This window comes from Streptomyces sp. NPDC051921, from assembly GCF_040680975.1.
Taxonomy (GTDB): Bacteria; Actinomycetota; Actinomycetes; order Streptomycetales; family Streptomycetaceae; genus Streptomyces.
Genome location: NZ_JBFAXU010000042.1, coordinates 1 through 46,499, shown reverse-complemented (window position 1 = coordinate 46,499; position 46,499 = coordinate 1). Strand labels below are relative to the sequence as shown.

Sequence of the window (46,499 nt, the reverse complement as noted above, 5' to 3'; positions counted from 1 at the left end):
AGCGTCGTCCCCGTCCCGTGCCCCTCCACCACGTCCACGTCCGTCACCGACAGACCGGCACTCGCCAGCGCCTGCCGGATCACCCGCTGCTGCGAAGGACCGTTCGGCGCCGTCAGACCGTTCGACGCACCGTCCTGGTTCACCGCGGAACCCCGCACCACGGCCAGCACCTCGTGCCCGTTCCGCCGCGCGTCCGACAGCCGCTCAAGCACCAGGACGCCGGCGCCCTCGGAGATCCCCACACCATCGGCGGCCGAGGCGTACGACTTGCACCGGCCGTCGGAGGCGAGGCCGTTCTGGTGCGTGAAGTACTCGAACATGTGCGGGGTCGACATGACCGTGACGCCGCCGGCCAGTGCCAGCGAGCACTCGCCGCTGCGCAGCGCCTGGGCGGCCAGGTGCAGGGTCACCAGCGAGGACGAGCAGGCCGTGTCCACCGTCATCGCCGGACCCTCGAAGCCGAACGAGTACGCCACCCGGCCCGACACCAGGCTGCCGTCGGTCGTGCCTCCCAGGCCGTAGTCGTGGTACATGAGGCCGGCGAAGACGCCGGTCCGGGTTCCCTTCAGGGAGGTCGGGTCGAGGCCGGCGCGTTCGAGCGCCTCCCACGAGCACTCCAGGAGCAGCCGCTGCTGGGGGTCCACGATCGCGGCCTCGTTGGGGCTGATCCCGAAGAACCCCGCGTCGAAGTCGGCGGCGTCGTAGAGGAAACCGCCCTCGCGCCCGTGGTCGCCGTCGGGTGTCCAGCCGCGGTCGGCGGGGGGCGAGGACACGGCGTCCCGCCCGTCGAGGACCAGGTCGAGAAGCTCCTCGGGGGTGGTCACGCCGCCCGGGAAGCGGCAGGCCATGCCGACGACGGCGATGGGTTCGGCCGCTTCCTCGGCGAGCCGGCGGCTCTCGGCGCGGAGCTGCTCGTTCTCCAGCATCGCCGTGCGCAGCGCCTCGACGATCTGTTCGGTGGAAGGATCCACGGGGACCTCTGCCTCTCGTTTGATCTCGCTCACTTGGAGTCGCCGGCCCCGAGCGCCCTGCGGACGAGTTCTTCGGCGGACATGGTCTTGATGGCTTCGCTCTGGTCGGCGGCCGCCGCGGTGGCGGCTTCCGGTGCCCCGGCGGGCGCGGCGGAGGCGTGCGGCCCGGTCGGCTGCGTCGGTGCGAGCTCGAGCAGGGCGTCGAGCAGGCCGGCCCGGCGCAGGGCGTCGACCGGGATGGAGGTGAGGGCCTGGCGGACCGCCTCCTCCTCGGACGCCGACCCGGGTGCCGAGCCGAGTGCGGCCCCGGCTGCCGCCCCCGGTGCCGCGGTCGCGACCGGGAGGTCGGCGACCAGTTCTTCGAGCACGTACCCGGCGAGGTCTCCGGGGGTCGGGTAGTCGAAGATCACCGTGGCGGTCAGGCGCAGACCCGTGGCGTCCTGGAGGCGGTTGCGCAGGTCGATGCCGGCGAGCGAGTCCAGGCCGAGGTCGGTGAACCCGTGGCTCATGTTGACGGCTTCGACCGACCCGTGGCGTACGGCTGCCACGTGGGTGCGCACGAGGTCGCGGACGAGGCGTTCGCGTTCGGCGTCGTCGAGCGGCGCCAGTCGGCTCTCGAGCGACTCCGCCTCGGAGGCGGGGGCACCGCCGGTGCCGGTGGCCGGGGTGGCCGCCGCCGTGGCGGTCCGTGTCGGTGTCGCCGGGGTCCGGGCGGCTGCGGCCATGTCCTTCAGGAGCGCGGGGATCCGGTCTCCGGAGGCGACGAGCGCGGAGCCGTCGACGCGCAGCGGGACGAGGACGGCCTGGCCGATGCCCATCGCCTCGTCGAAGAGGCCGAGGCCCTCGCCGGTGGTGAGCGCGGGCAGTCCGCGGCGGCTCATGCGCCGTAGGTCGTCCTCGGTGACGCCGCCGTCGAGGCCTGTCTTCGCCGACCACAGGCCGAAGGCCAGGGACACGGCCGGCAGGCCCTGCTCCCGGCGGTGCTCCGCGAGGGCGTCCAGGAAGCGGTTGGCCGCCGCGTAGTTCGCCTGGCCCGCGCCGACCACGAGGCCTGAGCAGGAGGAGAAGAGGACGAAGGCCGAGAGGTCGGCCTCCCGGGTCAGTTCGTGGAGGTTCCAGGCACCGTCCGCCTTCGGGCGGAGCACCGTGTCCAGCTGTTCCGGGGTCAGGTCTCCGACGAGGGCGTTGTGTGCCACGGCGGCGGCGTGCACCACCCCGGTGAGGGGGTGCTCGTCGGGCACGGTGGCGAGGAGGCCGGCGAGTTCCGCGCGGTCCGCCACGTCGCAGGCGGCGACGGTCACGTCGGCGCCGAGGGCGGTGAGTTCCGCGCGCAGCTCCGCCGCACCGTCCGCGGCGGGGCCCCGCCTGCTGGTGAGCAGGAGGTGGCGGACGCCGTGCTCCAGGACGAGGTGCCGGGCGATGAGGGCGCCCAGCCCGCTGGTGCCGCCGGTGACGAGGACGGTGCCGTCGGGCCGCCACGGGGTGGATTCGGCCGCGTCGTCCATCGGCACCCTGGTCAGCCGCGGGACCCTGATCTCCCCCTGGCGGAGGGCCACTTCGGGCTCGTCCGCTCCCAGGACGGCGGGCAGGACCCGTACGGAGGCTTCGGTGCCGTCGAAGTCGGCCAGCAGGAAGCGGCCGGGGTTCTCCTCCTGCGCGGACCTGACGAGGCCCCAGACGGGGGCGTGGGTGAGGTCCGGGACCTCTCCTTCCTCGGCCGAGGTGGCGACCGCGCCCCGGGTCATGATCATGAGGCGGGAGGCGCTGAACCGGGGCTCGGCCAGCCAGTCCCGGAGGGTGGCCAGCACCTCGTGGGCCACGGCGCGCACGCCGTCCGGGGTGGCGGCGGGTGCCGTGGGGCACGTGTACAGCACGAGTTCCGGCACGGCCGTGCCGGCGTCGAGCGCCGTGCGGAGGGACGCGAGGTCGGGGTGGACGGGCAGGTCCGGACCCCAGAGGGCGGCATCGGCCGCACCGGCTGCCCCCTCCAGCCTGGCGGCTGCGGCGGCCCCGGCGGCCCCGGCCACCTCCTGCGCCCCGGCTGTCCCCGATGTTCCGGCCACGAGGGCCCAGTTCCCGCGAACCGCTTCGGCGGCGAGGCCCAGCGGCAGCTGGTTCCAGTCGATGCGGAGCATCGACTCCCGCTGCTTGGTGCCGGTGGCCGCGATGGCCGCGGCGGCGACCCGTGCCGCGGTGACCGGGCGGACGAGGAGCGATTCGACCGTGGCGAGGGGCGAGCCGTTGGTGTCGGCGAGCTCCACCTTGAGGGTGTCGGTGCCGGCGGGGGTGAGCCGCACCCGGAAGGCGGCGGCCCCGCCCCGGTGGGAGCGGATGCCGCGCCAGGCGAAGGGCAGTTGGGAGGTGCCGGTGTCCTGCGGCTTGCGGCCGCCGAGGAAGTCGCCGGCGCTCAGGACGGAGTCGAGGAGGGCGGGGTGCAGGCGGTAACGGGCGGCGTTCTCGTGTGCGTCCTCGGGGAGCGCCACGTCGGCGTACACCTCGTCGCCGAGCCGCCAGACCCTGCGGAGGCCCTGGAACATGGGGCCGTAGTGCATGCCCTGCCCTGCGAAGTACTCGTACACGGTGCTGATGTCGACCGGGCGGGCGCCCTCGGGGGGCCAGGGGCCGCGGCCGACACCGGTCTCGGGGGCCGGCCCGTCGGCCGTGGCGAGGAAACCGGTGACGTGCCGGGTCCAGGGGGCGTCGGCGGGGGCGTTCTCGCTGCGTGAGTAGACCGTCAGCGGGCGCCTGCCCGTGCCGTCGCCGTCGCCGACGACGACCTGGATCGCGGTTCCTCCCGACCACTGGAGCGTCATCATCGTCTCGATGGTGATCTCTTCGACGAGGTCGCAGCCGACCTCCTCGCCGGCGCGCAGCGCGAGCTCGACGTAGCCGGTGCCGGGCAGCACCAGGGTGCCGAGGACGTCGTGGTCGGCGAGCCAGGGGTGGGTCTCCACGGACAGCCGGCCGGTCAGGACGACCTGGTCGGAGTGGGGCGAGGGCACCACCGCACTGAGCAGCGGGTGGCCGGCGGGCCGCTGCCCGCTGCCCGCCACGTCTCCGGCCGCCCCTTCGGGGGCGTCGAGCCAGAAGCGGCGCCGTTCGAAGACGTACGTGGGAAGGTCGACGCGCCGGGGCGTCGACGCGCCGAAGAACGCCGGCCAGTCGGGGCTCAGGCCGTGGGCGTGCAGGCGGGCGAGACCGGTGAGGAGCGTGTCGGTCTCGGGCCGCTGACGCCGCGAGAGGGGGACGGTGAGGTGTCCGGGCCCGTCGAGGCACGCCTCGGCGAGCGCGGTGAGCACGGCGTCGGGGCCGATCTCCACGAACCGGGTCGTGCCTTCGCTCCGCAGGTGGCGGACGCCGTCGGCGAACCGGACGGGTTCGCGGACGTGGCGCACCCAGTAGTCGGGCGAGCCGAGTTCCGCGGCGGTGGCGGCGGCGCCGGTGACGTTGGAGACGACGGGTACGTCCGGGGCGTGGAACGTCACGCCCTGCAGCACCTGCCGGAACTCTTCGAGCATGGGCTCCATGAGGGGCGAGTGGAAGGCGTGCGACACCTGGAGCCGGCTGGTCTTGCGGCCGGTCTCGCGGAACCGGTCGGCCACCTGGGCCACCTCGTCCTCGACGCCCGACAGGACGAGGGCGGACGGCCCGTTCAGGGCGGCGACGGCGACCCCGTCGGTGAGGAGGGGCAGCACCTCCTCCTCGGTCGCCTGGACCGCGACCATGGCGCCGCCGGGCGGCAGCGCCTGCATGAGGCGGCCGCGGGCGGCGACGACGGCGCAGGCGTCCGGCAGCGAGAGCACCCCGGCCACGTGGGCGGCCGCCAGTTCGCCGATGGAGTGCCCCATGAGGACGTCGGGGGTGATCCCCCACGACTCCACGAGCCGGTAGAGGGCGACCTCGAAGGCGAAGAGGGCGCTCTGTGTGAGGGCGGTGCGGTGCAGGGCGTCGGCGTCCGGGCCGTCGGCGGGCGCGAAGAGCACCTCGCGCAGGGAGCGGCCGAGGAGGGGGTCGAGCTCGGCGCAGACCGCGTCGAGCGTCCTGGCGAACACCGGGTGGGCGGCGTACAGTTCGCGGCCCATCCCGGCCCGCTGCGCGCCCTGACCGGAGAACAGGAAGGCGGTGAGGCCGCCGGGCGCGGTCCGCCCCGTGACGGTCCGTCCGGGGGACGCGAGGGACGCGCCGGACGCGTCGGACGCGTGGGACGCGTGGGACGCGCCGGACGCGCCGGACGCGTCCGACTCGCCGGACGCGTCGGACTCGCCGGGCACGGCGGCCCCGGCCCGTCCGGCCAGGTCCGCCAGGGCGTGCTCGGCGCCGGTGCGGTCCTCGGCGAGGACGACGGCGCGGTGTTCCAGTGCGGCGCGGGTGGTGGCGAGGGAGTAGGCCACGTCCGTGAGGCGCTGCCCGGGGTGGGCGCGCAGGTGTGCGAGGAGCGCGTCCGCCTGCTGGCGCAGCGCCCCCTCGCTCTTCGCGGACAGCACCAGCGGCAGGGGGACGGTCGCCGGCTCGGCCTGCTCCGACGCGGGCTGCCCCGCCTCGGGCCGGGCGTGCTCCGTCCGCGCCGACTCGGGCCGGGCGGACTCGGCCTGCCCGGGCTCGTGACGGACCGGCTCGGTACCGGTGGGCCGGGTCCCGGTGGGCTCGGTCCCCGTGGGCCGGGTCCCGGTGGGCTCGGTCCCCGTGGGCCGGGTCCCGGTGGGCTCGGTCCGGGCCGGCTGCCCGGGCGGTGCCTCCTCCACGATCAGGTGCGCATTGGTGCCGCTGAGGCCGAAGGAGGACACGGCTGCCCGGCGCGTACGGACGCCCGCCGGCCAGGGCACCGGCTCGGTCAGCAGCCGGACGCCGCCCTCCGACCAGTCGACCTGGGGCGAGGGCTCGTCCACGTGCAGGGTTCGGGGCAGCAGCCCGGCGTTGAGCGCCATCACCATCTTGATCACGCCGGCGACGCCGGACGCGGCCTGGGCGTGCCCGATGTTCGACTTGATCGAGCCGAGCCACAGGGCCTGCTCGTCGGTGCGTCCCTGTCCGTACGTGGCGATCAGCGCCTGTGCCTCGATCGGGTCGCCGAGCCGGGTGCCGGTGCCGTGGCCCTCGACGGCGTCCACGTCGGCCGGGGTGAGGCCGGCGGAGTGCAGCGCCTGCTGGATGACCCGCTGCTGGGACGGGCCGTTGGGGGCCGTGAGCCCGTTCGATGCGCCGTCCTGGTTGATGGCCGAGCCGCGGATGACGGCGAGGACGGGGTGGCCCTGTGCCTGGGCGTCGGAGAGGCGCTCGACGAGCAGCAGGCCGATGCCCTCGCCCCAGCCGGTGCCGTCGGCCGCACCGGCGAACGCCTTGCACCGCCCGTCCGGGGACAGGCCGCGCTGCTGGCTGAACCCGACGAAGACGTCAGGGGTCGGCAGGACGGTGACGCCGCCGGCGAGCGCCATGGTGACCTCGCCCTGCCGCAGGGCCTGGCAGGCCATGTGCAGGGAGACGAGGGAGGAGGAGCAGGCGGTGTCGACGGTGACCGCGGGGCCTTCGAGGCCGAGGCTGTAGGCGACCCGGCCGGAGGCGATGCTTGCCGCGCTGCCGTTGCCGAGGTAGTCCACGAGGTCCGCGGGCACCTCGCGCAGCCGGCTGCCGTACTCGTGGTACATCACGCCCACGTAGACGCCGGTGCGGCTGCCGCGCATCGAGGTGGGGTCGATGCCCGCCCGTTCGAAGGCCTCCCACGACGCCTGGAGCAGCAGACGCTGCTGGGGATCCATGGCCATGGCCTCGCGCGGCATGATGCCGAAGAACTCGGGGTCGAACTCGGTGGCGTCGTGCAGGAACCCGCCCTCGCGGGCGTAGGTGAAGCCCGGCTTGCCCGGCTCCGGGTCGTAGATCTCGTCGCCGGGCCAGCCCCGGTCGACGGGGAAGGGGGTGATGGCGTCGCGGCCCTCGGCCACCAGCTGCCACAGCTCCTCGGCGGAGGACACTCCGCCCGGGTAGCGGCAGCTGATGCCGACGATGGCGATGGGTTCGTCGGCCGGCGCCGACACCGCGGGGGCGGCGGGCGCGGCGGGCGCGACGGCGCCGGACAGCCGGGTCGTCAGGTGGTCCGTCACGGCGCGGGCGTTCGGGAAGTCGAAGACGAGGGTGGCGGGCAGCCGCAGGCCGGTGGCGGCGCCGAGCTGGTTGCGCAGCTCGACGGCGGCGAGCGAGTCGAAGCCCAGGTCCTTGAACGGGCGGTCCGGGCCGACGGCCTCGGCCCCGGAGTGGCCGAGGATGCCGGCGACGTGGGTGCGGACGAGTTCCAGCACCAGGCGGGAGCGTTCGGCGTCCGTCCGTCCTGCCAGTGTGCGGGCCAGTTCACCGGCCGCGTCGGCCTGCGCGGTCGACTCCACCGTCCGGCGCGCGAGGCCGCGCACCATGCCGCGCAGCAGTGCCGGTATCTCGTCGGTGCGGGTGCGCAGGGCGCCCGGGTCGACGCGGAGCGGGGCGAGGAGGGGGGTGTCGGCGGCGAGGCCCGCGTCGAAGAGGGCGAGCCCTTCCTCCAGCGTCAGGGCGGGCAGGCCGAGCCGGCGCATCGTGCGCAGGTCGCTCTCGGTCAGGTCGCCGTCGTCCCCGGTGCTGACGGCCCAGAGGCCGAAGGCCAGCGAGACGGCGGGGAGGCCATCGGCGGCGCGCCGGGTGGCCAGGGCGTCGAGGAAGGTGTTGGCGGCGGCGTAGTTGCCCTGCCCCTCGGCCAGTACGAGACCGCCGGCGGAGGAGAAGAGGACGAAGGCGTCCAGGTCGAGGTCGCGGGTGAGGGTGTGGAGGTTCCAGGCGCCGTCCACCTTGGGCCGCAGCGACGTCTCCAGGCTCTCGGGCGTCATGGTCCGCAGCAGGGATCCGCCCAGGACGCCGGCGGCGTGGACGACGGCGGTCAGCGGGTGCGCGGCGGGTACGGCGTCGAGGACCGCGCGCAGCGCCTCGCGGTCGGCGACGTCGCAGGCGGCGACGGTGACCTCGGCTCCCTGGCCCTCGAGTTCGGCGCACAGCTCCGCCGCCCCCGCCGCGGCCGGACCGCGCCGGCTGGTGAGCAGCAGGTGCCGGACCCCGTGCACCGCGACCAGATGCCGGGCCAGATGCGCGCCCAGCCCACCGGTGCCACCGGTGATCAGCACGGTGCCGTCACCGGACCACACCACCGGACCGGCCTCCGCCACCGCCCCGGTCCTGACCAGGCGCGGCACGCTGACGACGCCGTCGCGGACGGCCGTTTCGGGCTCACCGGAGGCGGCGACCGCGGAGACGGTGTCCCAGGAGGCGGGTGTGCCGTCGACGTCGACGAGCACGATCCGGCCGGGGTGCTCGGCCTGGGCGGCCCGCACCAGGCCCCAGACGGGCGACTGGGCGACGTCCACCACCTCGCCCGCGGCGCCGCGCGTCACGACGACCAGGCGGGAGGCGGCGAACCGCTCGTCCTCCAGCCACGTCTGGAGGGTCTCCATCACCTGCAGCGCGAGCGCGCGCGCCCGGTCCGGCACGTCGGCCGCGTCCGCGTCCGTCTCCGCGTCGACGTCCGCGTCGAGGGACGGGCAGGCGTAGACGATCGTGTCCGGTGCCTCGTCCGTCGGCGCGAGTTCCTCCAGCCGCGGCAGTGCGCGGGTCCCGGGGGCGTGGCCCACCGGGGTCCATTCGAGGCGGAACAGCGAGCCCTGTCGCTCGGCGACGGTCAGCTGGTCGGGCGACACGGGCCGGGAGACGAGGGACTCGACGGTGGCCACCGGGCGGCCCTCGCCGTCGGCGACCTCGATCGCCGACAGTTCGTCGCCGCGCACGCGGCGGATCCAGACACGGAGCGCCGAGGCGCCCGCCGCGTGCAGGGTGACTCCGCTCCACGAGAACGGCAGGAGGGTCTCCTCCCCACCGAGCATGTCGGCGTGCATCGCCGTGTCGAGGAGCGCCGGGTGCAGGCCGAACCGGCCGGCTTCGGTGTGGGCGTCCGCCGGCAGGGCGACCTCGGCGAACACCTCGTCGCCGCGCTTCCAGGCGGCTCGCAGTCCGCGGAAGACCGGCCCGTACGCGTAGCCGAGGCCGGCCAGTCGCTCGTAGGCACCTTCGACGGCGAGCGGCGTGGCGCCCTGGGGCGGCCAGGCGGTGAGGTCGACGGCCGGGGTCGCCGTGCCGGGTGAGACGGCGCCGGTGGCGTGCCTCGTCCACGGGAGGTCCGTGGCCGTGCGCCGGGAGTAGACGTCGACCGTGCGGGCGCCGGAGGTGTCGGGAGCGCCGACCACGACCTGGACGGCGACGCTCTCGCCTTCGGCGAGGACCAGCGGTGCCTCCAGGGTCAGTTCGTCGATCCGGCGGCAACCGACCTCGTCGCCCGCGCGGACGGCGAGCTCGACGAAGCCGGTGCCGGGCAGGAGCACGCTGTCGAGGACGCGGTGGTCGGCGATCCACGCCTGGGCGCCCGTCGAGAGCCGGCCGGTGAGCACGACTCCGCCGTCGGGCTCCGGGGAGACGACCGCCGCGCTCAGCAGAGGGTGGTCCACGGGTTCCAGGCCGACGCTGCTCGGGTCGCCCGCCGTGGCCTGCGCGTCGAGCCAGTAGCGCTGGTGCTGGAAGGCGTACGTGGGCAGGTCGACGTGCGCGGCTCCGTGGCCGGCGAAGAACCGGTCCCAGGGAATCGGCACTCCGCGGGCGTGGGCGTGGCCGAGCGCGGTGAGCAGCTCGGGCGCCTCGGGGCGGTCCCGGCGCTGGACGGCGACGAAAGCGGCGTCCGTGCCGTCCGGGAGGCAGTCGGCCCCCACGGCCGACAGCGGGGCGTCGGGTCCGAGTTCCAGGAAGGTGGTGACGCCCTGCGCCGTGAGGGTGGTGACGGCATCGGCGAAGCGGACCGCGTCACGGACCTGCCGCACCCAGTACGCGGGCGAGTCCAGCTCCTCAGCCGTCTCACCGGTGACGGTCGAGATGACCGGGATACGGGCGGAGCCGTAGGTGAGCCCGTCCAGGACCGTGCGGAACTCCTCCAGCATCGGCTCCATCAACACCGAGTGGAACGCGTGCGAGACCTTCAGCCGCGACGTACGAACACCCCGCTCGGCGAAATGCTCGGCGATCCGCAGAACTTCGCCCTCGACACCCGAAACGACCACCGACGACGGCCCGTTGACCGCCGCAATACCGACGCCGTCGAACAGGTGTGGGAGGACATCCGCTTCGGGTGCCGCGACGGCGACCATCGCGCCGCCCTCCGGCAGCGCCTGCATCAACCGCCCACGCGCCGCCACCAACACCGAGGCATCCGCCAGGGACAACACCCCCGACACGTGCGCGGCAGCGATCTCCCCCACCGAGTGACCGGCGAGAGCGTCCGGCCGGACACCCCACGACTCCACCAGCCGGAACAACGCCACCTCGACCGCGAACAACGCGGCCTGCGCGAACACCGTCTGATTCAGCAGACCGGCGTCCTCACCCCACATCACCTCCCGCAACGGACGCTCAAGATGCACATCAAGCTCCGCAACCACCGCGTCCAACGCCTCAGCGAACACCGGGAACGACGCATACAGCTCACGCCCCATCCCCAGACGCTGAGCACCCTGACCCGAGAACACGAACGCGAGCTTTCCGAACTGGGCGGTGGCGCACACGGTGCCCGCCGCCACCGCGTCCAGGCCGCGCGCGAGCTCGTCGCGGTCCGTGCCGACGGCCCAGGCACGGCATTCGAGTGCCGTGCGGGTGGTGGCCAGGGCCCGGCCCGCGGAGGCCAGTCCGTCGTCGGGGAGTTCGTCCAGGAAGGCGCGCAGCCGCGTGGCCTGTGCGCGCAGGGCGTCGGGCGTCTTGCCGGACACCACCCACAGGACGGGACCGTCGGCCCCGGCTCCGCTCGCGCTCTCGGGGGCGTCGGCCGGTTCGGTCGGTCGGGTCGGCTCGTCGGCCGCGGGCGGTTCCTCGAGGAGGAGGTGGGCGTTGGTGCCGCTGACGCCGAAGGAGGAGACGCCGGCCCGGCGGGGCCGGTCGCCGCGTTCCCAGGCGACCGGTTCCGTGAGCAGCCGAACCGCGCCGGACGTCCAGTCCACCTCGGTGGACGCCTCGTCGGCGTGCAGCGTCCTCGGCAGCAGGCCGTGTCGCAGGGCCTCGACGGTCTTGATGACGCCCGCGACGCCGGCGGCGGCCTGGGTGTGTCCCATGTTCGACTTGACCGAGCCGAGCAGCAGCGGACGGCCGTCCTCCGGGCGTTCCTGGCCGTAGGTCGCCATGAGGGCCTGGATCTCGATCGGGTCGCCGAGGGGGGTTCCGGTGCCGTGGCCCTCGACGACGTCCACGTCGGCGGCGGTGAGTCCGGCCCGGTCGAGGGCCTGTCGGATCACCCGTTCCTGCGAGGGTCCGTTGGGGGCGGTCAGGCCGTTGGAGGCGCCGTCCTGGTTGACGGCGGAGCCGCGCACCAGGGCGAGCACCTGGTGGCCGTTGCGGCGGGCGTCCGAGAGCCGCTCCAGGAGGACGAGGCCGGCGCCCTCGCCCCAGCCCATGCCGTCGGCGCCCGCGCCGAAGGACTTGCAACGCCCGTCGGCGGCGAGGCCGCGCTGGCGGCCCGCGTCGATGAAGGTGTCGGGGGTGGACATCACCGTCACGCCACCGGCCAGCGCCATCGAGCACTCGCCCCGCTGGAGGGCCTGGACGGCCCAGTGCATGGCGACGAGCGAGGAGGAGCAGGCGGTGTCGACGGTGACGGCGGGGCCTTCGAGGCCGAGGGCGTAGGCGACCCGGCCGGAGACGACGCTGCCGAGGCTGCCCGTGCCGTGGTGGGCGGCGACGTCCTCGGGCAGGGGGCCGATCCGCATGCCCCAGTCGTGGTACATGACGCCGGCGAAGACACCGACGTCACGGCCCGCGACGGAGCGGGGGTCGAGGCCGGCGCGTTCCAGGGTCTCCCAGGCCGTTTCGAGGAGCAGGCGCTGCTGGGGGTCCATGGCCTGGGCCTCGCGGGGGCTCACGCCGAAGAAGTCGGCGTCGAAGCCGGCGGCGTCGTAGAGGAAGCCGCCTTCGCGGGTGTAGCTCTTGCCGGGGGTGCCGGGCTCGGGGTCGTAGACGTCGGGCCAGCCGCGGTCGGTGGGGAACTCGCCGACGGCGTCGGTGCCGGAGGCGACCAGCTGCCAGAGCTCCGCCGGGGAGGTGACGCCGCCGGGGTAGCGGCAGCCCATGCCGACTATGGCGATGGGTTCGGTGTCGGTGGCGGGTCCGCGGCGGACGTGGGTGCCGTTCGCCGCGGCGGTGCTGAAGATCTTCTCGGCGAGGTGCGTGGCGAGCGCCTCGGGCGTCGGGTGGTCGAAGGTCATGGTGGCGGTGAGCCGGAGGCCCGTCGCCGCGTTGAGGCGGTTGCGCAGTTCGACGGCGGCCAGGGAGTCGAAGCCGACCTCGTTGAAGGCGCGCGCGGGGTGGACGGCGCCGGCGCCGTCGTGGCCGAGGATCGCGGCCGCCTGGGTGCGGACGAGGTCGAGGAGCGCGGCGTGGCGCTCGGCGGGCTCCAGGTTGTCGAGGTGCTGGGCCAGGGTGGTGGCGACGGCGTGGCCGGTCGCGGCGGAGCGGCGTGCCGGGCCGCGGATCAGGCCGCGGACGATCGCGGGGAGTTGGTCGATGCGGCGCTGGAGGACGCCCGGGTCGAGCCGTACGACGGCGACGGCGGGGTCGTCCCCGGCGAGGGCGCGGTCCATCTCGGCGAGGTACTCGTCCGGGGAGAGCGGGACGAAGCCGAGGTGGCGGACGCGTTGCAGGGCGGCCTCGTCGAGGCCCGCGCCCATGCCGGCGTCGCCGGTCCACAGGGCCCAGGCCACGGAGGTGGCGACCAGGCCGGAGGCGGTGCGGTGGCGGGCGAGGGCGTCGAGGAAGCCGTTCGCGGCGGCGTAGTTGCCCTGCCCGGCGGCGTCCAGGACGGCGGCGGTCGAGGAGAAGAGGACGAAGGCGTCCAGGTCGAGGTCGCGGGTGAGGGTGTGGAGGTTCCAGGCACCGTCCACCTTGGGCCGCAGGACGGTGTCCATGCGCGCGTCGGTGAGCTGTCCGATGAGGGCGTCGTCGAGGACGCCGGCGGTGTGGACGACGGCGGTCAGCGGGTGCGCGGCGGGTACGGCGTCGAGGACCGCGCGCAGCGCCTCGCGGTCGGCGACGTCGCAGGCGGCGACGGTGACCTCGGCTCCCTGGCCCTCGAGTTCGGCGCACAGCTCCGCCGCCCCCGCCGCGGCCGGACCGCGCCGGCTGGTGAGCAGCAGGTGCCGGACCCCGTGCACCGCGACCAGGTACCGGGCCAGGTACGCGCCCAGCCCACCGGTGCCGCCGGTGATCAGCACGGTGCCGTCGCCGGACCACACCACCGGACCGGCCTCCGCCACCGCCCCGGTCCTGACCAGGCGCGGCACGGTGACGACGCCGTCGCGGATCTTCGCCTGGCTCTCGCCGGAGGCGGCCACGGCGGCGACGGCGGCGTCGGAGGCGGTCGTGCCGTCGGTGTCGACGAGGACGATCCGGCCGGGGTGCTCGGCCTGGGCGGCCCGCACCAGGCCCCAGACGGGCGACTGGGCGAGGTCGACCTCGTCGCCCATGGCGCCGCGGGTCGCGACGACGAGGCGGGAGGCGGCGTACCGCTCGTCGTCCAGCCATTCCTGAAGGGTCCTCAGGACCTCCAGGACGACCTGGCGCATCCGGCCGGGGACGTCGGCCCCGGCGGTGCCGGCGGTGGTGTCGTCGGCTCCGGGGCAGATGAGCATGACGGTCTCCGGCGGGTCGCCGATGCCGTCGAGGGCGGTCAGGAGCGGGGGCACGGGGCCCGCGGGGTCCACCGCCACGGGGATCCAGTCCACCCGCAGCAGGGCGTCGGAGCCGCCGGCCGCGGACGTCAGCTGGTCGGCCGGGACGGGCCGTACGACCAGGGATCCCACGGTCGCCACGGGGCGGCCGGTGTCGTCGGCGAGGTCGATGCCGGTGACCTCCTCGCCGCGGACGCGGTGGATCCGGACGCGGAGCGCGCCGGCACCCGAGGCGTGCAGGGTGATCCCGCCCATCGAGAACGGCAGCATGGGGCCGGCGTCGTGGCCGGCCAGCATGTCGACGTGCATGGCCGCGTCGAGGAGCGCCGGGTGCAGGCCGAACCGGCCGGCTTCGGCGCGGGCCTCCTCCGGCAGCGCCACCTCGGCGAAGAGTTCGTCGCCGCGCCGCCAGGCGGCCCTCAGGGCCTGGAAGACGGGGCCGTAGCCGTAGCCCTGCTCGGTGAGGTCGGCGTAGAGGCCGGTGACGTCGACGGGCTGGGCGCCCTCCGGCGGCCACGAGGTCAGCGGCAGGCCCGTCGTGCCGTCGGCGGGGGCGAGGAGACCGTGGGCGTGCCGGGTCCACGGCTCGTCCTCGGGGGCGTCCTCGGGGCGGCTGTGGATCTCGACGGTGCGCCGACCGGTGGGGTCCGGCGCGCCGACGACGACCTGGAGGGCCGTGCCGCCCTCGGCGGGCAGGAGCAGGGGGGCCTCGAAGACGAGTTCGTCGAGCGTGCCGCAGTCGGCCTCGTCGCCGGCGCGTACGGCGAGTTCGACGAGCGCGGTGCCGGGCAGCAGGGCCGTACCGGAGATGACGTGGTCGGCGAGCCACGGGTGCGAGGCGAGGGAGACGCGGCCGGTGAGGACGACTCCGGCCGAGCCCGCCAGGTGCACGACGGCGCCCAGCAGGGGGTGGCGGGCCGCGATCTGTCCGATGCCGGGGAGGTCGGAGCGGCCGGAGGGGGCGGTGAGCCAGAAGCGCCGCCTCTGGAAGGCGTACGTGGGCAGCTCGACGCGCCGCGCGCCGGTGCCCGCGAAGAGGCCCTCGCCGTCGAGGCCGGCGCCGCGGGTGTGGGCGGCCGCGACCGCGGCGAGGAGCGTGGCGGCCTCGTCGTGGCCACGGCGCAGGACCGCGGTGAACAGCGGGGGTTCGGCGCTGTCGGCCAGGCAGTCCTGGCCCATGGCGGAGAGCACCGGGTCCGGTCCGAGCTCGACGAAGGTGGTGACGCCCTGCCCGGCCAGCCAGGAGACGCCGTCCTGGAAGCGGACGGCCTCGCGCACGTGCCGGACCCAGTAGTCGGGCGAGCACAGTTCGGCGGCGGCGGCCGCGCGCCCCGTGACGTGGGAGACGACGGGGATGCGGGGTGCCGTGTACGAGAGGATCCGGGCGACGCGCCCGAACTCCTCCAGCATCGGTTCCATCAGTGCCGAGTGGAAGGCGTGGGAGACCTTGAGGCGGGAGGTCCGGCGCCCGAGCTCCGCGAAGTGCGCGGCGATCCGCAGGACTTCGGTCTCCTGGCCGGAGACCACGACCGCCGTGGGGCCGTTGACGGCGGCGAGGTCCGCTCCGGCGCCGAGGTGTGGCGCCACCTCCTGCTCGCTCGCCTCGACGGCGACCATCGCGCCGCCCTCGGGCAGTGCCTGCATGAGGCGCCCGCGCGCGGCCACCAGGGCCGCCGCGTCCTCCAGCGGGAACACCCCGGCCACGTGCGCGGCGGCGATCTCGCCGACCGAGTGCCCGGCGAGGAAGTCCGGCCGGACGCCCCACGACTCGACGAGGCGGAAGAGCGCCACCTCCACGGCGAACAGGGCGGGCTGGGCGAACTCCGTCCGCTGGAGCAGCTCGGCTTCGGCGGAGCCCTCGGTGGCGAAGAGCACGTCCCACAGGGACCGTTCGAGCTGGAGGTCGAGGTAGCCGATGGCCTCGTCGAGGGCCTCGGCGAAGACGGGGTACGCCCGGTACAGCTCACGTCCCATGCCGAGGCGTTGGGACCCCTGGCCGGTGAACAGGAACGCCGTTCCGCGGCCCTCGGCGACGCCCTCGTGGAGGCCGGGGGCGGTATCCGCGGCGGCCAGGGCGCGCAGGGCGCGCAGCAGTTCGCCGTGGTCGGCCGCGACCACGGCGGCGCGGTGCGGCAGGGCGGCGCGGGAGGTGGCGAGGGAGTAGCCGAGGTCCGGCAGGTCCGGGGCCGGGCGCCGTTCCAGGAAGTCGAGCAGCCGGGCGGCCTGGGCGCGCAGGGCCGGTTCGCTCTTCGCCGAGACGACGACCGGCGTGAGGGCCTGAGTGCCGCGCTCGGCTGCAGGGGCGGTGCCCGAGCCGGCGGCGGCGTCCGTGTCGGGCTCGGTGCCGGTGCCGGCGCCGAGCTCGGTGCCGGTGTCGGGCTCGGTGCCTGTGTCGGGCTCGGTGCCGGTGTCGGGCTCGGTGCCGGTGTCGGGCTCGGTGTCCGGTGCGGAGGCGGCGTCGGCGGGCGGTTCCTCCAGGATGACGTGCGCGTTGGTGCCGCTGATGCCGAACGAGGAGACGCCGGCCCGGCGGGGTCTGCCGTTCCGCTCCCAGGCGACCGGCTCCGCGAGCAGCCGGACGTCGCCCCGGGTCCAGTCGACGGCGGTCGTCGGGGTGTCCCCGTGCGGGGTCCTGGGCAGGGTGGCGTGCCGCATCGCCTCGATCATCTTGATCACGCCGGCGGCGCCCGAAGCGGCCTGGGTGTGCCCGATGTTCGACTTGACCGAGCCCAGCCACAGCGGCTGTCCTTCGGGGCGGTCCTGGCCGTAGGCAGCGAGGAGGGCCTGCGCCTCGATGGGGTCGCCGAGCCTCGTGCCGGTGCCGTGCGCCTCGACCGCGTCCACCTGGTCGGGGGTGAGTCCGGCGTCCGCGAGGGCCTGTCGGATCACCTTCCGCTGGGCCGCGCCGCTCGGTGCGGTCAGGCCGTTGGAGGCGCCGTCCTGGTTGACGGCGGAGCCGCGGACCACGGCCAGTATCCGGTGGCCGTTGCGGACGGCGTCGGAGAGGCGCTCCACGACGAACAGGGCGGCACCCTCGGCGACGTTGGTGCCGTCGGCCCCGTCGGAGAACGCCTTGATCCGTCCGTCGGCCGCGAGCCCGCGCTGCCGGCTGAACTCGGTGAAGATGCCGGGGCCGCCGAGGACGGTGACGCCGCCGGCCAGGGCCAGCGAGCACTCGCCGCGGCGGACGGCGCCGGCGGCGAGGTGCAGGGCGACGAGGGAGCCGGAGCAGGCGGTGTCGATGGTGACGGCCGGGCCTTCGAGGCCGAGGGCGTAGGCGACCCGTCCGGAGACGACGCTGTGCGCCATGCCGGTGCCGATGTAGCCGTCGAGGCCTTCCGGGGCCTCGGTGGGGCGGACGCCGTACTCGCTCACGCCGGTGCTGACGAACACGCCGGTGCGGCTGCCGCGCAGCGCCGACGGATCGGTGCCGGTGCGTTCCAGGGCCTCCCAGGCGACCTCCAGGACGATCCGCTGCTGCGGGTCCATGGCCTGGGCCTCGCGGGGCCCGATGCCGAAGAAGTCGGCGTCGAACTCGGTCGCGGTGCCGAGGAATCCGCCGGTGGTGACGTAGCTGCTGGGGTGGTCCCCGTCGGTGTCGAAGAGGGCGCCGAGGTCCCAGCCGCGGTCGGTGGGGAACGCGTCGGTCACGACGCGGCCCTCGGTGACGAGCTCCCAGAGGTCTTCGGGGGACCCGACGTCCCCGGGGTAGCGGCAGCCCACGCCCACGATGGCGACCGGCTCGTCCTCGACGCGGGGCCGGGCGACGGGCTCGGGCGAGGCCTCGGTGAGGCCGAGGAGCTCGGCGCGCAGCGCCTCGGCCAGTTGCTCGACCGTGGGGTGCTCGAAGGCGACCGTGACGGGCAGTGCGAGACCGGTCGCGGCGCCCAGCCGGGCATGCAGCTCGATGAGCCCGAGGGAGTCCAGTCCCTGCTCCCGGAAGGGGGTCCGGTGGCTGAGCACCGGCTCGTCGTCCGGGTGGATCCTGCGCAGGATCGCTCCGGCCTCCCCGCCGACCAGCTCGTGGAGCAGCCGGCTCTGTTCGGGGACCGTCAGTTCCTCCAGCCGGCCCGCCAGCGCCAATCGCTCCTCCGGCAGGTCGGCACCGTCAGAAATAAAGCCCTCAGGCTCGCGCATTGGCGCACACTCCGCATCCTCGGCCCGTAGTCGGCGCCCGCGTGCGAAGAGGACACGCAGACCGCCACAAAACCGCACGGTACGAGGGGCGGGAGGGCCGCCCACACCCCTACCGGCCCCTAACCGGGGAGGTGCTGCGGGGTGTGGTCGCGGGCGTGGAGCCAGCGGTCGGTGGCGGTGACCAGGCGCTCGGTCCAGACCGCGAGGGTCCGCTCGCCCTCCTCGGCGTGGGCGCCCGTCGGGTCCCCCAGGACGCCGCTGGGGCTGACAGCCCCTACGCCGGAGTGCCGCAGCTCGTCGATGATGGCGGGGAGCGGGCGGAGGTCGCCTGGCGCGTAGCGGTCGGTGCGCACCGCGTCGGGGCGCAGGGCGAGCATGACCGAGGTCTCGGTGCGGCCGGCGTGGCTGTCGTCGGGCGGGCCGGCGGGGCCCCAGGCGAGCACCCGGCGGCCTTCGGCGCGCAGCCGGGCGACGGCGCGGCGCACCGGTACGGCGTTGCCGCCGTGGGCCGAGACGAGCACGACCCCGGCGAAGGCGTCGGCCGAGCGGACGAGTTCGACGAGCAGCAGCTCGGTGGCCTCCCGGCCGATGGACAGCGTCCCGGGGAAGGCCATGTGCTCGCCGCTCGACCCGTACGGGACCGGGGGCGCGGTGACGACGCCGGGGCGGGCGTGGGCGAGCCGGGCGCAGAGCGCGACGGCGATCTCGGTGTCCACGGTGAAGGGCAGGTGGGGGCCGTGCTGTTCGGTCGAGCCGACGGGGACGGCGAGCAGGCGGCGGGCGAGGTCCGGGGCGGCCTCGGGCCAGGTGAGCCGGGCGAGTCCGGAGCCGCCGGTGTCCGCCGGGGCGGGGGCGTCCCGTATGCCCCGGGCAGCCGCTCCGTCCCGGCTCTCCGGGGCGGTCACGGGGCGTCCCGTCGGGTGCCGCCGGCCGTGCGGCGGGTGAAGGCCGGGAGGAAGGGGCGGAGGGTGCGGTGCCGTACGGCGCCGCGCCAGACGCCCGCTCCGTACGCGAGGTCGTCCGCGATGCGCAGCAGGCACCAGCGGGGCAGGTCGAGCGGGGGCCGTGTCCGGTACCAGTCGTCGATGTGCCGGGTGCACGCCGCGGCGAGCAGCCACCGGCCGCGGCGGGTGGCGAGCAGGGCCGGTACCGCGACGGGCCACCAGGTGCGGGTGACGGCGTCGGCGAACTGCCGGCCGGCGCCCAGGTGGCCGCCGGCCGCGAGCCGGAGCGACTCCTCGGCGGGCACGCCCGTGCCGCGGAGCGTGCGGGGCAGCAGGACGGCGGTGGCCGTGGCCAGTGCGGCCCCGGCGGCCGGGGCTCCGAGGGCGGCGGCCGCCCAGGCCGCCGCGCTCCAGACGGACATGCGGACGGGGGCCGCGGCGCGGCCGTGGCGCAGGGCGAGCGGCGCGGCGCCGGTTCCGTAGCCGACGCGCTGGCGCAGCCAGGCGCTCCAGCGGGTGCGCGGGTCGTGGAGCACGGTGGAGGCCGGCTCGTACCGCACCTGGTGTCCCGCGGCGCCGAGTCGCCAGACGAGGTCGACGTCCTCGCCGAAGCGGAGGCGTTCGTCGAAGCCGTCCAGGGCGCGCAGGGCGGCGGTACGGACGACGAGCGCGGCGGTGGGCACCCAGGCCACGCGGCCGCCGGGGCGTACCTGGGCCGCCTGGGCGCCGAGGTCGAGGGGGCCGCGGCCGCGCTCGTAGCGGCTGAGCAGGGAAGGTCCGGGGGTGCTGCGGACGCGGGGGGCGACGGCGGCGACGGTGGGGTCGGTGAAGTGGGGCAGCAACGGTTCCAGCCAGCCGTCGGGCAGGGTCACGTCGGCGTCGACGAAGGCGACGAGGGCGGTGGTGGCGAGCGGCCAGCCGCTGTTGCGTGCCGCCGCGGGTCCGCCCGCGCGGTCGTGGCGGACGGTGGCGCCGGGGACCGGGTCGGTGGAACCGTCGTCGACGACGATCCTGGTGGCGCCGGGGATGTCCGGGAGGGGTCCGGGACGGTCGCGGACGGGGACGACGAGGGTGACGTCGGCCGTGGCCAGGGGGGCGGCGTCGTAGCGGGGGTGGACCACGCCGGCGCGGACGAGCCGGGCGGCGAGGCGGCGGTGGCGGGGGGCGACGGGTTCGCCGCGCAGCCAGCCGTCGACGGCTTCGGCGCCGGCCGGGGTCAGGCGCAGCACGCGCAGTGGGGAGCCGCCGACGAGGACGCGTCCCCGGTCGTGCCGGCGCAGGGCGGGGTCGGGCTGGAGTCGCAGCCGTGTCATGCGCGGAACCCCCCGTCCGCGCGCAGGACGGTGCCGGTGACGGCCGAGGAGTCCTCGGAGCACAGCCAGCAGACGGCGGCGGCGATCTCGTCGGGTTCCAGGAGCCGTTCGACGGCCTGGTGGCGGGCGAACTCCTCGACGTCCGGCAGGTCGTACAGGGCCGCGCTCGCGTCGAGCATGGCGGTGCGGGTGGAGCCGGGTGAGACGGCCGTGGCGTTGACGCCGGTGCCGCGGAGGTCGGCCGCGAGTCCCCGGACGAGGCCGACGACGGCGTGTTTGGCGGCGTTGTAGCCTGCCAGCCGCCACAGCGGGTGGTGGGAGGCGGCCGAGGCGAGGGCGACGAACCGGCCGGTGCGCGGCTGCGGGCGGCGCAGCATCGCGGGGACGGCGGCGCGGGCGAGGTTGGCCACACCGCGTACGCCGGTGTCGAAGAGGGCGTCCCATTCGGCGTCGGTGGTCTCCCACAGGGGTCGGCCGCCGGCCATGACGGCGGCGGCGGCCACGGCGGCGTCGAGGCCGCCGTACTCGTCCTCGGCGAGGGCGACGGCGGCGGCGAGGGCCTGCGCGTCGCGGACGTCGGCGACGACGGGCCGGACGGCTCCGGGCCGGTGTGGGGCCAGTCCGTTCAACTGCTCGCGGGTGCCGAGGGGGTAGCCGACGCCGGGCAGGTCGGCGCAGACGTCCACGGCGACGACGTTCCATCCGTCGGTGGCGAGTCTGTTCACCACGGCGGCGCCGATGCCTCGCGCCGCTCCCGTCACGATCGCCACTCGCGGGCTCACGCCGGTTCCTCCTGTTCGCGCGGGGGTGCCGGCAGGTAGCCGTGCGTGGTCAGATAGGCGATCAGTTCGTCGGCCGCGGCGGCGGGGCCGGCCGGGGTGACGAGCCGGGTCGGGGTACGGGGGACGAGCGCGCCGGTCAGCTCGGCGAGGCGCCGCAGGTGGTCGCCCTCGGGCGCGGGTTCGTAGCGCGGTCGGGCCCGGAAGGGGCGCGGCCGTCCGGCCCGGACGCGGCCGGGTCCCGGGGTGGCCCGGGTCACCGGGATCGGGGCGGTGCGGGCGGTGATCACCGCGCCGAGGGCGGCGCGGGGCGGCCGTGCGCCGGTGTCCGTCACGGAGCAGACCGCCGGCAGGGGGACGGCGAGGAGTTCGCGGCGTCCGTGGTCGAGTCTGCGCAGTGCGCGCAACTCCGCGCCCTCGTTGTCGAGTTCGAGCAGACCGAGGGCTTGGGCGGCGCCCAGGCGGGCGGCGAGGAAGGCGGGGGTGCCGTCGTCGTCCTCGTCGTGGGCGCCGAAGAGCACGAGCCGGGGCGGACCGTGGTGGCGGGTGACGGCGTCGAGAAGGGCGGCGGCCCTCGTGTCGCCGTCGCCCGGGCCGGTGGCGGGCTCGACGCGCAGTGCGGCGTGCGCACCCGCGGCGAGCGCGTCGCGGAGGGCGTCGTCGGCCCCGGCGCCGCCCAGGGCGGCGACGACGCAGAGGCCGTCCAGTCGGTCCGCGAGGTGGAGGGCCCGTTCCAGGGCGTGGAGGTCGGCGGGGTGGGGACCGCCGGGCGCGTCGGGGCCGCGGAGCACGGCCGTGATCAGCACGGGTCGGGTCACCCCTTGCGGAAGACGACGCCGAAGCCGCCGTCGGGATAGGACCAGCCGATCGCGTCGTCGGCGGGACAGACCTGGTAGCAGACGCCGCACTCGAAGCAGTGCTCGTAGTTGAAGAGGAGGCCTCCGTCCGCGGTGGGCACGAAGAGCGCCGCCGGGCAGGCGGGCACGCACGGCCTGGTGGGGCAGGAGACGCAGACGGCGGTGTCCACGGTGATGTGGGGGCGCTCGTGGACCCGGAAGTCGGCGGTGGCCATCCGGTCCTCGAAGGAGATGTCCCCGTAGGTGTCCGGGCTCATCCGAAGGACCTCCAGCCGGTCAGCGCGTCGGCCACGAGGTGGCGCTTCCTGATGCCGTGGCGGCGCAGGCCGCGCCGGACGAGCGCGCCCAGGCCGGGTTTGGGGCGCGGGTTGTCGACCTGGAACATGCCCTCGACGACCTCGCAGATCAGCGAGGGGTACTGCCGCTGGGTGCGGTCCGAGAGGACCAGCCCGGGCGCCTTGCGGAGCTTGCGGTGGTCGGCGAGGACGAAGGAGTCCTTCAGGGTCCGACGGTAGGAGGCGAGTCCGGTGGCCGAGGTGTCCCCGGCGGCGAGGGCGGCGGCGGCGGCGCGGCCGGCGTACATGCCGGCGCCGAGGGCGAAGTTGACGCCCTCCAGCCAGAGTCCGGCCGCGAGGCACATGCCGGCCGCGTCTCCGGCCACGAGGATGCCGTCACCGGCGAGTTCCGGCATGCCGTCGTAGCCGGCCTCGGGAATGGTGTGGGCGCCGTACTCCACGACCTCGCCGCCGCGTACCAGCGGCCGGACGGCGGGGTGGGCCTTGAGGTCGGCGAGCAGGGCCTCGGGCCGTACGCCCGCCGCGGCCAGCCGGTGCGGGTCGACGACGACGCCGAGGCTGACGGAGTCCAGGTTGGTGTAGAGGAAGCCGCCGCCCGGGATGCCCCGGGTGCAGCCGAGGATCTCGATGTCGAGACCGTCGCGGCCGGAGAGCCCGAAGCGCTCCTCGACGGTGCTGCGGGGCAGCGCGATCGTCTCCTTGACGCCCAGGGTGACGAGGGGCGCGGGGACCCCGGACCACAGGCCGGCCTCCTTGGCCAGGAAGGAGTTGACGCCGTCGCAGGCGATGACGACGCTGGCCGTGAGGTCGCCGTCCGGCCGGTCGGTGCGTACTCCGGTGACGGTGCCGTCGGGGGCTCTGAGCAGTCCCGTGACGACGGTGGAGGGGATCAGGACGGCGCCCGCGGTGACGGCGAGTCCGGCCAGCCAGGCGTCGAGCTCGGCGCGGTGCGCGGTCGCCCCGTTGTACGGGGGCCGGCCCCAGTCCTGGCTGCGGAAGTCGACGGTGAGTGCCTGCGTCTCCGTCATGATCATGGTCGACCGGCGGGTGACCCAGCGCTGGACGGGCATCTCCTCCCACCACGCGGGCACCAGCTCGTCGAGGACGCGTCCGTAGACCACGCCGCCGTAGACGTTCTTCGACCCGGGGAACGGGCCCCGCTCGACGAGGGCGACCGAGCACCCGGCCCGGGCCGCCTCCAGGGCGGCGGCCGCTCCCGCGGGGCCGGCCCCGACGACGACGACGTCGAACTTCGGCTCAGTCATGTGCGGTCTCTCCTCGGCCCTGTCGTCGAACTCCCGTCGTCGCCCGCGGGGCGGCCCTGCGGCGTCGGGTGCGTGCTCTCGGCGTGCGGGGCGCACGCCCCCGTACGGGGCGTACTCGGGCTCGTGGCCGGTGCGGCGGGAGGGCGTGCAGGGCGTCGCGGGGCGGGCGGGGGTTCGACGACGGGGTCGAGCCCCAGCCTCCGGGCCAGTTCGGCCAGGACTCCGGGTGCGTCGGCGACGATGCCCAGGTCGGCCATCGCGGTCATGGGGCAGGCCGGGTCGGTGTTGACGCTGACCACGTGGCGCGGCGAGCCGAGTCCGCCGGTGTGGTGGGTGGCGCCGGAGACGCCGAAGGCGATGTAGAGGTCGGGGGCGACCGTGATCCCGGTGGTGCCGATCTGGCGGTCGTGGCCGAGCCAGCCGGCGTCGGTGGCGACCCGGGTCCCGCCGGCCTCGGCGTCGAGGGCGGCGGCGACGGAGCCGAGCAGCCGTGTCCCGGCGGCGCCGAGTCCCGCTCCGGCGCCGAGGACCCGGCGGGCCTCGGGCAGGGCACGGGTGCCGGGGCGGGGCTCGCGGACCTCCAGGACGCGCGCGTCGGGCACGTGCGCGGCGGTCAGGGCGAGCGGCTCCGGCGGGCAGGCGGGCCGCTCGGGGCCGGTGGCCGGGGTCCCGCCGCGCAGGGTCGCCACGAAGGGGCCGTCGACGGTCAGGTCGACGGCGCAACGGCCGTCCGGGGTCCGGGTCTCGGCGCCGGTGGGGGTGACCGCGAGGGCCTCGGGGAGCAGGGGCCGGTCCAGGGCGGCGGCGAGGCGGGGGGCGAGGTCGCGGCCGTCGTGCGAGGCGGGCAGCAGCACGCTGTGGACGGGGGCGAGGAGCGGGGCGAGCCGGGCGGCGAGCGTGCCCGGGGTGACGGTCCCGGTCTCCGCGCACCAGGCGCGGACGGCCGTGCGGAGCCGTCCGGCCGCCTCCGCGGTGCCGTCGCCGACGAGGAGGGCGAGACCGCCTGCCTCGGCGACGGCCGCGTCGGCGCCGTCGGGTGGTGTGCCGCGGCGGATGACGAGGACGGCGACGGCAGGGGTGCCGGGGGGCAGGGCCGTCACAGCGCGCTCCCGACCCGATGGCCTTCGACGACGGCGGCGTCCGCGCGGCGCGGAGTGAGGCAGTCGCCCACCCGGTGCACGGCGAAGGGCTCGTCGCGGAGCTCCTGCCACAGCCCGTCCTCGGGTTCCTGGTGGACGGCGCACACGATCCAGTCGACCCGGAGGCGCTCGGTGACGCCGGTGGTGTGGACGAGGACGTCCACGTCGAGACCGCCCCGGGTCCCGGCGGTCGGCGCGGTGCCGCCCCCGCCGGCGTCGGTCCCACCGGTGGCGGCCACTTCGACGTCGGTCCCGCCGGTGGCGGCCACTTCGGTGTCGGTCGGTTCGGCGGTGCCGGCAGCGGCTTCGACGGCGGCCGCCGTCGCGGACATCACCACGCGGTCGGTGGACCGGCGGATGCCCTTGGCGTGCGCGCGAACGATGAAGGTCTCCATGTCCAGGGTGAGGCCCAGGTCCTGACCGACCGTCATGCCCGGGGTGACGACGTGCACCCGACAGCCGCGGTCCGCGAGGAGCTCCGCCACGGAGGTCGCCTGGTGGAAGCCGAGTTCGTCGAGGACCAGGACGTCCCCGTGGGGCGCGGCCCGGTCCTCCAGCACGTCGCGCACGTCCACCACCCGGTCGAGTCCCGCGGCCCAGGCCGGCGGCCGGGGTCGGGCGCCGGTGGCCAGGACGACCGCGTCGGGTGACTCGGCCCGCAGCAGGGCGGCCGTGGCCGCCGTACCGGTCCTGATGTCCACTCCGTACCTCCGGCATTCGGCGAGCAGGTTGCGCGCCATGTCGAGGAACTCGGCGCGGCTGGGGACGGTCGCCGCGACGGCGACCTGTCCTCCGGTCGCCCGGGCGCGTTCCAGGAGCGTCACGCGGTGTCCCCGGCGGGCCGCGGTCGCGGCGGCCTGGAGTCCGGCGGGGCCGCCACCGACGACGACGACCTTCTTCGGCCGGGCCGGCACGGCGGGCACGGGCAGCAGTTCGCGCCCGGCCCGGGGGTTCTCGACGCAGCCGAGCCACCGGTTCATGCCGACCCGGCCGACGCACTCCTGGTTGCAGGAGAGGCAGGCGCGGATCTCTGCGGACCGCCCGGCGCGGGCCTTGGCGGTGAAGTCCGGGTCCGCGATCTGGCCGCGGACCACGCCGACGAGGTCGCAGTGGCCTTCGACGAGGGCGCGTTCCGCCTGTTCGGGGCTCTTGATGCGGCCCACGCCGACGACGGGGAGGTCGGTGGCCCGGCGGAAGGCGTTGGCGATGAAGAGGGCGTAGCCGGGCGGGACGGTCATGGACGCCTCGATCATGTAGAGCGTCGAGGTGGCCACGCCGATGGAGGTGTTGAGGTAGTCGACCTGTCCGGTGTCGGCGACGGTCCGGGCGACCTCGACGGCCTCGTCGAGGGTGATCCCGTCCTCGATCAGCTCGTCGCCGCAGAGCCGGACTCCCAGCGCGAGGGCGGGGCCGATCGCGGCGCGTACCGCGCTGATGATCTCGGTGAGGAGCCGGGCCCTGTTGCGCAGCGGACCGCCGTAGGCGTCCGTGCGGCGGTTGGTGGCCGGGGAGAGGAAGCCGCGCACGACGGAGGAGTGCGAGCACTGCAGCTCCACGCCGTCGAAGCCGCCTTCGGCGCAGTGCCGGGCGACGGTCGCGTATCCGTCGACGATGGCGGCGATCTCGTGGCGTTCGACGGCCTTGGGGACCTCGCGGAAGAGCGGGTCGGCAACGGGTGAGGGCGCCCACAGCGCCCTGCGCGTGTACATGCCTGAGCCCTGGCCGCCGTTGTGGTTGAGCTGGGCGAAGATCGGCACGTGGTGGGCGTGCACGGCCTCGGTGATCCTGCGGTAGCCGGCGACGACCGCCGGGTCGAAGCCGTGGATCATCTTCTCGTAGGGCCAGTCCGTGGGGTGGGTGGAGTGTTCCTCGGTGATCACCAGGCCCGCGCCGCCGGCGGCGCGCGCCGCGTAGTAGGCCGCGTGCCGGTGGGTGGGCAGCCCGTCCTCGGCGTAGTTGGTGAGGTGGGCGGAGAACACGACCCGGTTCGGCAGGGCCACGGGGCCCACCTTCAGGGGCGAGAACAGCCGCGGGAAGTCGCTCATGTCCCCACCAGTTCCAGTGCGGCGCGACGGCCCTCCAGGACGGCTTCGTGGACGGTCCGGGGCGCGACGCAGTCCCCCGCGCGGGGAGTGCCGGGGCGGGCGAGGGCGAGCCGTTCGTCGGGCAGGCGGAATCCGCAGTGGACGACGGCGGCACAGTCGAGTTCGGTCCGTTCGCCGGTCAGCAGGTGCTCCACTTCGGCGCGGGTGGCGCTCAGGGCACGCAGGGCCGAGCGCTTCAGCAGGGTGACTCCGGCCCGCTGGAGGCGGGCGTTGGCGTCGGCGAGGTCGCCGGTGGCGGCGAGCGAGCGGCCCGCGACGGGGTCGGGTGTGACGAGCGCGGTGGGACGGCCGGTGGCGGCGACGGCCTCGGCGACGCCGGTCCCCACGGCGTCTCCGACCGGATCGACGACGAGGACGGGTCCGTCGGGCAGGGCGTCGAGCGGCCCGCGGAGCAGTTCGGCGACGTCGATGACGGTCCCGCCGTCCACGGTGCAGTCGAGGGTTCCGGGGAGCGAGCCGGTGGCGAGGACGAGCTCGCGGCCGTCGTGGAGGTCGTCGGGGGTGATGTCGGTGCCGGTGCGCACGGTGACGCCGAGTCTGCGGACCTCCGACTCCAGCCATCGGACCCATCGTTCGAGCCCGGCCCTGCCGTGGACGTGGGCGGCGAGGCGGACGCTGCCCCCGAGCCGCTCGTCGCGTTCGGCGAGTTCGACGCGGTGTCCGCGCAGGGCGAGGACGCGGGCCGCTTCCAGGCCGGCCGGCCCGCCGCCGACGACGAGCACGTCGCGGGGCGGCTCGCTGCCCCCGGTCACGGGCGGGTCGGTGGTCTCGTGCCCGCTGCGGGGTTCGACGACGCAGCTGACGAGGGGGTTGCGGGCGTCGCGGACGCGGCAGCGCTGGTTGCACAGGACGCAGGGGGCGATCCGTTCGCCGTGTCCGGCCCGCCACAGGGTCACCAGATCGGGGGCGGCGATCTGCGCACGGGTCATCTCCACGAGGTCGGCCGTGCCGTCGTCGAGGGCGCGCTGCGCCTGCGCGGGGTCGACGACGGAACCCTGGAGCACGATCCTGGCGGCGCCGGCGACGGCGGTGCGGACCGCGCCGCACAGCTCCCGGTTGAAGCCGGGTTCGGTGTGCAGGTCCGGGTGTGTGGCGCCGCCGCTCATGGCGCTGCCGCGGACGACGACGAGGTAGTCGGCGGTCCGTGCGGCCCGGGCGGCGGTGTCGAGCGCCTGCTCGGGGGTGATGCCCGCCCAGGGGGCGAGTTCGTCGCAGCACAGCCGCAGCCCGAGGACGCGGTCGGGGCCGAGGGCGGCGCGGACGGCGCCCAGGACGCGCTCGAGGAGCAGGGTCCGGTCGGTGCCGTAGGCGTCGGTGCGCTGGTTGGTGAGGCCGGACAGGAACTGGCGCAGCAGGCTGTGCTGGCCGGCCTCGATCTCCACCCCGTCCAGGCCGGCCCGGGCGGCGCCGGCGGCCGCGGCGGCGAAGCCGGCGACGAGTGCGGCGAGTTCGGGTTCCTCCATCTCCATGGGGAGTTCCCGGCTCACGACGTCCGGGACGCGGGAGGGTGCCCAGAGGGCGGTCTGCCCGTAGGCCGAGCTGCCCTGGGAGCCGGTGTGGCCGAGGCCGGCGAGCACGAGGGTGCCGTAGGGGCGGCAGGCGTCGGCGGTCGCCGTCCAGCCGGCCTCGCACGCCGTGGCCAGCGGGGCGCGTTCGTAGGGCCAGTCGCTGGGGTGGACGCCCGCGGTCTCCGTGACGACGATCCCGGCGCCGCCCTCGGCGCGACGGCGGTAGTAGGCGACGTGCCGGTCGGAGAGGGCGCGGCCGCGGCCGAGGTTGGTCGGGTGCGGCCCGAAGAGCACCCGGCTGGGGGCCGTGCGGCCGGCCAGGACGAGCGGTTCGGTGAGCGACCCGCCCGGTGCCGCGAGGGGTGTGCCCGGTGCGGTGGCGGGCGGGTGCGGTTCAGTGGGCGACATGCGCGGGGGCCTCCGGGCGGAAGCCGGCGAGCGGGCTGGTGTCGCAGGGCCGGTCGGGTACGGGCGCGGACGGCCGCCTGCCGATGGTGACGGGGACGGGGCCGCGGGTGGTGCGGTGCGAGTGGTCGCCGCCGGGGCGGGGTACGGGTCCGGCCGCCGCGAGCGCGGGTTCCCCGTGTCCGCGGACGCATTCGGGGTCGGGCCCGTCGAGGGGCAGTCCGGTGAAGAACTTGGCGGCCATGCAGCCGCCGCGGCAGGAGTCGTAGGCGGTGCAGGAGGTGCAGGCCCCGGCGGACTGCGGGGCGCGCAGTTCGGCGAAGAGCGCGGAGTCGCGCCAGACGGTGCGGAAGCCGCCGGGTGTGCGGACGTTGCCGGCGCGGAACCGGTCGTGGATGGCGAAGGGGCAGGCGTACACGTCGCCGACCGGGTCGATGAGGCACACCACGCGGCCTGCGCCGCACAGGTTGAGTCCGGGCAGGGCCGGGCCGAGGGCGTTGAGGTGGAAGAAGGAGTCCCCGGTCAGCACCCGTTCCCCGTGCGCGAGCAGCCATGTGTAGAGGGTGCGCTGCTGTTCGGCGGTGGGGTGCAGGTCGGCCCAGGTGTCCGTGCCGCGTCCGGAGGGGCGCAGCCGGGTGATCCTCAGCTGGGCTCCGTGGGCGTCGGCGAGGGCGGCGAACTCGTCGAGCTGGCCGGCGTTCTCCCGGGTCACCGTCACGCTGATCTTGAAGTCGGCCATGCCGGCGTCGGCCAGGTTGCGGATGGCGGTCATGGCGGTGGCGTACGAGCCGGGGCCGCGTACGCGGTCGTTGACGGCCTCCGTGGCGCCGTCCAGGGAGATCTGGACGTCGACGTAGTCGGAGGCGGCGAGCTTGCGCGCCCGGTCCGGGGTGATGCGGACGCCGTTGGTGGAGAACTTGACGCCGACCTGAGACGTGGTCGCATATTCAACCAATTCCCAGAAATCGGAACGCACGGTGGGTTCACCACCCCCGATGTTCACGTAGAAGACCTGCATGCGTCGCAACTCGTCGATAACCGCTCGGCATTCGGCGGTGGACAGTTCGTCCGGATCGCGGCGCCCCGACGACGAGAGGCAGTGCACGCAGGAGAGATTGCAGGCGTAGGTCAGCTCCCACGTCAGACAGATCGGTGCATCCAGCCCCGACTGGAATTGCTCCACGAGCTTCATCCGGAAATCTCCTCGTGGTCAGGCGGCGGAGGGGCGGGGTTCGATCGTCCCCGCCTCGGACAGGGCGGCGAGGGCGCGCAGACAGGCGGCACGTTGCCGTTCGGGAACGTCGGCCGCGTCGAGGGCGGCATGGACGTCGGGATGGGAGCCGAGCTCCTTCACCAGGGCGACCAGCAGGGGGCTCTTCAGGAAGGACAGCCGGCGGGTACCGAAGTGGTAGGCCAGCGCCCCGAAGGGCTCCGGCCGCAGGGCGACCTGGGGCGAGCAGCGGTACGGCAGCCCCGCGTCGAACGTCGTCGCCACGCTCAGTAGACCCCGCACATGCCGTCGATGGAGATCTCCTCGACGAGCAGCTCCTCCTCGACGCCGTCCCCGGTGACCGCCTCGGCAGCGGCCGCGGCCGAGGTCACGTCCTCGGTCTCCTCGGGCATGCCAGACTCCTCTCCTCGCCACCGCACGAACGGCGGCGCTCCTTGGTGCCCCGACTCCGCGGACGCTATGGGCACCGGGTGCCGTTGGGAAGGTTCCCTCCCGAAGACAGGGGCTGCTCCCACCCCTACGCCGCTCGGATCGGGCGGCGGTAGGGGTGGCCGACCGCCGGTCCCGTCGCTCCCGTCGCCCCGCGCCCGGCCGCGCTCGGCCGCGCTCGGCCGCGCTCGGCCGCGAACTCACGTGCCGCGCTTGGCGGTTGCCCGCCACACGGCACCGGGTGGCGGCCCTCGCGGCGCAGCGAGGCGTGGCCGCGCGAGGACGACACCGACCCCCGGCCGGCCACCGGATCCGCCACCACGGCGCCTGATGGCGGGTTCGCAGCTGCAGATGTGTGAAGTTCACTGCGCCGGGGCACTGTTGACAGTCCGTCAACGACTTTCCGGGCGAAGAACCAAACCCGCGAGTAGCCTCCGGCCTGGCCTTATGGGATCCCTTCCCGATCAAGCCAAGGATTGTAAAAGCTTCGAGTCGAGACTTGATGCGATCGCGTCAGGATGAAAGTGTCCGAGATGCATCACGGGGGGCGCTCGATCGGTCAGAATGTCAACAATCATGGGCAATCTCTTGAGCGCACGCACACACCATGCGAAGCGCGCGATTGACCCGCCTCCCGTTCCGCTGCCCGCCTCCAGACCCTCATCTGGACGGTAGCGGAAGGCCGCAATGGGGAACGGCTGGAGAGGTTTTCGTTCATGCATGAGCGTGATCAACTACTGGACCCGCTGAAGTGCCTGCTCGCCAGGTGCTCCGAAGGGCGAGGCGCGACAGGGATCATCAGCGGTGCGGTCGGCTTCGGCAAGACCGCGCTGCTCGACACGTTCGCCGAGCAGGCGGCGGCCCGGGGCCACACCGTGCTCACCGCCGTCGCGTCCCGGGCGGAGAGCGGGTTCCCGTACTCGGTGGTGGCGCAGCTCTTCCAGAGCGCCCTGAGCGCCGGGGCCGACGCACCCCAGGGGACCACCGCCTTACTCGACCTGCTCTCCGATCCGGCGGCGGCGCCGAGTCGGGTGATGCACGCCGCGCACCGGCTCCTCGCCCTGCTGAGCGCGGAGCGTCCGGTCGTCCTGTGCGTCGACGACGTCCAGCACTCCGACCCGCAGTCTCTGGAGTGTCTGCTGTACCTGATCCGGCGCTGCCGCCCGATCCCTGTCGTCATCGTCCTCACCTACGGCGTCACGGGCATGGCGGAGCGTCAGAGCGCCCTGGCCGAGCTGATGTGCCGGCCGGGCGTCCATCACCTCAGGCTGGGGGCGCTCGACGAGCAGGACGTCGCCGCCACGGTCGCCGACCGCTTCGACGAGGCCACCGCCGAGCGCTGCGCCCCCCAGATCGCCCGGGCCAGCGGGGGCAATCCGCTGCTCGTCCAGGCCCTCCTCAGCGACCGGTCCACGGCCGACGCGGACCCGGACGACACCGACGCCGAACTGGTCGCCGGCCTCGCCTTCCGCGAGGCCTCGGCCGCCTGCGTGCACCGCAGCGGTGCGGACGCCCTCCTGGTGGCCCGCGGGATCGCGATGATCGACGGCGCCGCCTCCCTGTCCCTCCTCTGGGAACTGGTCGGACTGGAGGAATGGGCCGTCGTCTCCGCCCTGAAGCTGCTGCGCGAGTCCCGGCTCATCACCGGGCTCCGCTTCCGGCACCCCGCGATCCGGGCGGCCGTCCTGGACGACATCCCGCCGGCCGAGCGCATCCGGCTCCACCAGCGGGCCGGGCTCCTCCTGCGCGGCCACGGCGCGCCCGCCATGGTCGTCGCCCCCCACCTCCTCGCCGGCGGGTTCCCCCGCGAGGACTGGGCCACGCGACTCCTCATGGACGCCGCGCGCCAGGCGCTCACCACCGACGACGTGCCGCTCGCCGCCCGCTGTCTGCAACTCGCCGAGACCGGCTGCACCGACGAGGAGCAGCGGCGGCGGATCCAGACCACGCTGGCCCGGGTCATGTGGCGCGACAGACCCGAAGCCGCGGACCGGCTGCTCCTGAACCTCGCCACACCGGCGAAGACCGCCGAACTGCCCGGCGTCGCCAGCATCAAGGTCGCCCACACGCTCCTGATGCGGGGCATGGTCGACGACGCCGTCGAGATCCTCAGGCGGGTCTTCCACGCCCAGTCCGGCGACTGCGCGGCCCTCGCCCTGGAGGTCGCCGTGGCCCGTCTGTGGCTGGCCTCCACCTACCCCGGGGTGTCCACCCTGCTGGAGCCGGAGCTCGAGCCGGCCCTCGTGCCGCACCGCACGCCCGCCCAGGCGATCGGCCAGCCTCGGCTGACCTCGAACCACGCGCTGTGGGTCGTCCTGACCAAGGGCGCCGACGACACCCTGGTCGCCGAGACGGAACGGCTCCTGCAGAACACCCCGGTCGACGACGACACCATCCACACGCACGTGTCCGCCGTCATGACGCTGGTCTACGCGGATCGACTCAAGGCGGCCGAGACCCGGTGCGCCCGGCTCCAGGCCGCGATCGCCGACCGGCGCTCCCCCACCTGGAGCGCCCTGCTCACCTCGGTGCAGGCCCTGATCGCGCTGCGCCAGGGCGCCCTGCCCACCGCCGCCGAGACCGCGGAAGCGGCGCTGGCCAGCATGACCGAGGAGGCCTGGGGGGTCGAGATCGGGCTGCCGCTCGCCACCGCGATCGAGGCGCACACCGCCATCGGGGACCACGCCGCGGCCGGCGCGCTGGTCAACAAGCCGGTGCCCGAGGCCATGCTCCAGACCCGCTTCGGCCTGCACTACCTGTACGCGCGGGGCCGCCACCACCTCGCGACCGGCTACCTCGACGCCGCCCTCGCCGACTTCACCCTCTGCGGGAAGAAGGCGCGCGACTGGGCCCTGGACTGCGCCGCCCTGGCGCCCTGGCGGATCGGCCTCGTCGAGTGCTGGCTCCAGCGCGGGCAGCGCGAACGCGCCGTCAAGATCGCCGACGAGCACCTGGCGTCGGTCGGCGAGGCCCCGGCCCGCACCCAGGGCATGGCCCTGCGGGCGCAGGCGGCCACGCGTCCCCCGTCCCAGCGCCTGGAGATCCTCGGCAGGGCGCTGGACCTCCTGCAGTCCGTCGGGGACCGCTACGAGGTGGCCCTCACCCTCGCCGACCTGGGGCGGGCGCACCAGCGGCACAGCGCGACCGGGCAGGCCCGCCTCATCGTCCGCCAGGCGTGGCACACGGCCAACGAGTGCGGTGCCGACGCGCTGCAGTCCTCGCTGCGCCCCAAGCCGTCCGGCACCGTCCCGGCGCAGCCCCGGAGCCTGCACCGGGCCGAGGGCAAGAAGGCCGGCCTGCTCTCCGAGGCCGAGCTGCGGGTGACCTCGCTCGCCGCCCAGGGCTACAGCAACCGCGAGATCTCCAACAAGCTGTACATCACGGTCAGCACGGTCGAGCAGCACCTCACCCGGGTCTACCGCAAGCTCAACATCCGCCACCGGCACGAGCTCCAGGCGACCTTCGCCTCCTAGTGCGGCAACCGTGCCCGCCGTGACGGCCCGGCAGTTCCGAGCGGTCACGGCGGCGTCCGTCGTGACCGAGGCCGGCCCGGGGCCGTCGCGGGCGGGACCGGGGCAAGGACGAGGCCGACGACGGACGCTCCGCGCGTCCGCCGTCGGCCTCGTCGTACGGCAGCGGGTCAGGCGTTCAGGCGCGGGCGAGCACCGCCGTGAACTCCTTCATCAGCTCCGCACCGTGGTCGTTGAGGAAGAAGTGCCCGCCGGGCAGGACACGCAGCCGGAACTCGGCCGTGGTGTGCTCGCTCCAGGCGTTGGCCTCGTCGAGGGTGACCTGCGGGTCGTCCGCTCCCGTGAAGACGAGGACCGGCGCCGCCAGCTTCCGCCCGGGGCGCACCCGGTACGTCTCCGCGGCCGTGTAGTCGCTGCGCAGCGCCGGCAGGATCATCCGCAGGACCTCCTCCTCTCCGAGCATCCGGGGATCGGTGCCCGCCAACCGCTTCAGGTCCGCGATCAGCGTGGCGTCGTCCATCAGGTGCACCCGCTCGTCCCGGAAGCGCGAGGGGGCCCGCCGCCCACTGGCGAACACCGCCTGGGGCACGATGCCGTCCGCCTCCAGGCGGCGGGCGACCTCGAAGGCCAGGGAGGCCCCCATGCTGTGCCCGAAGAGGGCGAACGGCCGGTCCACCCACGGGCGCAGCTCCTCGTGCACGAGGTCCGCGAGGACGTGGAGGTCCTCGACGCACGGCTCGGTGCGGCGCTCCTGCCGCCCGGGGTACTGCAGGGCGAGCACCTCGACCGACGACGGCATCCCCTGGGAGACCGGGAAGAAGTACGTCGCCGATCCGCCGGCGTGCGGGAAGCAGATCAGCCGGGTCTCGGGGGCGTCCTTCCGGTGGAAGCGGCGAACCCACGCGCTGCTCTGGGTGGACAGTCCGGTCATCCTCGTCAACCTTCCTCGCTGGCCGACCGCCGCGCTCCGGGTCACCCATGGCGGGCCGGGCGCCGGGGTCGGCGGTTCGGTGTCCATTCCATCCGTGCGGGGTCCCCGCCTCCACCCCTAAGGGAGATGTAGGGGCGGGCGGGACGGGGCGGGGCGGCGCGCGACGGGCGACGCTGTACGTGCCTCCTCGTTCATCGGGAGGACTATGCGCACAAGTTCTCGCTTTACTTGGAATTCGCTGGAATCGGCCAGATCTCCCGCCGTCCGGCGTCGCCCGCGCCGGGCCCGGGTAGAGGGAGCGGGAAACCAGTCCGAGGACCGTGGGGGAAGGGCGCGCAGATGCGGGTCAAGCGGGTCAAGTCGCGAGCAGGGGTACGGGCGACCGTCTTCGCCGACGGGACGTTGCGGCTGTTCTCCGAGCAGACGGCCGCCGAGTGCGTCTGCGACACGGAGGCCACGGCGATGTGGATCGCCCTGCGGCGGCACGACGGCGAGTGTCATGCCGCCGCCGACATGCTGGCCGACTTATGGGGCTCCGACGCGGCACGTGTGCGGGCCGACATGGAGCACCTGGTCGACTCCCTGTGCGGCGGCGGCTTCCTCGACGTCCAGCACTGACACCGGATTTCGGGCGGGACGTCCGGCCGCTCAGCGGGGCCGACCGGCGAGCGCGGCGAGCCGGAGCCGGTCGACCTTGCGGTTCGGGTTCAGGGGGAACTCGTCCAGGTGCCGGAAGTCCTTGGGCACCGAGCCCTCGGGCAGGGTGCCGCGCAGTGCCTTGAGCAGGTCGCGGGGCGGCTGGGCCGTTCCCGTGTAGAACACGACGAGTTCGAGCCCGGCGTCGGTCGTCCGGGTCACCGTGACGGCGTCGGTCACTCCGGGGCAGGCACGGACGGCGTGGTCGACCTCGGGGAGCTCGACGCGCATCCCCTGGATCTGGACCTGGCTGTCACCGCGCCCGAGGTAGGCCAGTTCGCCGTCGGCCAGCAGCCGGACCCGGTCCCCGGTGCGGTACCAGCGCACGGAGTCGCGCTCCACGAAGCGGCCCTCGTCGTCGGCGGGGTCGAGATAGCCCGCTGCCGCCTGCGGACCGCTGACGCAGAGCTCGCCCTCCGTCGTCGCCGCCTCGCCGTCCGGGCCGAGGAGCAGGGTGTCGTGGCCGGGGTGGACGGCGCCGATCGGCACGATGCCGCTGACCGCCAGGCGCTGGGAGAGGTCCGGCTGCCAGCGGTGCCCGGTGATGGTGAGGGTGAGCTCGGCGGGGCCGTAGAGGTTCTCGATCTCCGATGCCTTGGCGGCGGCCTGCCAGGCCACGACGTCGGCGCACTTCAGCGCCTCTCCGGCGAAGAAGCTCCACCGCAGGGAGGGCATCGCCCCCTCGGTGAGTCCGCCCATCCGCCGGACCAGGCCGATGGCGCTGGGGGTGGAGAACCACACGGACACCTGGCGCTCGGCCATGAAGGCCGGCAGGTCCAGGTAGGCGCCCGCGGGCACGTGGCAGACCGTGGCACCCGCGCCCCAGGCCGAGAACAGCTCGAAGACGGCGCAGTCGAAGTTCAGTTCGAGCACCTGGGAGAAGACGTCCTCGGCGTGGAAGTCGTACCGCTCATCCGTGACGGCGAAGTAGTGACGGAAGTTGTTGTGGGTGAGGGGCACGCCCTTGGGGCGTCCGGTGGAGCCGGACGTGAAGAGGACGTAGGCGGTGTCCGAGGGCAGCACTTCCACGGGTGCGTCGAGGGCACCCCGTTCCCCGCGCGCCCGACCGCGTTCGGCCGGCACCACCGGCAGGGCGAGCCCGGTCTCCGCGAGCACCGCGGCGCCGCGCTCGTCGGCGAGGACGACGGAGGCGCCGGAGGCCCGGAGCATCTCCCTGACGCGGGAGACGGGAAGGTCGGGGTGCATCGGGACGACCGCGGCGCCGGTGAAGAGGGCCGCCAGGACGCCCACGTACGCGCACACGCCCTTTCCGGCCAGTACGGCGACGGCCCGGGGGCGCTCCGCCGTCGCCGCCAGGAGCGAGCCCGCCCAGCCGAGCGCCAGCTCGTACGCCTCGTCGTACCGCACCGTGTCGGTGCCCACCCGGATCGCCGGCCGGCCGGGGTGGCCCGCCACGCCGCTCAGGAAGCGCGCGTGCAGCGCGTGCCTCGAAGTGCCGTTCATGGTTTCCCTTCGCAGGAGGGGCCGGTAGGGGTTGTTCCCGTGCCGTCCCGGGGGTTGGTTGGTGGACGCGCACGGAAGCTGCGGAAACCGAGAGGAATGAGGCCGCGATGTGGGATGAGCGTTTCGAGGAGATACTGCGCCGGTTCCTCCCGTTCCTCGAGGAGGACGAGAAGCTGGAAGGGGACCTGACACTGCGCGACTTCGGCCTGGACTCCCTGGAGACGGTCGGGCTGCTCGCGGAACTGGAGCGCGCGTACGAGGTCAAGTTCGTGGGCGACGCGCTCGCGGTGGAGAACTTCGCCACCCCCGATCGGCTCTGGGCGACGCTGGACGAGCTGCGCTAGGACCGGTCCTTCGGATCACGCCGGACCAGGTGGACCAGGCGGATCGGGCGGATCCAGCGGATATGGCGGATCTGGCGGATCGGCCTCGGTCGGCCCGGGGGTCTCCGGGGTCGCTTCGTCGCGCCGGTCAGGCGACCGCGGAGCGCCGCCTCGGCCGCAGCGCGGTGGCCGGCTTGACCGGGACGACCTCGAAGGTGCGGGTCACACAGGCCACCCGGCCCCACAGGGCGTCCTGGCCCGCCACGCAGACCTTCCCGACGCCCAGCCGCGCGAGCGTTTCGACGGCCAGGGGCCAGCGCACCGGCCGGACGATCGCGTCCAGGAGCAGGGTGCGGACCTCCTCCCCGGTCCTCAGCAGGGCGCCGTCGTGGTCGGAGACCACCGGGACCGTCGGATCGGCGAACGGGATGCCGCCGACCAGTTCGTTCTCCATCCGGTCGCGCAGCGGGGCGAAGCCGCTGGAGTGCATGGGCGGGCTCATGACGTACAACGGCAGGGAGCCCGCGTCACGGAGCCGCTGCTGGAGCCGTTCGAGGCTGCTGCGGCGCACCGACACCATGTAGAAGGCCTCGTCGACGTAGCAGGCGATGTCGCCCCACTCGCCGCGCTCGTCCAGCTCCGCCAGCACCTCCTGGATCGTCTCCATGGAGGTGCGGGCGACGGACTGGGTCACCACGTCCTGGTGTTCGCGGACGAAGTACTCCCTGAGGTGGCGCCCCCATTCCGCGGTCATCCGCACGGCGTCGGGGAAGGCCAGGGCGCCCGAGGCGACCGCGGCCGGCGTCCCGCCGAAGCTGGGCCCGGCACAGAACTCCGCCCGGATCCCGTACTCCTCCTCGGCCCAGGCGGCCAGGGCCAGGCAGTTGACCAGGAACGCGACCCGGGAGACGTCGCTGTACTCCTCCTGGTCCTCCCGGTAGGCGTCGACGAGCGAATACCCGAGCACCTGGTCGGCCTCCCGCACGAGGCTCCGGGCGAACGGATTGATCATCATGAACTTCGCGACGTCCTGGAAGGTGGACGGACCTATTCCCGGGAATATGGTCGCCGTTCCGGTACGAGCGTCAGCATTCATAAGTGTCCGGCGTCCCTCCACGAAAAGGATCTCCTGGCGTCAAGCCCTGCAATTGTGGAGTCGGCCGCACCGGCCTCCTAACCCCTACCGGCCCCTAGGGAGCCCATTCACCCCCCAACGTCCGCTGGCCGGGACCGAACGCGTCGTGATAGGAGACTGGTCATTGCCAATGGACCCGGATTTCCCGCCGTTCACGGCCCCCGTTTCCTTCCCTCCCGTGAGGAAGAGCGACATGAGTTCGCAGCCACTCCATTCCGTCCGTACGGACGGCCACGCCGACAATCTGCGCACCTATCTGCTGGCGGCCGGGGCGCTGACGCCGGACAAGCCGGCGATCGTCGAGGCCACGGCCGACGGCGGCCTGCGCTCCGTCTCCTACCGGCAGCTGGAGGAACGCACCGACGACTACGCCGCCGCCCTGGAGGCCCTGGGCCTCGACGTCGGTGACCGCGTGATGCTGGAGGCACGCGCCACCGCCGACGCCGTCGCGGCCTTCCTCGCCTGCGCCTCGCTGGGCCTGCCCTTCATCCCCACGAGCCCCGACACCCCGCCCCGGCGGATCCGGACGATCATCGAGACGGCGACGCCGTCGCTGTTCCTCCAGGCCGCCGACGGCACCCGCGAGGACCTCCCCGAGGACCTCGGCACCGCCCGCTTCGGCCCGGACGGCGTGACGGTGGAGCGCCGGCCCGTCCCCCGGGTCCGCAGCCGCCGGCAGGTCGTCGGCACCGATCCCGCGTACATCGTCTTCACCTCGGGCACCACCGGTCGCCCCAAGGGCGTGGTGATGAGCCACCGCGCCAACATCGCCTTCTACCGCGGGGTCCACGCCCAGGGGATCATCGAGCCCCACGAGCGGGTCGCCATCGCCTCCCCCTTCCACTTCGACTTCTGCCTCGGCGGCATCGCCCTCGCGCTCAGCGCGGGAGCGACCGCGGTCCCCGTACCGCGCGACTCCCTCGACTTCCCGCGCCGCTTCGCCGACTTCCTCCGGGACGCCGAGGTCACCCAGGTCCAGGGCGTGCCCTCCATCTGGCGTCCGCTGACCCGGTACGAGCCGGAACTGCTGGCCGGGCTCGACCTGCTCCGGGTGGTCGTGTTCTCCGGCGAGGACTTCCCGCTCGCGGAGCTGCGCGAGCTCCAGAAGCTGCTGCCCGGCCGGCGCATCGTCAACCTGTACGGGGCCACCGAGTCGATGGCCGCCTCCCTCACGGACGTGCCCGACCCGCTGCCCGCGGACCTGGAGCGGCTCTCGATCGGCCATGCCCACCCGGGTGCGGAGATGCACATCCTCGACGAGGAGGGCCGGGTGATCGAACGGCCCGGCACCCCCGGGGAGATCCACCTCCGCAGCCCCGCGCTGTTCTCCGGCTACTGGGGCGACCCGGAGGCCACCCGCGCGACGCTCGTGCCGGACCCGCTCTCCCCCGCGTCCGGCCAGCTCGTGCTGCGCACCGGAGACCGCGCGTACAAGGGCGAGAACGGGGAGCTGTACTTCATCAGCCGCACCGACTCCCAGGTGCAGATCCGCGGCAACCGCGTCGAGCTCGGCGAGGTCGAGCGCCGGATACAGGAGTACCCGGGGGTCGCGGCGGCGGTCGTCCTGGTCTCCCCCGGGCGCGGCGGGGACGCCGAGCTGAGCGCCTTCGTGGTGCCGGCTCCCGGAGCGGCCGAGGTCCGGCTCGTGCGGCTGCGGGCGTTCTGCGCCGAGACCCTGCCCGAGTACATGATCCCCCGCCGACTGCGCGTCCTGCCCGAATTCCCGGTCACCGCCAACGGGAAGACCGACCGCGCCGCCCTTCTCCGCGGCGCCGGGGTCTGAGGCCCCGCGGCCCGCCGGAAACCCCGCGTCCACCGCCTCCTTAGGGGCGGTTAGGGGTTCAGGACGATTCGTCCCGCCATTACCTTGACGCCCATGGATGGTCTGGCAGTCGCGCCTACGCGAGCGAGGGAATACCCGACCGACGAGGAACTTCTCGACCGGGTCATGGGTCCGTACAAGTCGAAGAACTGCGTCTATCTGAAAGAGGCGGTGGTCGGGGTCGACGGAGAGAATCCGGACGACCTGCGACTCACCGCCTCTTGCCGCTTCGAGATCCCCGAGTCCTGCTACATCGACGACACGGGGCATTTCAACTCGGTCGAATTCAACATCTGCTACAATCAGATGGCCTACTTCCTCATCGCCAAATCGGTGAAGGAAGGGCTGGTCCACCCGTTCTCCGACTGGTCGCTGGAGGACTTCTGGAACCGGCAGCTCGGTGACATCCTGATCACCGACTTCAGCAGCCACTTCCGCGTCCAGATGCGCGGCCGGTTCTTCCGCGGCGAGATGGAGATCGTCGAGATCGTGGCCTGGGAGGGCAGCGACATACGCGATCCGCTCGTCGTCGTCCGCACCAAGTGCCGCTACTGGGACGAGCACGGCGGCGACGCCCACGGCGAGATCAGCGTGGCCATCACCAATCCTCCTGCCCTTGACGGGATGTGAGGCCCGGATGAGCCATCCCGACGAGGTGACCGCGCGCCAGGACGGCGCCGCCCCGGGGGCCTGGCCCCCGCCCGGCGACGCCTGGGACACCGCCGACTTCTACACCCGCCTCGCCGGGCGGGGCTTCCAGTACGGCGAGGCGTTCCGGGGGCTGCGCGCCGCGTGGTCCAGCGGCGACGACGTCTACGCCGACGTGGAACTCGACGCCGCGGCGGCCTCCGCGAAGCCGGAGTCCTTCCACGTCCACCCCGCACTCTTCGACTCGGCGCTGCACGCCGCGCTCCGGCCCGTCCTCGACGACGAGGACGGGCTCTTCCTGCCCTTCGCCCTGCGCCGGGTGCGCGTGCACCGGCCGGGCGCCGACGCGATGCGGGTCCACATCAGGCCCGACGGCAAGAACTCCCTGTCGCTGTCCGCGGTCGACTCCGCCGGCCGCGCGGTGGTGTCGGTCGGCTCCCTGGCACTCCGCCCGGTGAGCCCGGAACAGCTCGGCGCCGCCGCCGGACAGAACGGCCGGCTCCTGCGCCTGGAGTGGAAGCGCCTCCCGGCCCGGCGGTCCACGGCGGCGGACGAGGAGCACTGGGCCTTCCTCGGCACCGACCACCTGGGCCTGACCGGCGCGCTCAAGGCCGCCAAGCGCCCCTTCAGCACCTACCAGACACTGCGCTCGCTCGACGCGGGGCTGCGCAACGCCGACCCCGTTCCCGACGTCCTCCTGCTGTCCTGCACCGACGAGTCCGAGGGAGCCGCCGCCGTACGCGCCGCGACCCAGCGCGCGCTGATCCTCGTCCAGGAGTGGCTGCGGGACGAGCGGCTCGCCTCCTCCCGTCTGGTGTTCGTCACCCGCGGCGCGGTCGCCGCCACGGCCGCGGACGACTGCTCCGACCTGCCGGGCGCCGCCCTGTGGGGCCTGGTCCGCAGCGCCCAGACCGAGCACCCCGACCGGTTCTTCCTCGTGGACCTCGACGACTCGGAGGCGTACGGGCCGGCTTTCGTCTCGGCGGTCGGCGCCGCGGTCCCCCAGATCGCCCTGCGCCACAACACGCCGCTGCGCCCCCGGCTGGCCCGCTCCCCCGCCGCGCGGCCGCGCGCGACGGAGGCATGGGATCCGCGGGGCACCGTCCTCATCACCGGGGGCACCGGTTCACTCGGCTCCCTGACCGCGCGCCACCTGGTGGAGCGGCACAAGGTGTCCCGGCTCGTCCTGCTCAGCCGTCGCGGCCCGGCCGCGCCCGGCGCGGCCCGCCTCGCGGCCGAACTCACCGCCCTCGGCGCCCATGTGACGGTGGCCGCGGGCGACGCACGCTCCAGGTCCGACCTCGAACGGGTGCTGGCCGGGATCCCTCCGGAGCACCCGCTCACCGCGGTGCTGCACAGCGCCGGTGTCATCGCCGACGGTACGGTCACGGGCCTCACGCCCCGCAAGTTCGAGCAGGTCTTCCTCCCCAAGGTGGACGCCGCGCTCAACCTGCACGAGGTGACCCGCGACCTGCCGGGCTGCGAACTCGTCCTGTTCTCCTCCGTCTCCGGGCTCCTCGGCGGAGCCGGGCAGGCCAACTACGCGGCGGCCAACGCCTTCCTGGACGGCCTCGCGCAGCATCGCAAGGCGTCCGGGCTCCGCGGCGTCTCGCTCGCCTGGGGCCTCTGGGACGACGGCATGGCCAACGAGCTCGGCTCGGCCGACCTGAGCCGCATGGCCCGCTACGGCCTGGCCGCGATGACCCCCGAGGAGGGCCTCGCCCTCCTCGACGCCAGCCGGGGGCGCGACGAGGCGCTGCTGGTGCCCGTACGGCTCAACGACGCCACGCTCGCGGCGGGCACCTCCATGCTGCCCGAGATGATGGCGGACCTCGCGTCGCGGCCCGCCGGCCGGCGCTCCGCCACCGCCCGCGCGGACGAGGCCCTGGCCTTCCGCGAGGGGCTCGCGCAGCTGCCCGCTGCCGAATGGGAGCCGGCGATCGTCAAGTTCGTCCGCGCGCAGGTCGCCTCGGCCCTCGGGCACGAGTCCGCCGACGCCATCGACGCCGAACGGGAACTGGCCGACCTGGGCTTCGACTCGCTCACCAGCCTGGAGCTGGGCCGCCGGCTGTCCGCGGTGACCGGCCTCAAGCTGCCGGCCACCCTCCCCTTCGACCACCCGACGCCTGCCGAGCTCGGCAGACACCTCACCAGATTGCTGCGGTGACCCACCACCGCACGGACTCCCGCAGAGCGCTCCGCGGAGCGCTCCGGGGAGCGGAAGGAGCCGATCATGCACGTGGTCATCGTCGGTGGCGGAGTGATCGGGCTGGGCATCGCCTGGCGATCACTGGAACGGGGCCTCGGGGTGACGGTCGTCGACCCCGAACCGGCGAGCAAGGCGTCGCACGTCTCCGCCGGCATGCTCCCTCCGGCCAACGAACTGCTCTACTCCCAGGAGGACCTCCTCCGGCTGTGCCTGGCCTCCAGGGAGCGGTACCCGTCCTTCGTCGAGGAGCTGGAGGCCGTCTCAGGGGTGCCCACGGGCTACCGCCGGGACGGCCTCCTCGACGTCGCCCTCGATGACGAGAGCCTCGACGTCCTCGGCGGCCTCCACCGTTTCGTCGAGTCCGTCGGCGTCACCGTCGAATCCCTGGACGCCCGTCAGTGCCGCGAGCTCGAGCCCACGCTCGCGCCGACGGTACGCGGCGGACTGCTCTCCCCGGACGACGGCGCCGTCAATCCCCGCGAGCTGACGGCCTCCCTGCTGGCAGCCGTCAGCGCGCGCGGCGGCACGCTGATCCGCAGACGCGTCACGGACGTCCTGATCGACGGCCGGGCCGTGGGGGTGCGGCTGGACGACGGCACGACGGTCCACGGCGACCGGACGGTCCTGTCCGCGGGCTGCTGGACCCACCTGCTCGGCGGCCTGCCGTCCGGGGCCGTCCCGGAGATCGCCCCGGCCAAGGGCCAGATCCTGCGGCTCCGCTCCCCGGAGCCGTACCTGCGGCGCGCCACCCGCGCCGTCGCGGGCGGCTCAGGCGTCTACCTGGTCCCGCGCGCCGACGGCGAACTGGTCGTCGGCGCCACGTACGAGGAGCGCGGCTATGACACGACGGTCACCGCGGGGGGCGTCGCCGAACTCCTCGACAAGGTTCGCGCGGTCCTGCCCGGCGCGGCGGGCCTCGAACTGGCGGAGGCCGCCGCCGGCCTCCGCCCGGGCTCCCCGGACGGGCTGCCCGTGCTCGGCGAGACGTGCGTACCGGACCTTCTGCTGGCCACCGGGCACTCCCGCATCGGTGTCCAGCTCGCCCCGGTGACGGCCGACGTGATCGCCGAGATGCTGGTGAGCGGCGAGGTCCTGGACGTGGCGAAGGCGTTCTCGGTGGACCGCTTCCCGCGGTGAGGCCTGAGGCACCAGGACAGCGAAGCACCACGAGAACGAGGCCGGCCCCGGTTCCCTCTGGGAACCGGGGCCGGCCTCGTTCTCGGACCGGTCACACGCCGGCGTGTTCCGGTGACACGGCCGGCTCCGGCTGCGCCTGACCGACACTGCCGGTGGCGTGCTCCACCCACAGCCGTACGTCCTCACCGCGGGAGCGGATCGTGAGCTCCCTGGAACCGGTCCCGTCGGCGGGCCCGACCACGACCTGGAGGAGGGCGCTGCCCTGGGTGCTCAGGACGAGGGGTGCGTGCAGGATGAGTTCCTCGATCTCGTCGCACCCCGTGACCTCGGCCGCGTGCAGCGCCAGCTCGACGAAGGCCGTACCGGGCAGGATCGTCGCCCCCGCGATCGCGTGGTCCGCGAGCCACGGGTACTCACGCAGCGACATCCGCCCCGTGAACAGATGACTCCCGTCCGGCAGTTCCGTCGCCGTCGCCAGCAGCGGATGCACCGCCGCCTCGAGCCCCAGACCGGCCGCATCGCCGGCCGCGACGGGCGCGGCCAGCCAGTACCGCTCGTGCTCGAACGCGTACGTGGGCAGCTCGACCCGCCGCGCACCCGCCCCGGCATCGGCACCGGCACCGGCACCGGCACCGGCACCGGCACCGGCACCAGTGAAGAAGGCCGTCCAGTCGACGGCCGCGCCGGCGGCGTGGAGCCGACCCAGCGCGGTGACGAGCGCGGTGGGCTCCTCCTGGTTTCGGCGCAGGGCCGGGATCGCGTGGTCGGAGTCGATGAGCGGGGTGAGTACGGCGTCGGGGCCGATCTCCAGGAAACGGGTCACGCCCTGGGCGGTGAGGGTGGTGACGGCGTCGGCGAAGCGGACCGCGTCACGCACCTGCCGCACCCAGTACGCGGGCGAGTCCAGCTCCGCAGCCGTCTCACCCGTGACGGTCGACACGACCGGGATACGGGCGGAGCCGTACGCCAGCCCGTCCAGGACCGTGCGGAACTCGTCCAGCATCGGCTCCATGAGGACGGAGTGGAAGGCGTGCGAGACCTTCAGCCGCGACGTACGAACACCCTGCTCGGCGAAATGCTCGGCGATCCGCAGGACTTCGCCCTCGACACCCGAAACGACCACCGACGACGGGCCGTTGACCGCCGCGATGCCGACGCCGTCGGACAGGTGCGGGAGGACATCCGCTTCGGGTGCCGCGACGGCGACCATCGCGCCGCCCTCCGGCAGCGCCTGCATCAACCGCCCACGCGCCGCCACCAGCGTCGCCGCATCCGCCAGAGACAGCACCCCGGACACGTGCGCGGCAGCGATCTCCCCCACCGAGTGACCGGCGAGAGCGTCCGGCCGGACACCCCACGACTCCACCAGCCGGAACAGCGCCACCTCGACCGCGAACAACGCGGCCTGCGCGAACACCGTCTGATTCAGCAGACCGGCGTCCTCACCCCACATCACCTCCCGCAACGGACGCTCAAGATGCCCATCCAGCTCAGCAACCACCGCGTCCAGCGCTTCGGCGAACACCGGGAATGACGCATACAGCTCACGCCCCATCCCCAGACGCTGAGCACCCTGACCCGAGAACACGAAGGCGGTGCGGCCATCGCTGCGGGCATGCACCGGCTGAACCGAACCGAGCTGCGCGAGCAGCTCCTCGCGACCCGCGCCGACCACCACAGCCCGGTGCTCCAGCGCCGCACGACCCGTCGCCAGCGAGAAGCCGACATCGACCGGCGACAACTCCGGCCGACCGCCCACGAAACCGGCCAGCCGCTCCACCTGAGCCGCCAGCCCCTCCGCCGACCGCGCCGACACCACCCACGGCACCACCGACGGCGAGCCACCGGAAGAGCCGGCCGACTCAGGCTCACGCTCCGCCTCCGGGGCCTGCTCGATGATCACGTGCGCGTTCGTGCCGCTGATACCGAACGAGGAGACACCCGCCCTGCGGGGCCGCTCCCCCGCCGGCCACGAACGGTTCTCCCGCAGCAGTTCCACCGCGCCCGCGTCCCAGTCGACGCGCGACGACGGCTCGTCCACGTGCAGCGTCCGGGGCAGCACCCCGTGCCGCATCGCCTGGACCATCTTGATCACACCACCGACACCGGCAGCCGCCTGGCTGTGTCCGATGTTGGACTTCAACGACCCCAGCCACAACGGCCGGTCGTCCTCGCGGTCCTGCCCGTATGTGGCGATCAGGGCCTGCGCCTCGATCGGGTCACCCAGTGTCGTGCCCGTCCCGTGCGCCTCCACGGCGTCGATCTCCGCGGGCGTCAGTCCGGCGCTGGCGAGTGCCTGCCGGATGACCCGCTGCTGCGAGGGGCCGTTGGGGGCCGTCAGGCCGTTCGACGCACCGTCCTGATTGACCGCGGAACCCCGCACCACGGCTAGCACCGTGTGCCCGTTCCGACGCGCGTCCGACAGCCGCTCCAGCACCAGCAGACCCACGCCCTCACTCCAGCCGGTGCCGTCCGCCGCATCCGCGAACGCCTTGCACCGCCCGTCCGGCGACAACCCGCGCTGACG

At 74.4% G+C, this 46,499-nt stretch carries 25 protein-coding genes; 7 read left to right on the top strand and 18 right to left on the bottom strand.

The window, feature by feature from the left end; genetic code table 11:
- The 14 genes from AB0M16_RS35450 to mftA form a co-directional block, all read right to left on the bottom strand.
- The coding region (locus AB0M16_RS35450) for a beta-ketoacyl synthase N-terminal-like domain-containing protein (protein ID WP_365350521.1) at positions 1-971 on the bottom strand (971 nt) is incomplete at its 3' end.
- Between the two features lie 29 nt (positions 972-1,000).
- Positions 1,001-17,866, bottom strand: coding sequence for an SDR family NAD(P)-dependent oxidoreductase (locus AB0M16_RS35445; protein ID WP_365350519.1), 16,866 nt, complete (start codon positions 17,864-17,866; stop codon positions 1,001-1,003).
- A gap of 119 nt (positions 17,867-17,985) precedes the next feature.
- Positions 17,986-18,771 carry a mycofactocin biosynthesis peptidyl-dipeptidase MftE gene (gene mftE / locus AB0M16_RS35440; protein ID WP_365350517.1) on the bottom strand — a complete coding sequence of 262 codons (786 nt, stop codon included), beginning with the start codon at positions 18,769-18,771 and terminating at the stop codon, positions 17,986-17,988.
- Entirely contained in the window at positions 18,768-20,123 is a 1,356-nt protein-coding gene (gene mftF, locus AB0M16_RS35435; RefSeq protein WP_365350515.1) for a mycofactocin biosynthesis glycosyltransferase MftF, read from the bottom strand. The genes mftE and mftF overlap by 4 nt, the downstream gene beginning before the upstream one ends.
- Positions 20,120-20,905, bottom strand: coding sequence for a mycofactocin-coupled SDR family oxidoreductase (locus tag AB0M16_RS35430; RefSeq protein ID WP_365350513.1), 786 nt, complete (start codon positions 20,903-20,905; stop codon positions 20,120-20,122). The genes mftF and AB0M16_RS35430 overlap by 4 nt, the downstream gene beginning before the upstream one ends.
- Positions 20,902-21,708 carry a mycofactocin-associated electron transfer flavoprotein beta subunit gene (locus tag AB0M16_RS35425; RefSeq protein WP_365350511.1) on the bottom strand — a complete coding sequence of 269 codons (807 nt, stop codon included), beginning with the start codon at positions 21,706-21,708 and terminating at the stop codon, positions 20,902-20,904. Before AB0M16_RS35425 ends, AB0M16_RS35430 begins: the two co-directional genes overlap by 4 nt.
- Positions 21,709-21,716: 8 nt before the next feature.
- The gene (locus AB0M16_RS35420) at positions 21,717-22,016 is read right to left on the bottom strand and encodes a 4Fe-4S dicluster domain-containing protein (protein ID WP_365350509.1); all 300 of its coding nucleotides are present in this window, start codon (positions 22,014-22,016) and stop codon (positions 21,717-21,719) included.
- On the bottom strand, positions 22,013-23,320 hold the full coding sequence (locus AB0M16_RS35415) for an FAD-dependent oxidoreductase (RefSeq protein WP_365350507.1): 1,308 nt from the start codon (positions 23,318-23,320) through the stop codon (positions 22,013-22,015). Before AB0M16_RS35415 ends, AB0M16_RS35420 begins: the two co-directional genes overlap by 4 nt.
- Positions 23,317-24,420: a mycofactocin-associated electron transfer flavoprotein alpha subunit gene (locus AB0M16_RS35410; RefSeq protein WP_365350505.1), complete on the bottom strand. Its 1,104-nt coding sequence runs from the start codon at positions 24,418-24,420 to the stop codon at positions 23,317-23,319. The genes AB0M16_RS35415 and AB0M16_RS35410 overlap by 4 nt, the downstream gene beginning before the upstream one ends.
- Positions 24,417-26,504, bottom strand: a complete 2,088-nt coding sequence (locus tag AB0M16_RS35405; RefSeq protein WP_365350503.1) for a mycofactocin system FadH/OYE family oxidoreductase 2 — start codon at positions 26,502-26,504, stop codon at positions 24,417-24,419. Before AB0M16_RS35405 ends, AB0M16_RS35410 begins: the two co-directional genes overlap by 4 nt.
- Positions 26,501-28,480 carry a mycofactocin system FadH/OYE family oxidoreductase 1 gene (locus AB0M16_RS35400; protein ID WP_365350501.1) on the bottom strand — a complete coding sequence of 660 codons (1,980 nt, stop codon included), beginning with the start codon at positions 28,478-28,480 and terminating at the stop codon, positions 26,501-26,503. The genes AB0M16_RS35405 and AB0M16_RS35400 overlap by 4 nt, the downstream gene beginning before the upstream one ends.
- Positions 28,467-29,669, bottom strand: coding sequence for a mycofactocin radical SAM maturase (mftC, locus tag AB0M16_RS35395; protein ID WP_365350499.1), 1,203 nt, complete (start codon positions 29,667-29,669; stop codon positions 28,467-28,469). The genes AB0M16_RS35400 and mftC overlap by 14 nt, the downstream gene beginning before the upstream one ends.
- An 18-nt stretch (positions 29,670-29,687) precedes the next feature.
- Positions 29,688-29,972: a mycofactocin biosynthesis chaperone MftB gene (mftB, locus tag AB0M16_RS35390; protein WP_365350497.1), complete on the bottom strand. Its 285-nt coding sequence runs from the start codon at positions 29,970-29,972 to the stop codon at positions 29,688-29,690.
- A gap of 2 nt (positions 29,973-29,974) precedes the next feature.
- The gene (gene mftA, locus AB0M16_RS35385; protein WP_365350495.1) at positions 29,975-30,100 is read right to left on the bottom strand and encodes a mycofactocin precursor MftA; all 126 of its coding nucleotides are present in this window, start codon (positions 30,098-30,100) and stop codon (positions 29,975-29,977) included.
- A 753-nt stretch (positions 30,101-30,853) separates the two neighbouring features.
- On the opposite strand from mftA, the gene AB0M16_RS35380 reads away from it, so the two are divergent.
- Complete coding sequence (locus AB0M16_RS35380) at positions 30,854-33,610, top strand: AAA family ATPase (protein WP_365350493.1); 2,757 nt, start codon at positions 30,854-30,856, stop codon at positions 33,608-33,610.
- Positions 33,611-33,785: 175 nt separating this feature from the next.
- On the opposite strand, the gene AB0M16_RS35375 is transcribed toward AB0M16_RS35380, so the two are convergent.
- Positions 33,786-34,538: an alpha/beta fold hydrolase gene (locus tag AB0M16_RS35375; RefSeq protein ID WP_365350491.1), complete on the bottom strand. Its 753-nt coding sequence runs from the start codon at positions 34,536-34,538 to the stop codon at positions 33,786-33,788.
- A 339-nt stretch (positions 34,539-34,877) separates the two neighbouring features.
- On the opposite strand from AB0M16_RS35375, the gene AB0M16_RS35370 reads away from it, so the two are divergent.
- A complete protein-coding gene (locus tag AB0M16_RS35370) occupies positions 34,878-35,156 on the top strand; it encodes a PqqD family protein (RefSeq protein WP_365350489.1) in 279 nt (92 codons plus the stop codon).
- A 30-nt stretch (positions 35,157-35,186) separates the two neighbouring features.
- Here the strand turns inward: AB0M16_RS35370 and AB0M16_RS35365 are convergent, their stop codons facing one another.
- Positions 35,187-36,698: an AMP-binding protein gene (locus tag AB0M16_RS35365; RefSeq protein WP_365350487.1), complete on the bottom strand. Its 1,512-nt coding sequence runs from the start codon at positions 36,696-36,698 to the stop codon at positions 35,187-35,189.
- A gap of 107 nt (positions 36,699-36,805) precedes the next feature.
- On the opposite strand from AB0M16_RS35365, the gene AB0M16_RS35360 reads away from it, so the two are divergent.
- On the top strand, positions 36,806-37,042 hold the full coding sequence (locus AB0M16_RS35360) for an acyl carrier protein (protein ID WP_365350485.1): 237 nt from the start codon (positions 36,806-36,808) through the stop codon (positions 37,040-37,042).
- Positions 37,043-37,169: 127 nt separating this feature from the next.
- On the opposite strand, the gene AB0M16_RS35355 is transcribed toward AB0M16_RS35360, so the two are convergent.
- Positions 37,170-38,036 carry an ACP S-malonyltransferase gene (locus tag AB0M16_RS35355; protein WP_365350483.1) on the bottom strand — a complete coding sequence of 289 codons (867 nt, stop codon included), beginning with the start codon at positions 38,034-38,036 and terminating at the stop codon, positions 37,170-37,172.
- 313 nt (positions 38,037-38,349) lie between these two features.
- On the opposite strand from AB0M16_RS35355, the gene AB0M16_RS35350 reads away from it, so the two are divergent.
- The 4 genes from AB0M16_RS35350 to thiO all read left to right on the top strand — a co-directional run bounded on the left by AB0M16_RS35350 (position 38,350) and on the right by thiO (position 43,972).
- Positions 38,350-39,939: an AMP-binding protein gene (locus AB0M16_RS35350; protein ID WP_365350481.1), complete on the top strand. Its 1,590-nt coding sequence runs from the start codon at positions 38,350-38,352 to the stop codon at positions 39,937-39,939.
- A gap of 93 nt (positions 39,940-40,032) precedes the next feature.
- Positions 40,033-40,608 (top strand): FcoT family thioesterase, encoded by a 576-nt coding sequence (locus AB0M16_RS35345; protein WP_365350479.1) that lies wholly within the window; start codon positions 40,033-40,035, stop codon positions 40,606-40,608.
- Positions 40,609-40,615: 7 nt separating this feature from the next.
- The gene (locus tag AB0M16_RS35340; RefSeq protein ID WP_365350477.1) at positions 40,616-42,793 is read left to right on the top strand and encodes a type I polyketide synthase; all 2,178 of its coding nucleotides are present in this window, start codon (positions 40,616-40,618) and stop codon (positions 42,791-42,793) included.
- Between the two features lie 66 nt (positions 42,794-42,859).
- Complete coding sequence (gene thiO / locus AB0M16_RS35335; protein WP_365350475.1) at positions 42,860-43,972, top strand: glycine oxidase ThiO; 1,113 nt, start codon at positions 42,860-42,862, stop codon at positions 43,970-43,972.
- A 91-nt stretch (positions 43,973-44,063) separates the two neighbouring features.
- Here the strand turns inward: thiO and AB0M16_RS35330 are convergent.
- Positions 44,064-46,499, bottom strand: a 2,436-nt coding sequence (locus AB0M16_RS35330) for a type I polyketide synthase (protein ID WP_365350473.1), incomplete at its 5' end; no start/stop codon positions are given.

What these genes read in the sequence shown, in the direction of transcription:
- AB0M16_RS35365 (WP_365350487.1), bottom strand. Translation starts at nt 36,698, where the DNA reads ATGAACGGCACTTCGAGGCACGCGCTGCACGCGCGCTTCCTGAGCGGC.
- mftF (WP_365350515.1), bottom strand. Translation starts at nt 20,123, where the DNA reads ATGACACGGCTGCGACTCCAGCCCGACCCCGCCCTGCGCCGGCACGAC.
- AB0M16_RS35350 (WP_365350481.1), top strand. Translation starts at nt 38,350, where the DNA reads ATGAGTTCGCAGCCACTCCATTCCGTCCGTACGGACGGCCACGCCGAC.
- AB0M16_RS35340 (WP_365350477.1), top strand. Translation starts at nt 40,616, where the DNA reads ATGAGCCATCCCGACGAGGTGACCGCGCGCCAGGACGGCGCCGCCCCG.
- AB0M16_RS35415 (WP_365350507.1), bottom strand. Translation starts at nt 23,320, where the DNA reads ATGACTGAGCCGAAGTTCGACGTCGTCGTCGTCGGGGCCGGCCCCGCG.
- mftA (WP_365350495.1), bottom strand. Translation starts at nt 30,100, where the DNA reads ATGCCCGAGGAGACCGAGGACGTGACCTCGGCCGCGGCCGCTGCCGAG.
- AB0M16_RS35345 (WP_365350479.1), top strand. Translation starts at nt 40,033, where the DNA reads ATGGATGGTCTGGCAGTCGCGCCTACGCGAGCGAGGGAATACCCGACC.
- AB0M16_RS35445 (WP_365350519.1), bottom strand. Translation starts at nt 17,866, where the DNA reads ATGCGCGAGCCTGAGGGCTTTATTTCTGACGGTGCCGACCTGCCGGAG.
- AB0M16_RS35420 (WP_365350509.1), bottom strand. Translation starts at nt 22,016, where the DNA reads ATGAGCCCGGACACCTACGGGGACATCTCCTTCGAGGACCGGATGGCC.
- AB0M16_RS35405 (WP_365350503.1), bottom strand. Translation starts at nt 26,504, where the DNA reads ATGAGCGACTTCCCGCGGCTGTTCTCGCCCCTGAAGGTGGGCCCCGTG.
- AB0M16_RS35360 (WP_365350485.1), top strand. Translation starts at nt 36,806, where the DNA reads ATGTGGGATGAGCGTTTCGAGGAGATACTGCGCCGGTTCCTCCCGTTC.
- thiO (WP_365350475.1), top strand. Translation starts at nt 42,860, where the DNA reads ATGCACGTGGTCATCGTCGGTGGCGGAGTGATCGGGCTGGGCATCGCC.
- AB0M16_RS35370 (WP_365350489.1), top strand. Translation starts at nt 34,878, where the DNA reads ATGCGGGTCAAGCGGGTCAAGTCGCGAGCAGGGGTACGGGCGACCGTC.
- AB0M16_RS35355 (WP_365350483.1), bottom strand. Translation starts at nt 38,036, where the DNA reads ATGATGATCAATCCGTTCGCCCGGAGCCTCGTGCGGGAGGCCGACCAG.
- AB0M16_RS35375 (WP_365350491.1), bottom strand. Translation starts at nt 34,538, where the DNA reads ATGACCGGACTGTCCACCCAGAGCAGCGCGTGGGTTCGCCGCTTCCAC.
- mftC (WP_365350499.1), bottom strand. Translation starts at nt 29,669, where the DNA reads ATGAAGCTCGTGGAGCAATTCCAGTCGGGGCTGGATGCACCGATCTGT.
- AB0M16_RS35400 (WP_365350501.1), bottom strand. Translation starts at nt 28,480, where the DNA reads ATGTCGCCCACTGAACCGCACCCGCCCGCCACCGCACCGGGCACACCC.
- AB0M16_RS35380 (WP_365350493.1), top strand. Translation starts at nt 30,854, where the DNA reads ATGCATGAGCGTGATCAACTACTGGACCCGCTGAAGTGCCTGCTCGCC.